We start from the raw sequence: 56991 nt of genomic DNA, 5'->3' as shown, positions 1-56991 counted from the left end.
GCTACTCCTGGGCGGACATCATCGGCAAAACAGTTGCAGATATCGGGATTTTCCTGCAACCGGAAAAGCAGGTCATGCTGTCGGAAAAATTGCGGACGGATGGGCGTATCAGCGAATTTGAACTGCAGGTCCGGCGCAAAGATGGGGCGATCCTTGACGGGCTATTCTCGGGTGAAATCATCCGCAGCCAGGGGCGGGAGTTCTTTTTGACCGTGATGAACGATATCACTGAGCGCAAACGGGCAGAAGCGGACAAGGAGAAAATGCATGGGCAACTCGTGCAGGCCCAGAAGATGGAGTCGGTGGGGCAACTGGCCGGGGGCGTGGCACACGACTTTAATAATCTGCTTATGGGCATCATGGGGTATGCCGAACTGTGCCGGGAAAGCCTGCCGGCGGAGCACCCCGGTCGTCTCCATTTGGATGAGATTACTCACGCGTCAACGCGCTCCGCTGATCTCACTCGGCAACTATTGGCCTTTGCCCGCAAACAAGTCATCGCGCCGAGGGTCCTGGATCTGAATGCGGCTGTGGAAGGGATGCTCAGTCTATTGCGACAGATGATTGGTGAGGACCTCCATTTGGCCTGGCTGCCGGGCACGAAACTCTGGTCGGTCAAACTTGATCCATCGCAGATTGATCAGATCCTGGCGAACCTGTGCGGCAATGCCCGTGACGCGATTGTCGGTGTCGGCAAAATCACCCTCGAAACAGCAAATATCACCCTCGATCAAACCTACTGTGCCGGGCACACGGGTTCTGTGCCCGGCGAGTATGTGCGGCTCACGGTTAGCGATGATGGCTGTGGCATGGAAAAGGATGTTCTCGCCAAAATCTTTGAACCATTTTTTACGACCAAGGCGGTCGGTGAAGGCACTGGTTTGGGTTTGGCCACGGTCTATGGCATCGTCAAACAAAATTTCGGTTACATTGACGTCACCAGTGAGCCGGGCAGGGGGGCGTGTTTCTGCATCTATCTGCCGCGGGTTGTGTGTGAGACTGCCCCATCAACGGGCGCCATCACCGCCGGCCCACCTCAAGGGCGTGGCGAGACCGTGATGCTGGTGGAGGACGAAAGATCGCTTCGCAAGATATGTCGGTTATACCTTGACAGTCTGGGGTACAAAACGTTGGCAGCGGAGACTCCAGCGGCCGCTCTCGAAATGGCGGCCCGGCACCCGGGTGATATTCATTTAATGCTGACTGACGTGGTCATGCCCGGGATGAATGGCCGGGACCTAGTTAAGAACATGGTGCCTCTTTATCCGCATCTCAAGTATCTATTCATGTCCGGCTACACGGCTGATGTTATTGCCCGCCAGGGGGTACTGGATGAGGGTATGCAGTTCCTGCCGAAACCCTTTTCGCGTGACGTCCTTGCCCGTAAGGTGAGAGAAGTTCTGGAGGCTCCGTGATCCCTAAGCAATCTTTTTCCTGGTTTATCCTGGGCGGCGGCCTGGTGCTCACCCTCACGTCTAGCTTATATTTGAAATCGGTTACGGATACGTTGTCAGAGTTACGGTTCGACTCTCACTGTGCCGAAATTCACAATATCATTGCAAACAGGCTTGATGACCATGCCCGAATTTTGCGGAGCGGCGCAGCTTTGTTTATTGCATCAGAAAAGGTCACGCGCGAAGATTGGCATGCTTACTGTCAATACCAAAAGATCGAAAAGCAACTCCCGGGCATTCAGGGTATTGGGTTTTCACTATTGATCCCGCGCGCAGATCTGGCCCGGCATATACAGGACGTCCGTAGCGAGGGCTTCCCGGAGTACAAGGTGACGCCGGAGGGGGAGCGCGAAATCTACTCATCCATCATCTATCTGGAACCTTTTTCCCGTCTAAATTTGCGGGCCTTTGGTTATGACATGTTCTCGGAACCCGTGCGTAGGGCCGCCATGGAGCGGGCCAGGGATACGGATGCGGCGGCGCTCTCAGGGAAAGTGGTGTTGGTTCAGGAAACGGGCACGGTCGTTCAGGCGGGTACTTTGATGTATGTTCCCGTCTACCGTAAAGGGATGCCTTGTAATACCGTTGAGCAACGTCGTGCTGCGATCTATGGGTGGGTCTACAGCCCCTACCGGATGAATGATTTATTGCAGGGCATGCTGGGTGATAAAAATATGCGCAAGGACATGGATACTCATCTCGAGGTTTTTGATGGCGAGCAACTTTCCCCGAAGAATTTGCTCACTTCAACGGATGCTGCTGAGCAAAATCGGAAATTCAAGACGGGAGTACGCTTCACTCGACAGATGCCTATTGAAGTGAATGGCCAACGCTGGACGCTGCGTTTTACGCAAGCTGGGGTCGGGTATTTTGCAGTGGAGTACATTAAGGTATGGCTCACTCTGGTGGGTGGTTCGATCATCACCCTACTGCTTTTTTTCCTGATTCGAGTGCTTCAGAATATTCGTATTCACGCGCAACAGTTGGCTGAAGAGTTGACCGTGAGCTTGAGGGAGAGCGAAGCCTCATACCGCAATCAATTCAGCAAGAATTCAGCGATTATGTTCCTGATTAATCCGGACAATGGAGCGATTATTGATGCCAATGCCGCCGCAGTAAGATTTTACGGCTACTCGCGAGAGCAGCTCCTGGCCATGTGCATCACCGACATCAATGTCCTTCCCGAGCAAGAAGTTAGCCAGAGAATGGCCTCCGTTCCGCCGGAACAAGGCAAACTCTTCGAGTTTCAGCACCGTTTGGCCGACCACTCTCTGAGGGATGTGGAAGTGGCGTCAAGCCGGATCCAGTTTGGCGGGCGTATGGTCCTGCATTCGATTGTCATTGATATCTCCGAACGCAAAAAATCGGAGGCGCTGGTGCGATTGAAGTCCGCCATACTTGAGGCGCAAATGAATGCGACGCCTGAAGGGATTCTGGTGATCGATAAGAATCAGAGACGGATATTAATCAACCCGCGTATCAGTCAACTATTCAATGTCCCCGAGGCCATATTACATGACGAGGATGACACGAAATTACTCAAACATGTCGTCAGTCTGACAAAATCTCCCGACAAGTTTCTTAAAAAAGTCATCTCGCTTTACGGTCACCCGACTGATACCAGCCGTGACGAGATCGAATTCAGGAGTGGGATGGTGCTGGAACGATATTCTGCGCCGGTTTTGGGGAAAGATGGGGAAAACTTCGGCAGGATGTGGTCATTTCGGGATATTACCGAGCGCAAACATGCTGAAGAAGAGTTGCTCAAAATGACTGAACGACTGTCGCTTGCCGTACGAGCCGGAAACATAGGGATTTGGGACTGGGATGTTGTGAACAACATCCTGGTTTGGGACGATCAGATGTATCGGCTCTATGGAATCACTTCGGATACATTTAGTGGAGCTTACCCGGCCTGGCAGGCGGGATTGCACCCGGATGATCGGGCACAAGGGGATTTGGATATACAGATGGCGCTTCGTGGTGAAAAGGATTTTGATACAGAATTCCGCGTGCTTTGGCCGGATGGAACGATCCATAACATACGCGCCCTCGCGCTTGTTCAGCGTGATGCCGGCGGCAACCCTCTGCGCATGACGGGAACGAATTGGGATGTGACCCGTTCGAAACTACTCGAAGAAAAACTTAAATCCAGTGAGACTAATTTCCGTTCGTTTTTTGAAACGGTGGATGACTTGATTTTGGTCGGCTCGCCAGACGGGCATATTTTGTTTGCCAACACGGCCGTTAATCGACTGCTTGGCTACACCAGCGAAGAACTGCAAACCATGCAAATCCTCGATCTGCATCCTGCGGAATATCGCAAGGAAGCGGAAGTCATTTTGGGTGACATGTTCCGGGGGGAAAGAGCATTTTGCCCGCTTCCGTTACTGGCTAAAAACGGCAGACATCTTTCTGTGGAAACTCGTGTGTGGTTTGGCAGGTGGAATGGAAAAGATTGTATTTTCGGGATTTCCAAGGACATGTCGGTCCAACAGGCGGCTTGGGATACATTTGAGAAGATGTTCCGTTACAACCCCTCGCTTATGGCTATCAGTTCGTTTCCGGATAGAAAAATCATCGATGTCAACGAAGCCTTCCTTAAGCGGCTTGGCTATACACGCGACGAGGTGATCGGCAGGACAGCTAATGAATTGAATCTCTTTACCGATGAAGTTCAGGAGAATATGGCGTGCGAACTGGCGAGTCGGGGGCGCATTGCAGGCATGGAGGTGAAAGCTCGGGGAAATAACGGCGAACTGGCTGATGGATTATTCTCAGGCGAAATCATTGATAATCAGGGGCAGACGATGTTTCTTTCTGTTATGGCCGACCTTACTGCCCTGAGGCAGGTAGAAGCTTCTCTCAATGATATTACGCAAATGCAGAAGCTCATGATGGAGTTATCCTCTCAGTATATCAATATCCCGTTAAACCATGTGTCCATTGCGATTCAGTTATCCCTTGAAAGAATGGGTAAATTTGTTTCCGCGGACAGGGCTTATGTGTTTCGTTATGACTTTGAAAAGGGGATCACTTCAAATGACTATGAATGGTGCAATACGGGGGTTGAGCCCCAGATTGATCAATTGAAGGAAGTTCCCCTGGACATGATTCCCGAATGGGTTACGGCTCATGAAAAAGGGAACTCCATGTATATTGAAGATGTTGGGGCCTTGCCGCCGGGTCATCTGAGGCAAATTCTGGAGCCTCAAGGAATGCAAAGTCTGATTGCTGTTCCGATGATTTCTGACTCGAAATGTATGGGGTTTGTCGGATTCGATTCTGTTCGAAAACATCATTCCTATACTGATAAAGAAATTTCACTCCTGTCGCTTTTCTCGCAAATGCTTGTCAATGTGGAGCTACGTGCGAAGGCGGAGCATGATTTGATACAATCCAACCAGCGACTCGAGGCCGCCACTGTTCGGTCCAGTGAACTGGCCACACAGGCCATACAGGCTAATACGGCAAAAAGCCGGTTCCTTGCCCACATGAGCCATGAGATTCGCACCCCCCTCAATGCCATTCTCGGGTTTTCGCAACTGCTGCGGCGCGACCAGGAACTTTCGCTCAGTCAGCAACAGCGAGTGGAGATCATCAACTGTAGCGGCGAACACCTGCTGGCACTGCTTAATGATATTCTGGAATTGTCCAAAATTGAGTCGGGCATTCTGGAATTGTATTTAACATCCTTTGACTTACACGCTTTACTGAATGATCTCATTCTCATATTTCGAATAAAAGCCGAGAATAAAAACCTCGAACTTACTTCACAGATACTTGAGCCGACGCATCGCTATCTCATCGCTGATGAACAGAAACTGAGGCAAGTCCTTATTAATTTGCTCAGCAATGCCGTCAAGTATACCTCCTCAGGAGGGATTCAGTTGCGGGTGTCGGTCGAACAAAGAGGGCCGGAAGAGTTATGGTTGGTTGTTTTGATTCAAGATAGCGGGAAGGGCATAGCGGCAGGAGAAATGGACCGGCTGTTCACACCCTTTTCCCAGGCCTCGGCCGGCCTCAGCAGTAAATCCGGTACAGGGTTGGGTTTAGCAATCAGTCGTCAGTTCGCGCGTCTGATGGGGGGCGATGTAACGGTCGTCAGTGAAATAGGTAAGGGAAGTATCTTTCGACTCGAGTTCCCCGTTAAAGAGGGGGGCGCATTGGCTCAGATCGATCTGCGTCAGGTTTTTCGGCTCGAAGAGGGCCAACCTCCTTGCCGAGTACTGATTGCGGAGGATGACGCAGATAGTCGATGGCTTCTCGTTCAGATGCTCAGTGATGCAGGGTTTGATGTCGTTGAGACTGCCAATGGGCGGGAAGCGGTGGCAGCTTTTACCCATAGTCAGCCGCAACTGATTCTGATGGATGACTGGATGCCCTTCATGCGAGGTGATGAAGCGATCCGCCAGATCCGGCAAGGTACGGGTGGGGGCGCGGTGAAAATCATTACATTAACCGCTAACGCCAGTGAAGAGACCCGCCAGCGTTCCATGGACGCTGGCACTGACGTTTTCATGGCGAAACCATTCCGGATGAGTGTATTGTTTGATAAAATTCAGAGTCTCATCGGGGTTCGGTACGTCTACTCGGAACTAGCTCTGCCGGAAGAAGTTAAATCTGAAGTTATTCCGGTTCTGACACGGGAGATGCTGGAATCTCTGCCCATTAAGATGCGGAATCAACTCCGTGCAGCGGCCCTCAGTTGCCGACAGGAACAGTTACTAGAGCTGATTCAACAATTGACGGAGATGGAGGTGGAGATTGCCCGCCCCCTTCAGGACTTGGTTGCCAAATTTGAGTATCACAAATTGTTCCAGTTGTTGAATTAGGGTTATGATGACAAAAGCAGAACGAACTCGTACAGCGCCTCCGCCCAACGTTCTCATTGTGGATGATGTTTCTGCCAACCTGGAACTGCTGGCGGGGATTCTCCGTGAGCGGGGGTATGAATCGCGGCCGGTCTTGTCCGGTCAACTTGCCATCGTCGCCGCGAAGGCTGATCCCCCCGACCTTATTCTTCTCGACATCAATATGCCGGAGATGAACGGTTTTGAGGTGTATGAGTGCCTGAACGCTGAAGCAGCGCTGAAGGACATTCCCGTGATCTTTATTACTGCCTTGGATGAAACAATGGAAAAAATGAAGGCGTTTTCCATGGGAGCGGTGGATTACGTGACCAAGCCATTTCGGGCCGAAGAAGTGTGCGCCAGGTGTGAGACTCATTTGCGGTTACGGAACATTCAAGTCGAACTGGCTCATACGGTGAGTGAGTTGAAAACAGCGAATCTCACCTTGGATCAGCATGTGGAGCAACTCCGGAAACTGACGGCGAAGTTAACGCAGACGGATGAGTGTGAACGCAAGCGTCTGGCGATGATTCTTCATGATCAACTTCAGCAAATTCTTGTGGCTGCCACAATTAAAGTAGGTTTAATTGACCGTCTGGCGCCGGAAAAGGACTTTGCGCAGTCCATCCGGGAAGTTTGCAAACTATTGGACACAATTCTCGCCGTTTCGCGGTCTGTGACTACGGATTTATTTCCACCCATCATGTTGGAAGCTGGACTTATGCCAAGTTTACGCTGGCTAGCCGACGAGATGTGCGAAAAACATGGCCTTTTGGTGGTCGTATCCGGTGATCAAACCATCATTGTTCCGGAACCACTCAGGTTATTAATATTTCAAACTGTACGTGAGTTGCTCCGTAATATTGTCACGCATGCTAAAACAACCAGCGCGGAGGTGGATCTGGATCTTTTTGACGCCGCGATACTCCGCGTCGTGGTCACCGATCATGGGGTCGGGTTTTCTCCCGATGTTTTGGCGGCTCTTTTTTCTTCCGAAGGTCTCGGATTGTTTTCCCTGCGCGAGAGACTGGCTTTTGTTGGAGGAACTCTTGAAGTAGCGACTTTTTCCGGGCAGGGAGCGCAGGTCTCAATAACAGTACCCATAAATAGGAAATGATGAATATGATGAATAAAAAAGCGGCCCCGCCCAATGTCCTCATTGTTGATGATGCTTCCGCTAATCTGGAACTGCTGGCGGGGATTCTTCGGGAGCGGGGGATTGAACCCCGGCCCGTTCTGTCAGGAAAACTTGCCATTATGGCCGTGCAAGCCGATCCGCCCGACCTTATTCTGTTGGACATCAATATGCCGGAGATGAATGGGTTCGAGGTGTATGAGTGCCTGAAAGCGGAGGGCGCGCTGAAGGGAATTCCCGTGATCTTCATCACAGCGATTACCGAGACGGCCGACAAACTGAAGGCGTTTGCCATGGGCGCGGTGGATTATGTGACCAAGCCATTTCAGGTCGAAGAGGTTTGTGCGCGGGTTGATACCCACCTCCGTCTGCGGAAGCTTCAAATTGATGTGGAGAATTATAATAACCACCTTGAGGATCTTGTTCAGCAAAAAATCGAGGAGATCTCCCGCTCCCAGATGGCAACGATCTTTGCCCTGGCGAAACTGGCGGAATCGCGCGATAGCGATACCGGCCATCACCTGGAGCGTGTTCAAACCTTGAGTCGGATACTGGCTGACGAACTGAGGTGCATGCCCCCGTATGCCGGTACTATTACGGATCATTACATTGAGAATCTGCATCAAGCCGCTCCACTCCATGATATTGGTAAAGTGGGGATTTCGGACGCCATTCTTTTGAAACGGGGAAAACTATCCTCTGAAGAATTTGCGGAAATGAGGCGTCACACGACGATCGGCGCGCAAACACTCAAGGCGGTTCATGCTGAGTTTCCCGGTAATTCCTTCATAGCAATGGGTATCGATATCGCGCAGTCCCATCATGAACATTTTGATGGCTCAGGGTATCCCGAAGGCTTGAGCGGCGACGCCATACCTCTTTCCGCTCGCATTGTGGCGGTGGCTGATGTCTATGATGCCATGCGGTCAAAGCGCCCTTATAAGTCGGCTTTGACCCATACCGAGGCCACCGATTTCATTATTGAAAGCGCTGGAAAGCACTTGAGCCCTGACATCGTTGCGGCATTTGCTCGACGGGTTGGTGATTTTCAGGTGCTGTACTCTTCACTGTAAGAAATTCATTCGACTCCTTCAACCGGGCATTCATGGCAGGCATTTTCAAGGCTGGCCTCTGCAGGAATGCCGGGGAAAAAGCTGTCCATCAGGAAATTAATACACGGAGGCTTCAAGCACAGCCTTGTCCCCGCGAAACAGGCTTGTATAAGCATGGGTGTCCAGTATCAACTTTTCACTATGACGGCTATGACCAAAGTTGCGACCCTGAAAGGGGCGATCCAGCTGATGGAGGCTCTCTCTTTGCGCGGGGCTCAACCGCCGCCTGGCAGTTGAAAATTGCGTAACGGAGAAAGAACCCGGCCGGCCAGCCGGATTGGGGACTGGATGAGGATGTGCATGAACTCCTCAGTGGACATGGATCGAGGTTCATCAAGCCGACGTCGCAGGAATTGCGAGGCCAGCGTGCCGGTGATGATCACGGCATAGAAGAGACTATAGGGATTCCACGTCCAGCCCGGCAGAAAGATGAAGCCGCTGCCGAGGTGGCGGGTCAGGCTGTCCAGTGTGAAGCCCCAGATGATGGGCATGAGCCCCATGGTGAGACTCACTGCCACGCTGGAGATCGCGAAAAAATGGCTCCGGCCCAATGCAGGAACAAGGCCCATCAGCAGTCGGGTGCAGGAAAGTCCGAGAATGGTGTAGCCAGCTGAGCCGATGGGAACGAGCAGTAGAAGGACCCAGGTGTGGCTGGGCAGTGTGCCTGTGGCCGTCAGCAGCCACCCGACTTGGGAGATCAGGATCAGGACGCTGGAAAACGCCAGCAGGGGACGGCTGCCGGTGCGGTCGATGATGGGCCCGGTGCCTCGCGAGACGAGGGCACAGATGATGCTGGAATAGGCCGAGAGGCCCAGAATCAGGCTTCCGGATTTATGCAACCCGTCCTTCATGAATGGCACCCAGATGACGCCCAGCGCGGAAATGAAGAAATTCAAAGCGACGTTGAAAAGGACGAACTTCAGAAAGGGTGGGAAGAGCAACATCTCTTTCCAGGGCGGCCGGACCTGTGCTCCAGGTGGCCGGACGGCTTGAACCTCTTTGCTGACGGCTTGAACATCCGGTACCCGACGCAGAAACACCAGACTGAACAGAGCGCAAATGTAGCTGAGCAGGAAGAGAGCAGCGAAGGTGTGGATGGTGGGGAAGACACTGACGCAGGCACTGGACAGCAGCATGGTTCCGGTCAGGGCCAGGTGGGTGCACATCATATCGCGGGAAATGAAGGCGCCCCGGAGGGGTTCGGGAATGATTTGGGTGATCCAGGGCATGAGTCCGCAGATGGAGATTCCCCGGGCGGCCGCAAAACAGGCCATCATGAGGAGGGTCAGGGTGATCCGGAGATCCGGCGAAACGCGGTGAGGCAGAATGGCGACAATGGCAATGCCGAGGATGAAGATGCTGCGGGAGGCCCAACCCCGGACGACGAAGTTTTTATACCCGACCTTTTCCACAAATCCTGCGGCTGGAATCTGGAGCGCCGCGAATAGCGGTGTCATGGCCACGGCGACACCCAGGGTGACCGCGGAGGCATCCATGCTTTTGAGAAACAGGAGCATGGGCGTGCCCAGAATGATGGACCAGGATGACGAATTGAAAATTTGAAACAAATAGGCGTTGATCAAGCCACGAGGCATGCCTGCTGCCGGGGGAGGTGGATTCATTTGGGTTTTGGTGGGGCTCATGGGCACTTGTTCTGAATCACGGTTCGGCTCATGACACGTTCAAATTGACGCATCATGACCGCCCGGACTTCCTGCATTGTCGGGCATTTCCCGCCAAGGATCGCCTGCAGAGAGGTGACCTTTTCCCCGTGAAGCCCGCAGGGAATGATGGTGTCAAATCCTGTCAGATCAAGGTTGACGTTGAAACTCATGCCATGGGAGGAAACCCATTTCTTGAAACGGACGCCGATAGCCGCAATTTTTCCCTGATCGGCCCAGACTCCTGTTTTGCCTTTACGCCGGAAAGAGTGTACGCAAAAGGCGTCTGCAGTCAGGATGGCGATTTCTTCTAACTTACCGACGAAGGCATGGGCATCGGCTTCGGGTCCGGTCAGTTTCATAATAGGGTACATGACGAGTTGCCCCGGTGCATGATAGGTCACGTCTCCGCCGCGAGGAGTCTCGAACATTTCGATCCCGCGCATATGAAGCGCTTCTTGTGAAAGCAATAGATGTTCAGTTTTCGACCGGACTCCAAGTGTGATGACGGGGGTATGTTCCAGAAGAATCAATTGGTCGGGGATTTGGTCAGCCTGACGATCTGTTACCCATTGCTCTTGGAGTCGCAGTCCTTCGGCGTATGGGACTGGCTTATGGAAGATGGTGACATGGGTCTCCATGGGGCATTACCAGGCGCGGTTTACTGTATATTCCGCCAATGCAATTAATGGAGTGGGATCACCGGGGAGAGGGCGAATGGCTTCCACGGCGAGGGAGATCAATTTACTCGCTTTTTTGCGACTGGCGTCCAGACCGTGAACGGCCACATAAGTCAGTTTTTTCAACTGCTCATCATTGCCAACCGGTTTGCCGAGTTGTTCGGCGGTGGAGGTCACGTTCAGGATGTCATCTGCGATTTGGAAGGCGAGGCCTGCGCATTCACCATATTGGGTGAGGGCTTCGAGAGATGCAGGAGAGGCTCCACCGCAGATTCCGCCCATTCGAACGGAGGCGCGCAATAGAGCGGCGGTTTTATGGCGGTGAATATAATCCACGAGATCCGCGTCGGCCTCCCGGCCTTCGGCGGCGAGATCTTCAACTTGACCGCCAATGACACCCTGACTGCCGGAAGCGGTGGCAAGTTCGAGGACTAATTGGCTGGAATGGTAGGGGGCAGGAGGGGTTGATTGGGCGAGCCACTCGAAAGCCAGCGTGAGGAGTGCGTCGCCTGCAAGGAGTGCGTTGGCTTCGCCAAAGACTACATGGGCGGTTGGGTGTCCGCGCCGAAGTTCGTCATCGTCCATGCAGGGAAGGTCATCGTGAATGAGGGTATAGGTGTGCAGAATTTCGAGGGCAATTCCGGGCAAAAGGGAGTTCTCTAAATGCCCGCCCACGGCCTCACAGGCGGCCAGGCAGAGGATGGGGCGTAATCGTTTTCCGCCTGTCATGACGGAATACCGCATGGCGCGATGCAGAATTGTCGGGCGCGTGGATTCTGGCGGCATCATCTGTTCCAGCTTCGCCTCCACGGAGTGCCGACGGTCATTAAGATAGGTATTCAAATCAAACATGGCGCAAGACTACGACTCTCTCTGATCATGCTCAAGCCAAGAAAATAGGCTGAGCGGTCTTGGGTAGGCAGGGCAGACGCATCTAAACCACCTCAAAATCATGAGTTTTGACAGAATTTACAGAATGTTCAGAATGGTAAGAGAAGAATCTGCCTTTATCCCTAAACAATTTTGTATATTTTGTTCATTCTGTCGAAAATTCCTCGTATTGGCGCGGAATTTAGATGCGTCTGCCCTGCTTGGGTAGGGAAGCAACCTTGAATCCTCTGATAGAGTCTGATAGCCTGCGAACTCAATTGGGAGCCTCTATCATGGAAAAACGGGAAATCATCGAATTAAGTGTCCTTTATCGGATATCTCAGGCTGTGGCTCATCGGCGGGATATTTCTGCGCTTTTGCAGGAAGTGTTCGATATTTTGGAAAAAGACATGGAGTTGTCTTTTGGAACCTTGACGTTGAGGCGGCCGGACACGGATGTTTTTGTGATTGAAGCTGCCCGTGGGATGACTCCGGCGGAGCACAAGAGGGGGCAGTACCGTCTTGGGGAAGGCATTACCGGTACTGTGGCCAAGAGTGGAAAGCCTGAGATTGTGCCTGACATCAGTAAAGATTCACGCTTCTTGAATCGTACGCGGACGCGGAAGGGGGGCACTGTTGCCTTTATCTGCGTGCCGATTATCCATCACCGACAGGTTATTGGAACAATCAGTATCGACCGCCCTGCGGCTGAAAAGGAAAAACTGGAGAAGGATCTGGAATTCTTGCGGCTGGTGTCAAATCTGCTCGCTGAGGCGGTTGCCAGCATTCGGGAGCAAATTGTTGAGCAAGAAAGTCTGAAGGCTGAGAACGAGCGACTGCGACGGCAGTTGGGGGATAAATATCAGCCTCATAATCTGGTCGGGAATTCAAAGGAAATGCGGGTGATGTATGACCAGATCGCCCAGGTGGCCGACAGTCAGGCCACGGTATTGATCCGAGGTGAAACGGGAACCGGCAAGGAACTGGTCGCCCGCGCCATTCATTTCGGCAGTTCGCGCCGGAATAATCCGTTTATCAGTGTGAATTGCGCGGCATTACCGGAGAATTTGATTGAGAGTGAATTGTTCGGACACGAAAAAGGATCCTTTACCGGGGCGGCTCAATTACGAAAAGGGCGGTTTGAACTGGCGAATGGCGGGACGTTATTTTTGGACGAAATCGGGGACATTACGCCTGCCGTTCAGGTTCGGCTTTTACGGGTTTTGCAAGAGCGATCCTTTGAGCGGGTCGGTGGGAACGTGCCGATCAACGTGAGTGTGCGTGTGATCGCCGCGACCAGTCGCAACCTTGAAGATGCCATCCGGTCGGGGCGTTTCCGGGAAGATCTATACTATCGGCTCAATGTCTTTCCGATTCATCTGCCCCCGCTCCGCGAGCGCCGTTCTGATATTCTGTTACTGGTCGATCATTTTTTGCAGAAATACAATGAGGCGTATGGCAGAAAGGTGAAGCGGATTTCTACGCCAGCCATAAACATGATCATGGCTTATCACTGGCCGGGAAATGTCCGGGAACTTGAAAATTGTATCGAGCGGGCCGTACTGACTTCCACCGACGAGGTGATTCACGGTTACTCACTGCCGCCAACACTGCAGACAAGTGAGGCGACGAATACCTCATTACTACCGGATTCCGGGGCCAGCTTGCAGACGATGGTAGAGTCATTCGAACGGGAAATTATTGTGGATGCCCTGAAGCGGCACCGGGGTATTGCGGCCGCCGTGGCGCGACATCTTCAGACGACCCAGCGTGTCATTAATTACCGCATCAAGCATCTGGGGGTAAACCCCCATGACTACCGGCAGTAAATGCTTAATGTGACGCAAATTTGCGCAGGTATTTAACCGATATCGTCATATCTTTGGGCCAGGCGGCCTCAATGATTAAGGGATCACCGGTCAGAGGATGGTGCAACTCGATTCGCTCGGCATGCATGGCGGGACGTGCCATCAAGGGATGCTCACCCTCTCGTTTCATGCGGTAGTGTTTTTTCAATTCCGATAACAAGAGGGGGAACCCTGTTCCGTAGTCATGATCAGCCACCAAAGGGCAGCCGACCTCACGAAGATGAACCCGGATTTGATGGGGAATTTCCGTCGTGGTTTCGGCCTTCACGAGGGAATAGCCGCGGAATGATTCAAGTTGGGTGACGCGGGTGACGCAGGGTTTCCCGCGGTGATGATCGACTACGGTAATTCCCGGATCCACCAGACTTTGCGCTAGCGGCAGGGAAATCTCCTGCTCTGGCTCAGTCAGATTACCTTGAATGAGTGCCACGTAAGTGTGTTTAGGTTTCTGTTGGTGAAATTGCCGGGCGAGATTTGTAAGAGCAACCTTATCCCGGGCGAAAAGAGCAATGCCGCTGGTGCCCTGATCTAAACGGTGAACGTGGGCCAGATAACTCAATTTACGGCTCTTGGCCCAGGGGCGCTGAAGGTGAATCCCGGCATGGATCAGGCTTAGTAGATTTTCACGGGTCTTATCGAGCCGGTCTGCAGCTATGAGCAGGCCAGCAGGTTTGTTAATTGCCAGAAGACTGTCATCTTCCCGGAGAATTTCGATTTCGGGCCATGAGGCATTCAGGCGAATACAATTGTCGGAGGAGGGTTTACCCATAATAAAGTTCTTTTCAATAGCCGGATCAGTTTTCTGATAAGGGGATGTTTTTCATGCAATCAGTGATGTCTTGGAGGCGGAATGGTTTAGGAAGAACCGCCTTGAAACCGCGGGATTTATACGAGGACATCATGTTGTCAACCGATGCCCCGCTGGCCATGATGGCGTATACGGAAGGATCCAGCGTGATAAGCTTTTTGACCACATCCAGACCACCCATTCCCGTCTGAACGGTGAGATCCAGAATTACGGCAAGATAGGGCGATTTGGCCTGGAGTGCCTTTGAGAAAAGCGTGATCGCTTCTTCTCCACTGGATGCGGTGTCTACATCATAACCGATACGATTCAAGAGCAAGGTGCAAATCTTGCAAATAGAAGGGTCGTCGTCCATGACTAGTATCTTTTGTTTCATTCGCGACACTTTACCAGTGATTAACTGTTTTGTCGAAACTTTGCTTGAAGCTGATAAATAACGTTACTTTGTGCAATGCCCCAGTACGTGGGTAAACAGGCCATCCCTGAGCTTGGGTTCAAACCAGGTGCTTTTGGGTGGCATGATGCCACCGACATCGGCGATATCCATCAATTGTTCGACAGTGGTGGGGTGCATGGAGAACGCAACGGAGTGTTCGCCCGCAGCGATTCGCTTCTCCAATTCGCTCGTTCCACGTATACCACCGACAAATTCAATGCGTTTGCTCGTGCGGGGATCATCAATTCCCAGTACCGGCGCCAATAGGCGCTCCTGAAGTACGGAAACATCCAGTCGGCTCTCAAGGGGTGTGTTGGAGGGCAGGATCCACGTGAGCTCGTACCAGATGCCGCCCAAAAGCATGCATACGGTGCCTGGCGCCGCGGGGACGGGAGTGGCGGCAACTTTGACGTTAAAACAGCTTTTAACCGTTTCAAGGAAAGTGGCAGGAGTGAGTCCGTTCAAGTCCTTGACGAGTCGATTATAGGCCAGAATTTGCATTTGGCTTGAGGGAAAGAGTACGCCAAGGAACCAGTTATAGGATTCTTCCCCGGTCTGTTGCGGATGGGCCGCCCGTCGTTCTTTGGCGACTCGTACAGCTGAAGCAGCCCGATGATGACCGTCGGCAATATAAGCCACGGCAACACGGTTGAAAGCTGCGGTTACTTTTTCAGGGTTGGCAAATTTCCAGCCGGCATGGGCTACGCCATCTTGCGCAACGAAATCAAACAGGGGTGCGGTGTTTTCAGTTTCCGCCGCAAGGGCGTTCAACGTGGGGTCATCGCGATAGAGGAGAAACACCGGTCCGGTCTGGGCATTGAGTGTTTTGATGTGGCGGGTCCGATCGTCCTCTTTATCCTGCCGCGTTTTTTCGTGAATTTTAATGGTTTTCTGCTCATATTCTGCTGTGGAGCAGCAGGCGACGATCCCGCGTTGGACGTGTTTACCCATGGTTTGCCGGTAAAGGAAAAGCTGGGGAATTGACTCCTGAATCAGAACACTCTCTTTCTGGAAGCGATTTAAGGTGTCGCGGCCATGAGCGTAGACTTGGTCGCTATAGGGGTCGATACCCGGCTCCATGTCAATTTCTGCACGGGAGACGTGCAGAAAACTATAAGGATTCCCGGCGGCCAAAGCGGCGGCTTCTGCGGTGTTGACAACATCATAGGGGACGGCGGCTACTTTTGTAGCCAGGTCGGGACGGGCGCACCATGATTTAAACGGTCTGATTTGCATGATTTATCTCCTGAATATTAATAATGGGCACCCCAGTCTTCTTTTCGTGGCACCGCAGGTCACAGAGGGATGATTCTCCGAATATGGCGCACGATGTCAAGAGTTGTGTGGAGGAATAAGATGCGCTTGAATGGGATGGCCATTAAGAATTATAGTGGCACCTATGAAAGTTGAACTGCTTGCTATTACACCGGACGCGGAGCGCATCATCGAAATTGCCGCTCGAACCTGCTATCAGAGCGGGGATAAAATGGTCCCTGAAAAAATAGGGGAACTGCTTCCCAAGTTAATTGCCATGGGGCATGAATCTCCTTTTGAACATGCCTGTGCCACATTCCGGATAAGCGAGGTCTCCCGCGCTATGACCCACCAACTGGTACGGCACCGGTTAATGTCGGTCTCGCAGAAAAGTCAGAGATATGTGTCAGAATCGACTTTCGGGTGGGTTGTGCCTCCTGCTGTGAGCGGGGACGATAAACCTGAATTTGATCGGGATATGGCGGTCCTCCGGGACATGTATGCGAAATGGAAAGAGAAGGGCCTCAAAAGTGAGGATGCCCGCTTTGTGCTCCCGAATGCCTGCACTACCGAGCTGGTGGTTACCGCTAATTTTCGCGAATGGCGTCATGTGTTTAATGTGCGGTGCCATCGTCGCGCACAATGGGAAATCCGTGATGTCTGCCTGGCGATGTTGAAGGCGCTCAATGAGCATGCTCCGCATGTATTCGCCGATATTTCCGCCCTGATCGAGAAAGCGTAAATAGACGAGAGTTCCAAATTCCGGATTCAGAATGGTTTAGAATCCTGGAGTTTTGACTTTGTCTTTTCCTGCTTGAATTGATGGCTGCTTTAATGATACTGTCGCGGTGTCAATATAAGGAGCGTTATGATTACGCGAGAAACAGATTATTCGATGCGGCTTGTTTTGGCGCTAGCCGAGCGGCACAAAAAAGGAATTTTATCAGCTTCCTCGGCGGAGATAGCGGCGGAGATGGATATTCCCTACCGTTTTTTGAGAAAATTGGTCAAGCGACTTGTTGTGGGGGGGATTGATTGAGAGCCGGAGAGGGAAGGGGGGCGGGGTCGCCCTCGCTAAGACGCCTCAATCCATGTCCTTGCACGACATCATGGGGGTGATGGGACCAAGAGGTGTGGAGCTGAGCCTTTGTACATCAGATCCTAAATCCTGCAACCGATCGTCCCTATGTTTGATGCAGCGGGAATTTGCTGGCATTCAGGCGGATGTGGACAAGAGGTTAAAGGCGATTCATATATCTGATCTTGTTTAGAAATCAAAAATAAGTCTTGATAATGATACCGTCGTAGTGTCATTATTCCGGCAGTATTAATGAAGAAGTTTAAAGTTCAAGGTTTGTGGGAGATAAAAACAGAGAATAAAAGGAGAAATAATATGTCCGTATTAGTTACAAAAGCAGCCCCTGATTTTACCGCACAAGCGGTGATGCCCGATAACCAGATTAAAGAACTTACCTTGTCTTCCTACCGAGGGAAGTACGTGGTGTTATTTTTCTATCCCCTGGACTTCACGTTTGTATGTCCTTCGGAGATATTGGCGTTTAACAAGGCGGTAAAGACATTTGAAAAGAAGGGTGCGGTTGTATTGGGAGTTTCTGTGGATTCCCAGTTCTCCCACTTTGCCTGGCGCCAGACTCCTGTTGAAAAGGGAGGGATTGGCGAAATTGCCTTCCCGTTAGTCGCGGATCTGGATAAGAAAATTGCCCGTGACTATGATGTGTTGCTGAATGATGCAGTGGCCCTGCGCGGGTTGTTCCTCATTGACCAGAAGGGGATCGTGCGTCATCAATTGGTGAACGACCTTCCGATCGGTCGAAATGTCGAGGAGGCCATTCGAACCCTGGACGCCCTGAAATTCCATGAAGAGCATGGCGATGTGTGTCCGGCTAATTGGAAAGATGGCGAAGAGGCGATGAAGCCTACTGCCGCAGGTGTGGCGAGTTACCTGGCGAAGCACGCGAAGTAAGGGAGAAAGCGATTGAAATCGCCCTGATCTTGTACTAAGTTACTCCCCGCAACGGAGAAATGTTGCTTGTGATTTGAGTAATGTGGTTGTCTTCGGGACAGGGTGTGTCATCGCAAGGTGAAGATTCCCAACCGGCGGTTAAAGCCCGCGAGTCTTGTGAAAGCAGGACAGACACGGTGAAATGCCGTGGCCGACAGTGATGGTGGCGTAATGACGCCTCTCAGTCTGGATGGGAGAAGACAGAACCGGCATGTATTGTGCCGTTTTATTGTCCCGGAGGCCTTTATGGTCTTCGGGTTTTTTTGTGATTTAGTTATGGTCTTCCGGTATAGTCTGAGTAGATCCATTGGAGCACGGACATGAGTAAAGAAAACAAGATATTTGACCCCATCGAGGCAGTGATTGCTGATATCCGCCGTGGGAAAATGGTGGTGGTCACAGATGATGAGAACCGCGAGAACGAGGGAGATCTCATCATGGCCGCTGACAAAGTCACGGACAGCGCCATTAATTTCATGGCACGCTACGGGCGCGGCCTGATTTGCGTTGCCATGACTAAGGAGCGGCTCGAAAAACTGAACATCCGCAGTATGGTGAACCGTGGCGGAGGAGATCATTTTGGTACGGCATTTATGGAATCGGTAGATGCCCATGAAGGGGTTACGACTGGAATCAGTGCGCATGATCGGGCTAAGACCATCAAAACCTTGATCGCGCCAGGCTCGCAGCGACGCGATTTGATCAGTCCGGGGCATGTGTTCCCGCTTCAAGCCAAAGAAGGCGGTGTGTTATGTCGTGCAGGCCATACCGAAACGGCCGTGGATCTTGCCCGGTTAGCAGGCTTGGCGCCTGCCGGCGTGATCTGTGAGATCATGAAGGATAACGGCGAGATGGCACGCTTGCCTGAATTGACTAAATTTGCAAAAAAACATGGACTGAAAATTGCCACGGTGGCGAGTCTGATTGAGTATCGTCGTCGCGAGGAGCGTCTGATTGAGCTTGAGCGAACGGTGGATATGCCCACTCGGCATGGGATTTTCAAACTGAAACTCTATCGCTCGTTGATCGGCAATGAGCATCACCTGGCTTTGGTTATGGGCGATCCCCGGAAGGCGAAGGCCCCCCTTGTGCGAGTGCACAGCGAATGTTTGACTGGGGATGTATTTGGTTCGATGCGGTGCGATTGCGGTGATCAACTTTCCAAGGCTATGGACATGGTGGCTCATGAAAAAGTCGGCGTTGTTCTCTATATGCGCCAGGAGGGGCGGGGGATTGGGCTGGCAAATAAGCTGCACGCCTATGAACTGCAAGAGAAGGGGTTCGATACCGTCGAAGCCAATGAAAAGCTTGGGTTCAAGGCCGATTTGAGGGACTATGGCGTTGGCGCCCAAATACTGGCAGATCTGGGATTGACCAAGATCCGGTTGATAACCAACAACCCCTGTAAAGTGGTTGGGCTTAAAGCATATGGTTTGACCATTACGGAGCGGGTTCCGCTTATTCTGCCTTCAAACATACATAGTCAGCGGTATCTGGCGACAAAGAAGAAGAAGATGGGGCATTGGCTGTAAGAAGTTAAATGTAAAATGTTAAACATTAAGAGTGAAAACGAGTGAATGGGGAGGGAGAAGATAATGAGTACAACTGTGAAAGAAGTATCTGGCAACCTGATTGGACAGGGTCTGAAATTCAGTATTGTGGTCAGCCGGTTTAACGATTTATTTACCAAAGAATTGGTGGGGGGCGCCATCGATTGTTTTGTACGGCATGGCGTAAATGAAAAAGATATCACCGTCGCTTGGGTGCCGGGTGCCAACGAACTCCCTTTTGTGGTGCAGCAACTGGCGACCAAAGGTGGAACGAATGCCATTGTGGCGCTTGGCGTGGTGATTCAAGGGGCGACTCCGCATGCGGATCTCATTAATTCCCAGGTGTCGCGGGCTTTGTCAGGCATTGCGCTGGATAAACAGGTACCGGTCATCAATGCCGTCGTTTGTGCTGATAACCTTGAACAGGCCATCGAACGGTGTGGTACCAAGGCTGGCAACAAGGGGTGGAGCGGGGCGTTGGCCGCCATTGAGATGGCGAACTTGTGTAAGCAGATGGGAGTTTAATATGGGGTCTCGAAGAGATGCCCGCGAATCAGCGGTGCAGATCCTGTTTCAGTTGGATTTCAATCCGGGTGAATTGAATACCACCCTGGCTTCCTATTGGCTGGAACGTAAAGTGACGACCAAGACCCAGCTGTTTGTCGAAGAGTTGGTGCGTGGTGTGATGGAAAATCGGTTTGCTGTCGATGCGACGATTGCCAAGTGTGCCCAGAATTGGGAGTTGCCCCGCATGGCGACTGTCGATCGCAATGTGATACGACTGGCTGTCTATGAAATGATGTTCCGCAAGGATATCCCGCATGCGGTCTCTATTAATGAGGCTGTGGCCATTGCTAAAAATATGGGTGATGTTGGCTCCGGGCGTTTTGTGAATGGCGTTCTGGATAAGGTTCATCGTGATATTGAGGCATCCGGGGTCGGCAAGACTGCAGGAGAGGCTGAAGGAACAGAGTCATGAAGTCGTGGTTGACGGCACTCGCACGTACCCGTGACAAGATTGCGGGGGGGCTGGCTCGTTTGATTCCAGGTCTGGCGAAGGCCGATCCCGTTGCTTTGGAGGAGTGGGAAAAATTATTGATTCAGGCGGATATTGCGCCCCGCCTGGTTGAAGAGTGGATTGCCCGGTTGAAGCGTAAGGCGGGCAGCGGGGATATGACTCATTTGATCGAGGCCATGCTGTTGGCTGCTCTGCCTGAACAAGCGCCTTATCAATGGAGCCTTCCGGGTTCTCCCAAAGTTATTTTGATTACCGGTGTGAATGGTTCGGGAAAAACAACCACCACCGCTAAACTTGGTCATCTGGTCAAGCGTCAGGGCCTGTCGCCGCTACTGGCGGCTGCGGATACTTTCCGTGCGGCGGGGTCCCATCAGCTCAAACTCTGGGCGGATCGGCTCAAGCTGGATGTAGTGGTGGGGGCACATGGGGCTGATTCGGCGGCGGTGGCGTTTGACTCCGTTAAAGCTGCAGTGGCCAGGAAGGCAGATGTAGTGTTGATTGATACTGCGGGCCGGATGCATACCAAACAGCCGCTGATGGATGAACTTCAGAAGGTTCAGCGCTCCATCGGCAAAGCGCTCCCCGGTGCGCCTCATGAAAACTGGATTGTCCTGGATGCCACTCTGGGGAACAATGCGGTTATCCAAGCTAGAATGTTCAAGGAATGCGTGGATCTTTCGGGGGTCGTGGTTGCCAAGCTGGATGGGTCTTCAAAAGCTGGATTTGTTTTCACCCTTCGTAAAGAACTTGGGTTGCCGGTCCATTTTGTTGGACTCGGCGAAGGCGAAGATGATCTGGCTCCGTTTGATTCCAAGGAGTTCGTGAAGAGTTTCCTGGGCGTATAGATTTTAGATTTGAAATATGAGATTTCAGAAGAAAGCGGACGCAACATGGATGACAGAAGCGCTGCGGCTTGCCCGTCTGGGTGAAGGGCTGACGCGGCCCAATCCCCCTGTGGGTGCAGTGGTGGTCAAGAACAACAAGGTCATCGGGCGTGGTTATCATCGTAAAGCTGGCGGCCCCCATGCTGAAGTCTATGCCCTGCGGCAGGCTGGTTCTCGCGCTGCGGGTGCCACGCTTTATGTGACTTTAGAGCCCTGTTCCTCCTGGGGGCGTACGCCTCCCTGTACTGACGCTATCCTTGCGGCGGGAATCAAGCGCGTGGTCTGTGCCGTGTCCGATCCGAATTCTAAGCACTCTGGAAAAGGATTTACGCTGTTACGCAAGAAAGGCATTACCGTTGAACGTGGTGTAGGCGCGGAAGAGGGATCGGAAATACTGCGACCCTTCGCGTCGACCATGTTGCGAACCAGGCCTTATATAACGGTCAAACTGGCCACTTCGCTGGATGGCCGTATTGCCGATTCCACGGGGTGTTCCCAATGGATATCCGGACCTGAAGCCCGCGTGCAGGTGCAGGGGCTTCGGCGACGGGCGGATGCGATTATGGTAGGTGCTGGCACCGTGATGGCGGATAACCCATCATTAATGCCACGTCCGTCAAAGGGGCGGAAACCCTATCGGGTTATCGTGGATGCCCGGGGCAAGGTTTCATCTCTCGCCCGTGTGTTTACCGATGAGTTTGCGGCCAGAACCATTCTGGCGACCACCAAGCGGTGTTCTGAGCGTCAGCGTGCTGCCTATACTAAGTGTGGGGCAGAGGTGATGGTGCTGCCGGCTTCTGGGGTGGGGGTGTCGTTGGTAGCCTTGATGAAAGGGCTGCATGCCAAGGGGCTGATGCATGTTGTGTGTGAAGGCGGCGGGGTGTTGGTGGGCTCGCTGTTAAAGGCGGGGGTGGTGGATGAACTGGTGTTATTTGTGGCGCCGGTGATGCTCGGGGCGAAGGGCTTGGCATCAGTTGGCGCGGTGAATTGGGCATTGGCAGAGGCCCCGCGTATGAACGTGGTGGAGTCGGGCGTGGTTGGTGATGATGTCATGATCCGCCTAAGGTCAGGAGTACAATCATGTTTACCGGTTTGATTCAAAAGGTCGGGAAGTTGGCGGGCAAAAAGCCGCGTGGTGAGGGCATGGTTTTCGCCATTACGCATGACGCTTGGGATTCGCCTTTGATTCAAGGCGAAAGCGTGGCGGTGCAGGGAGTGTGCCTTACAGTGACGGCAATCCGGGCTGGCGAATTCTCCTGCGATGTCCTTCATGAAACCGTGAATAAATCCAATCTTGGAAAAAAAGACACTGGTGCCCCTTTGAACCTCGAGCGCGCTCTGCGTGCCGATGAACGGTTGGGGGGACATATCGTAAGTGGTCATGTGGATGGGTTGGGGACGGTCATGGCCTTTGACCAGAAGGGATCCGACTGGGTCCTTGAGGTTGCCTGTGATGAGACTCTGCTGCGGGGGATTGTTCCGAAAGGTTCCATTGCGATTGATGGCATCAGTCTGACGATTGCTGAGTTGCGACCGAAGTCTTTTACGGTACACCTTATTCCCCATACCTTGGCAAATACCTCGCTCCAAGCCTTGAAACGAGGGCACACCGTCAATCTTGAGACCGACATCATCGGCAAATACGTTCAGCGCTATCTCGAGCGCATTCAGCCCGCAACGGGCGTAACGATGGAGAAGCTTCACGCCGCCTTCGGCGGCTGAGAGAGACTGCAGTAGTCAGTCTTCCTGCTACTGGACTCGTCGTTGTCGGACCGCTTCGTAGAGCAGGATGGTGGTGGCGGCGGCCACGTTGAGGGAGTCGGCTTGGCCGAGCATGGGGATCCGGACTTTCAGGTCGGCCGCGTTCATCCACTTATCCGTAAGGCCGTATTGTTCGGTCCCCACCACGAGTGCGGTGCCTTTTTTTAGATCCACGGCGTAATATTCGAATTCTGTGTGAGGGGTGGCGGCGAGAATCTGGATATTGTTTTTATGAAGCCAGGCGAGCACCTCGTCCGATGTGGCTTCCACGACAGGGATGGCGAAGAGCGTCCCTGTGCTGGCTCGAACGACATTAGGGTTATTGATGTCGGTGCAGCGGTCGCAGATGATAACCGCATGGACTCCTGCCGCATCCGCGGAGCGCAGGATTGTGCCAAGATTGCCTGGTTTTTCGATGGCTTCTGCCACGACCAGCAGGGGATTCGCCGGCAAAACGAGATCACTGAGCGACCAGCGAACCTGCGGGGCGATCGCCAGTAATCCTTCTGGCCGGTCGCGGTAGGAAATCTTTTCAAAAACAGGCATGGTACATTCAAAAAGTTCTGCGCCAGCCTGTCGGCACTGTTCGATCAAAGCCGGTTCATTGGTGCCCATAAAGAAATCGGGACAGATGAAGAGGGCTTTCGGGAGGTGTTTATTATCCAAGGCACGCTTGAGTTCGCGATACCCCTCGATAATCATCTCGCCATGTTCGTCACGGTCTGAGCGTTGCCGTAATCCGACCACCGCTTTGACGCGGGGATTTTGAAGACTGGTGATCAGCAGCGGTTTAAGCATGATTGCTCACTATCACTTGAATGTGATGATGGCTTTCCCCGGTATCGAATAATCTACCGAATTGGTGGTTCCTGCGCCGCTGCCCTCGATGGTAGAGGTGACATTAAGGGTAACCGAACCGCTTAATGTGGTACTTAATGGCGCCGTGTAAAGCACCTGGCTGCCAGTCAGGGAGGAAAGTGAACCCTGAGCGGTTGTAGTTGTTGTGGTGCTGGAACCTGAGCCTTCGATAGACCAGTTGTAATGGTAGCCCCCGCTGACAGTGAACGTCTGTGACTGTCCGGAGGAAAGGGTGACAGAAGAGGGGGTCACGACGAGGGATTCATCGGCGCTGGCCGTGTCGCAACCGGTCCACACCAGAGCGCCTGCCGCGCAGAGGATACACACCAGACCCGCCACGATTACATTCGTCGTTTTCTTTGTCATATTAAGCTCCTTATTTCCTTACAGCGGGTCAATCAAGTCGAGAATAGCTCTGTCGGTCAGTTCTCGCTTTTGAGATGGAACGTGTCGGTGGAGTTTAGGGCGTGAGCTAGGCGTCGCGCTTGAAGCCGGAGTGTCTGACTCAGGCTCAGCATGTTCCGTGGCTGGTTCAATGCTATCTATTGCAGGAGATTCGTTGGTGGGGGCTGGTGTTGTAGATTCGTCTGGTTTTGTGGTGGCGGCAAGTTGAGTGGTATCAGAAATTACGGTGTTTGGCTGAGTCGCATTTTTGGGTGGCTGTGGTTGTCGGCGTGGGGACTGAGGTTTCGGTTCCCGTTGGATGGCACCGCAGACGCTATCGAGTGTCTTGGTGAAGGTGCTTGCAAAGCTGTAGCGGATTCCCAGTTTGTCAGCCAATCGCTGGAACTCAGAGCGGTCTGCCGCTAAAACGATCGAATGAGTTTTTTGGAATTCTGTAATGGATTCTTTGACGACCTTGGTCAGCTGATCGCTGGTAGCGAATCTGGCTTGAACACCATCTTGTTTAGCTCCGTCCGGGATTTTTCGTGATGGGCGGCCTGGAAAAATGATGGTGACGGGGCTGTTCTTCTTACTGACGAAGGAGGACAGACGGCGCAGGATGGCGACTTGGTCATTTGGATTGACCTCGCTATTTGACGCATCTTTTCCTGGAGAGTACACATAAACATAGGCTGGCTGGCCGCTCTGTGCGGGCTTCCTGCTGAATAGATTTTTGATCGATTTGAAAAAATTCATTACTTCATGACTCCATCTGCAACATAATGGGTTGTATGATAGCGACTTGCATGGGGGGATGTCAATGTGGAGATGGTAAAGTCTTTCCGCCTGTTTGGGGCAGGACGATAGAAATGGCCAGCTTGTTGGTTGAGAGGATGGAGGCCGCGGCATGGCGTATCTGGTCAGGGGTGATGGCTTCTATGCGTTTCCGGGTCGTGAATTCATGGTCAAAACCGAGTTGATAGAGTTCGTTGAGCGAGCAAACCATGGCCAGATTGCCATTGTCCTGCAGGCCCATCTCATGTTCCGCAATCACCATGTTGCGGGCGCGGTCAATTTCGGCTGGATCCAGACCTTTCGTGGCCACTCGCTCTATTTCAGCATAGAAGAGCTTTTCAACTTCGGGTAGGGCATCCGCACGTGTCCCTGCATAAATAGTAAACGAACCCGTGTCAATTCCCACTCTTTGGGTGGTACTTGCGTAATAGGCCAGACCACGTTTTTCGCGTACGGTTTCAAAGAGATGCGAGGACATGCCGCTCATGGCGTTTTCCAGCAGCAATAAGGAATCACGGCGGGAATCTGCCATGCCCGCACCCGGAAATCCAAAAAGAACAATGCACTGTTCGCGAGGCTCGAGGATCTCCATCCGGGCAGGGAGGGACGGCTTGGGAGTTACGGTCAGTCGGGCAGGGGCGAGATCACGGCGAATGCGGTGGGTGTACTTTTCTGCCAGCATCACGGCATCTTTGGCGGTGATATCCCCAAAGATGGATAGGCCCATGTTTCCTGTAACCAACTGACGCCGGTAGTAGTCCCGGATGGCAGTCTGGTCAAGTTTGGCTACTGACTTCTCTTTACCTATTAAAGGCAAACGGTAAGGATGGCCTGCAAAGATCATCGCATCCAATGCCTCGCGAGCCACTTGCATGGGCTGTTCTTTTCGTGCCTCAATGGCTGCCAGCTGAATGGTTTTTTGCTTATTGATCTCGTTGGTGGGAAACGAGGATTCGCCGAGACAGTCAAACATGACGTCCAATAGGAGATTGGCATTACCGGAAAGCGACTGACCGCGGAGTCCGAAACTGTTATTGCCAGCGAAGGGGGAGAGCTCGATTCCTTGCTGTTCAAGTGTAGAGGCAATTTCGGATGCAGTCCGATTCAGGGTTCCTCGAGTCAGGAGTTCCGACATGAGCTGGGTGATGCCGTTGTTATCTTCAGTTTCAGTGATCACTCCGCCAAGGAAGGCGGCGCAGATATAAACAAAAGGGAGCCGGTGGTCTTCCCGCACGATGAGGGGGATGCCGGTGGAAAGAGTCTTCTTAATGACTTCCGAGGGTTGATTCATTGCCGCAGGGAGTGTGGCTGAAGAGGCTAGTTCCGGACCAAGTACGACAGTCACCCGGTTTCCGGGTTGCAGGTATTTGCGGGCTACTTCCTGAAGGTCTGCGGGTGTAACAGATTGGAGTCGTGCCAGATAGGCTTCAGAATATCGGGGATCATCCATGAATAACTGGCCTTCGGCATAACTTGACGCCTGGCCGTGCATTGTTTGTAAGCGGGAGAGTTCGCCTACCAGCATGATCCGGCGTGCCTTTTCAATTTCTTCCTTTGAGAAACGGGTTTTGGCCCATGTGGCCGTAGTGGTATTGATGGCATCCAGCACTTCGGATTCCCTGGTGGGGTCGAGTTCTGCGCCTATCACAAAAAGTCCGGGATCGCGCATGGTGAAGGAAGAGACATTAATGTCGTGAACGAGTTTGCGGTTTTCTTTGATGTCCTGTACGAGGCGCGAACTCTGGCTGCCGCCGGTGATGGAGGCGAGAAGTTCAAGGGCAGGAGCATCCTTATCGGAAAGGGCGACTGTGTGGAAGGCCACCATCAGGCGGGAGATTTTATAGGGACCGGCTTTACGAACATAACGGGGCGCCGTCTGGGAGGGCTCTGCCGGGATAAATACAGGAGGGTTCGGTTTTCGGGCAAAGCCGGTAAAGGCCTTGATCAAGGTATCCTTGGCTTCCTGTGCGTTGATATCCCCCACGATTACGGCGACCATGTTGTCAGGCACATAGCGCCGGTGATAGTAATCCAGAAGGCCCTCGCGGGTGATGGATTTAAAGATGTCACTGAGGCCGATGACGGGCAAGCGGTAAGGGTGAACCGTGTAAGCGGTATGGAAAAGCAATTCTTGAATCTGGCGGCCGGGATTATCCTCACCCATGCTGAACTCCCGGAGAATAACCTCTTTTTCACGCTGCCATTCATCTTCCGGAAAAGAGGCATTGATTACGGCATCTGCGAGGGTGTTCAGGCCTGTTTTCCAGTTGCGAGAGGGAATGTCGGTGAAAAAAACGGTTCGATCCAGACTGGTATAGGCGTTCAATTCCCCGCCGAGTCCGATGATGGTTTTGGCGATCTCTCCAGGTTTTTTGGTCGGGGTGCCTTTGAACACCATATGTTCGACGTAGTGGGACAGGCCGCCCCCGAGAAGATTACCCTCGTGAATCGAGCCGGAACCCACCCAGATTTGAATGGAGACGACTGGTGCAGAGTGGTCTTCCTTGGTTAACAAGGTCATGCCATTATCCAGACTGAAGGTCTCGATACGGTCATTAGATTGTTTCAAGGTGGTGAGGGCCGAATCACCGGTTTTATCGGCTGCTGGGGAGGTGAGAATGAATAAACCATAGACTACTGTGAAAAGACGACAGAACTTTCGGGTCATGAGGGCTCCTTTGATTTGGTGCGCGGTGGACGCTTGCGTTTTATGGGTTTGACAGATTTTTTTAGCGATGAGGGGAGAAAAGGATCAGTGAAGGCCATCTGGAATGAATAGACATTGGCGAAATCCTCTTGCTTGTCCTGCTCGGTTTTCCCAAGTACCCCGTGATTTACAAGGTTGAAGACCAGGTTGCCGAAATCCTCGGTACGGGTAATGCCCCAGGCCTCAAGCACGGTTCGGGTGATGGGGCCGAATTCCTGAAGGGCATAAAGACGGATGCCATCAAGGAGTTCCTGGCCCGTGATGTGGCGCGACGGGCCATGGGTTGGTTTATTCAGGGTGCGGATTGTGAAATCCAGGGCGAGGCGCAGGAAAACGTAAGCCTCTAGTGGATAGCGGGTGTCTTCTTTCAGGATCACCCGCATAGCTTCTTCGAAATTAAGGCGTTTCATGGTGAATTTCCGACTGCGGACCTATTGGATTGCTTGTCGGATACGGTCTGCGTAGTCATGGAGCTCCTGCTGGCTGGCGTATTTCCCGGGGATCCAGTTCCCATGATAATCGTCGGTAGTGAAACGGGGGATGATATGGAAATGGATGTGAGGCACGACTTGGCCCGCCACTTTACCATTGGCTTGTGAAACGTTGATGCCGTCGGCGTGAAGCCCCTTCATCTGGGCTTGGGCAATTCGTTGAACTACGGTAATCAGTTTTTGGAGGATTTCAGGCGGAGTATCCATCAAGGGATTATGATGGGCCTTTGGGATGACGAGCGAATGGCCTTTGACAACGGGGCCAATGTCCATAAACGCCAGAACATCGTTATCCTCGTATAGGCGGGTGCAGGGAATCTCTCCTTTTACGATCTTGCAAAAAACACAATCATGATTCATGGCATTTATTCTCCGTAATCATGGGCGTATATATATCATAGCCGTGTGTTGGGGCAAAGATGGATTTGGGCTGGCTGAAAAAAGGGGGGAAACATTATTCTTTTCCGGGCCTGCATTCTGGATTAATATTGATAGGAACAAATCATTTTAAGGATTATTCATATGAGTGGATTAGAACGAGTGGATCGGCCGCGTCGTTGGCCTCGGATGTTGGTCGTGGGGGGACTTGCTGTCGGGGTGATCGGTTTGGCGGGCTGGTTCCATTTTCGGAATTCAGGTGCTGTTGTGGAGCAGGACAGCACACTGGAAACGCTCAGTTCATCCAGTAACATACTGGAAAATGCAGATGTTTCTTCCAATGAGCAGAATGTCAGCGACGTGCCTGTTGTGACAGGGGCCACGGTATCAGTAACTGGTATTCCTGCTACCGTGTCTGCCAGCGTACCGGGACTGGTGGTTGAAAGTGCTGCTACTGTTGCGGCTGAAGCCGATGAACTGCTTGTTGCTGAAAAAAAGGATGTCGCCCGTGAGCGATATCTTGCAGCATTGGCCGCCCATCCGGAGGGGGCTTTGCGCGCTACCATTGAAGGAAAATTGGGCAAACTGAATGTCGAGATGATCCGGTTGCCTTGGACCATGGCCGAAAAACAGGAATACGTGGTGCAGACGAATGACGCCGTCAAAATTATTGCCCGAAAATTCGGTACAACGGTCGAGATGATTGTAAAAGGGAACGAGCTGAAACGTCCTGACATTATCCGGCCCGGTCAGCGACTGAAGGTATTTTCGGGTAAGATGGAAATTGTGGTGAGCAAATCCCGTCATGATTTGCTCTTGTCTGCCAATGGGCGGTTTTTCAAGCGGTATCAGGTGGCGACCGGACGATATGAAAAGACGCCGGTGGGAACATTCAGCATTGTTGAACGCATCCCTGAACCCCCGTGGCACCGTGATGATGGCAAAGTCATTCCCTTTGGCGATAAGGAGAATATCCTTGGAACTCGCTGGATGGCGATCAAGGCCACGGGTGTGACCCCTGAAATCAGGGGGTATGGTATTCATGGAACCTGGGATAATGCCTCGATCGGGAAATCGGAAAGTGCCGGCTGTATTCGACTGCGAAATGAGGATGTTGAAGAACTTTTCGAGATGGTGCCAGTGGGAACCTCAGTCATTATTGAAGAGTAATTACTGGTGAAGTCTTTCCTTCTTCGTGTCTAGGTGGTACAGTGATGGTTTTGAATTTGTTTGGGAGAATAGAGAATGCATCAATATAGAACACATAACTGTGGTGAGCTTAAGCTTGACCATGTGGCTCAAACCGTTCGGCTGTCCGGGTGGGTGTTCCGGAAGCGGGATCATGGCCAACTGCTATTTATCGATTTGCGTGATCATTACGGACAAACTCAGGTAGTGATCACGCCCGAGCGCTCCTTTTTTGAAGAGTGCCAGAAGGTGCGGCCCGAGAGTGTCATTACGGTGACTGGTACGGTGGTGGCCAGAAGTCAGGATACGATTAACGAAGGGCTGCCGACGGGTAAAATTGAAGTGCTCGCGGAAACGATCATTGTCGAAAGCCTCGCGGAGCCTTTGCCGTTCCAGATTACCATTGAGGAGGACGGCCCTGAGGAGACCCGGTTGAAATATCGTTTTCTCGATCTCCGGCGTGACCGTTTGCATAAAAACATCCTGCTCCGTTCCCAGATTATTGCCAGTTTGCGTCGTCGTATGATCGGGCATGGATTCACGGAATTTCAGACTCCGATTCTGACCAGTAGTTCACCGGAGGGTGCGCGCGATTATCTGGTTCCCAGCCGTGTTCATCCGGGGAAGTTTTATGCGTTACCCCAGGCACCTCAACAGTTTAAGCAACTGCTCATGGTGGCGGGTTTTGATCGGTATTTCCAGATCGCACCCTGCTTCCGCGATGAAGATGCGCGGGCGGATCGTTCGCCAGGCGAGTTTTATCAGCTCGATATGGAAATGTCGTTTGTCACGCAGGATGATGTTTTTGCCGTGGTTGAGGATGTGATCCATGGGGTGTTTACTGAATTTTCGAAAGTGACCAATGACAAGCCGCCGTTTGAGCGCATTCCGTATGCAACCTCCATGGTGCAGTACGGGACCGATAAACCCGATTTGCGTATTCCTATCGTGATTCAGGACGTCTCGGATGTTTTCCGCGTATCCAAGTTTAATGCCTTTCGCTCGGTTGTGGAGAAGGGGGGAGTAGTCCGGGCTATTCCTGTCAAGGGGATTGCCGATAAGCCTCGCAGTTTCTTCGACAAGTTGGTCGAGTATGCCCAGTCATTAGGGTCAAAGGGTCTGGCCTACCTGGTTTGGGAGGGGGGCGTCATCAAAGGTCCCATCTTGAAGTTCTTGTCTGAGGACGAACTGAAGGCGTTGGCCGCGCGTGCCAATATGACTGACGGGGATGTGATGTTTTTCATCAGTGATGTGGCCAAGGTCGCGAACAAGATCTGCGGTGATCTCCGGATCAAGTTGGGGCGTGATCTGGATCTCATTCCAAAGGGCGTCAATCGCTTCTGTTGGATTGTTGATTTCCCGATGTTTGAGTATGATGAGGAAACCAGAAGTATCGCTTTCTCGCATAATCCGTTTTCCATGCCGCAGGGCGGTATGAGTGCGCTGTGCGAAAAAGATCCGCTGGATATTCTGGCTTACCAGTATGACATCGTTTGTAACGGTGTTGAACTCTCCAGTGGGGCGATACGGAATCATAGTCCGGACGTGATGTATAAGGCATTTACTATCGCGGGCTATCCTCCGGAGGAAGTAGATCGTCGATTTGGTGGTATGATCAATGCCTTCAAGTTGGGTGCGCCGCCTCATGGTGGGATTGCGCCTGGTGTGGATCGTATGGTGATGCTGTTGGCAGGCGAAAGCAATATTCGTGAAGTTATCGCTTTCCCCATGAACCAGAAGGCGCAGGATTTGATGATGAATGCGCCGAATACGGTTATGGATAAGCAGCTTCGTGAGCTCCATCTTAAGCTGGATCTACCGAAAGAGAAAAAGGAAGAAGCAAAGCCGGTGGCTTGAACTCAGATTATGATTCGCACGGGCATAGGCTTTGATATTCACCGGTTCGCGACGGGTCGGAAACTCATCCTGGGTGGTGTCGAGATCCCTTCGCCGGAGGGGCTTGATGGGCATTCGGATGCGGATGTGCTTTGTCATGCCTTGGCTGATGCCCTGTTGGGCTCACTCGCGGATGGGGATATCGGGCAGCATTTCCCCAACACCGATCCGAAATGGAAGGACGCAGACAGTGTTGAGCTCCTCCGTCATGTAGTGGGGCGCATCAAGGCGAAGGGATTTCGTGTGGTAAATGTGGATGCCGTGATTACGGCCGAACGCCCGAAGGTAATGCCCTTTGCCGCCCGGATGCGGGCGTGTCTGGCCCCAGTGCTGGACGTAACGATAGATGACGTTTCCATAAAGGCTACAACAATGGAAGGTCTCGGAGCCATTGGTCGGGCTGAGGGGGTTGCCGTGATGGCTGTGGCAACTGTGGAGACAGTGGAGAAATGATGAAAATTCATAATACCTTGACGCAACAGCTTGAGGAAGTGGTTCCTCTTGAAGGGAACCGAATCCGGCTCTATACCTGTGGACCGACTGTTTACAATTACGCTCATATCGGAAATTTCAGAGCCTATATCTTCGAGGATCTTCTTCGTCGCTGCATCAAATATTTTGGCTTCGAGGTGGTTCAGGTGATGAATCTGACCGATGTGGACGATAAAACGATTGCGGGTGCGATCAAGGCCGGTGTGTCGCTTGATGCCTTCACCAAAATCTTTAAAGTCGCTTTTTTTGAGGATTTGAAGGGACTGAATGTGGAGCCTGCGGAACACTATCCCGCCGCCACGGATCATATTCCCGAGATGATCGACATCATTAAGAAACTGATGGATAAGGGCCATGCTTATCAGTCCGAAGATGGTTCCATTTATTTCAGCGTGTCCAGTTTTCCGGGTTATGGGAAGTTGGCCCATCTCGACATGGCAGGACTGCGACCGGGAGCTCGAGTGCATCAGGACGAATATGAGAAGGAGAATGTCGCTGATTTTGCCCTTTGGAAAGCCTGGGATGCAAAGGATGGCGATGTGGTGTGGGATGCACCTTGGGGCCGTGGGCGGCCGGGGTGGCATATTGAATGTTCTGCCATGGCCACCAAGTATCTGGGCGAAAGCTTTGATATGCATACGGGTGGCGTGGATAATGTTTTCCCCCATCATGAGGATGAGATTGCTCAAAGCGAAGCGGCAAGCGGCAAACCGTATGTACGGTACTGGTTGCATTGCGCCCACCTGATTGTGGATGGTCGGAAAATGTCCAAGTCCCTTGGGAATTTTTATACCATTCGTGATGTCATTTCCAAGGGGTATTCCGGACGCGAAGTCAGGTATGTCCTGATGGCAGGCCATTACAGGCAGTCGTTGAATTTTTCTTTTGATGCTTTAGTTGCAGCACGCAACGCACTGCAACGTTTGGATGAATTTCAAGACAGGCTCAAAGAGTTGGCGGGTGACCTTCGTGTACCCTGTGAATTACCGGACTGGGCGGTCATTTTAAAGGCAAAATTTGACGCCGGCCTAGCCGATGATCTCAATATTTCAGAATCATTGGGGGCGTTATTTGATCTGGTTCATGCAGGGAATCGAGCCATTGATGCAAAAACCCTCACTCGGGAGCAGGCCGCAGTTATTGTTGATATGTTGCTGAAATTAGATGCCGTTCTTGGTTTTTTGACCAAGCCTGCAGAGGCGATTCCAATCGAAGCCATTAATCTATTAGCCCTCCGGCAGCAAGCCCGGCAATCTAAAAATTGGCCGGAGGCGGATCGCGTACGGAATGAATTGGCTACGATAGGCTGGGTTATTCAAGATACGCCGCAGGGCCCAAAGTTGAAAAGAAAATGACATCAAAAGGGAGATTTATAACCTTCGAAGGTCCGGAAGGGGGGGGGAAATCTACCCACATCAAGTGCCTGACGGAGCGTTTAAAGGGGCTGGGGCATCCGGTCATCCTGACACGTGAGCCTGGCGGAACCCTGACCGGGGAAACAATTCGGGGGATTTTGCAACATGAGCAATCCGGAGAGGCGATTTGTCCGGAGGCTGAATTGTTTCTTTTTGAGGCAAGCCGAGCCCAGTTGGTTCAGACTGTTATCCTTCCCGCCCTGAATAAAGGGGTATGGGTTTTGTGTGACCGTTATATTGATTCCACTTCCGCCTATCAGGGGTATGGGCGGGGATTTGATCTTGAGACGATTTTTACCCTTAATAAATATGCCACGGGCACCTGCGTTCCTGATCTTACGATTATCATGGAGATTGACGTCAAGACCGGGCGGGAACGGTTGCATCAGCGTAATCTGGCACAGAATACGACGAGTGACCGGATCGAACGGGAGGCGTCTGATTTTCACGAGCGGGTGCATCGCGGCTTTCTTGAACTGGCGAAGCGGTGGCCAGATCGGATCAAGGTCGTGAATGCCATGCGCGAGCCGGAGGCGGTTGCGGCTGATATTTGGGCCTTGGTTAAGGTTATCTCAGAAGTCCGGGATTCGGAATTCAGGAATCAGCATGCAGAATGAAAGTCCAGTAATGAGCGCTGTGGCTGCGTTTGATGCGGCAGTGCGTGTCGGACGGGTCGGGCAGGCCTATCTGGTGATTGGCAATCTTCGTGAAGAGGCGATCCCCTTTACCGAGGCTGCATTGCAGCAGTTGTTCTGTCAGGGAATGGTGAAACCCTGCGGGGACTGTGTCGCTTGCCAGCAGATTCATGATCATAAACATATTGATGTGGTGTGGATTGAGCCGGAAAAGAAATCGCGTGTGGTGGGGGTCGATCGTATCCGTGATTTGCAGCGGGTGATTTATCAGACTTCCTATAGCGGGGGGTGGAAGGCTGTTGTTTTTGTCGGTGCAGACCGGATTGGTGAAGAGGCCGCAAATTCATTCCTGAAAACGCTTGAGGAGCCACCTGCCCGTTGTGTGTTTTTCCTGCTCACGGATACCCCGCAAGCGATCCTACCGACCATATTATCGCGCTGTCAGAGGTTGCTGCTCTCTTCCGAATCGGAGGTTTTGGCCGAACCTTGGCGTGGCGCGTTGTTGGAGATTCTGGCAACCCCATTGGGCGGCGGCTTGATAGGGCGGTTGGCCCGCTCCACCAGGCTGGATATATTACTTTCAGATATCAAGAAAACGGTCGATAAAGAGGAGAAGAGGCGTTATCAGGAGGAGCAAGAGGCGCTTCGGAATCCGGACGAAAAGATCAAGGCGACCAAAGCAAAAGATGTGATTCTGGAAGCCCGGATTGAGGCGCGATTCAGGGGGTTACGCGCCATGGTCTTGCGCGCCATGCTGTTTTGGTATCGGGATTTGTTGGTGGCCGTGACGGTGAGTAGTGCTCAACCTCCGCAGTTGCGGTATCCTGATCAGGCGGCGGTGATTTTGGGTATTGCCCAAGGGTTGTCGTTTGCGGATGCAATGGGAAATGTGCGTGTGGTGGAGGCGATGCAGCGCCAGTTTGATCGTAACCTTCCCAGTGGTCTTGTGTTGACGGGGGCAGTAAACGGATTGAGTGCATAAAGAGAAAGAATTCCCTGTGTATCGTTCGGCTCTCATACATCTTGATGATGATTCGCTGGTGAATGCCACTTGCCCCTTTGAGTTGGTCATCCATCAAGGGGAGCTTTGTGTCATTGAATGTAACCGCATTCCTGAGTCGGGGCATGTGGTTCAGCTGATTGATCATGAAGGTGAGATGCCAGTAAAAGGAACGATTCCCTTTGTGGTGCGAAGAGCCACGCTTCAGGACCAATCGAGGGCTTCTGAAAACCAGGTCGTTGGGCGGATGGCACTCAAGACTGTACATAAAAGGGTCGAGGAGTTTAAACTCGCTCTTCATGTTGTTCAGGTGCGCTACAGTTTTGACCGGTCTGTGTTGCATGTCACGTTTACTTCCGAGGACCGGGTTGAGTATGCTGAATGCATCAAGGCACTGGCAGGGGAATTGCGTGCGCGCATTGAAATGAAGGCCATTGGTGTCCGGGATGCTGCCAAAGTGGTTGGAGGGATGGGGGTCTGCGGGCGTGCCATTTGTTGCAAAACATGGATGAAAGATTTTAATGTGGTGACGGTTAAGATGGCTAAAGCTCAACATTTAGCGCTTAATCCGGGAGCCATCAGTGGAACATGCGGACGTTTGAAGTGCTGTCTCAAGCATGAATATGAGAGCTATAAATTGGCGGGGGATAAATTCCCGAAAGATGGTGCCCGTGTTTCGTGTGGCGAGAACTGCGGTTGTATTTGGGAGAAGGATATTCTGAAACAGCGGGTTAAGATCCGTTTGGATGATGGGCGCATTGTGGATTGTGCGCTCGCGGACGTGTCTCGGGAAAAGGAGTAGTTATGAAACCAGTACAGCTTGTAGTTGTGGGATCGATCGGGCTGGATACCATTGAAACGCCTCATGCGAAAAAAATTGAGATTTTAGGTGGATCGGTAAGCTATGCCTGTGCCAGCGCGTCTTTTTTTACGCCCACAGGTATGGTGGGGGTAGTGGGCGCCGATTTTCCTGAGCCGTGTGTGGATGTCTACCGCCAGTTCGGGATTAATTTATGCGGGCTGCAAAAAAGCCGCGGGAAAACTTTCCGCTGGTCGGGAATTTATGAGCAGGACATGAATAATCGCCGGACACTGGCGACGGAACTCAATGTGCTTGAGACCTTTATGCCCGAATTACCGGATGACTATACCCGCGCGCCATTTTTGTTTTTGGCTAATATTGCGCCTCAGTTACAATTACACGTGTTGTCACAGGCAAAGTCACCCAAATTTGTGGCAGCCGATACGATGGACCTCTGGATTAATATTGCGCTTCATCCGCTGCGTGAGGTTATTGCCGCAGTTGATCTTCTGACTTTGAATGAGTCTGAAGCCCGCCTTTTGGCTGGAGAAAACAATTTGGTTCGAGCCGCTAAAAAAATTCTAGGCTGGGGCCCAAAATATGTCATTATTAAAAAAGGTGAGCATGGCGCGATGCTGTTTACGTTAAAGGAGATATTTGTGGTGCCCGCCTATCCCCTTGAGATTGTGCACGATCCGACGGGCGCAGGGGATACTTTTGCCGGAGGTTTGATGGGAGCCTTGAGTGAGGGGGGCGAGGTGAGTGAAGCGGCCATTTGTAAAGCGATGGGGTATGGCAGTGTCGTAGCCTCATTTGGCGTGGAAGATTTTAGTTTGGGGCGGTTGCAGAATTTGTCCCGGCATGAGATCAATCGCCGTTTTGCCGCATTTAAACGGCTCACTCATTTTGATACAGTAGAAACGGGGTAATCAAAGAATGAGTGAAACTCAAAATATAAAAATTCCGATTTCCGTGATTCGTCGTTTGCCAAAGTATCTGACGATGGCCAAACAATTACGCTCGGAAGGGGTGGAATGGGTTTCATCAGACGCTTTGGCGGAAGCGCTCTCCTTGACTTCGTCTACGGTGCGGCAGGATATCTCACATATCGATTTCCAGGGGATATCTAAAAAAGGGTATTCAACGGCTGGTTTGGAAACGGTGTTGACGCTCACTTTAGGTGCGGATCAGGAGAGCGTGTGTGTCGTGATCGGAGCGGGTAATTTGGGGCGTGCCTTGGCAACGCATGAAGAGTTTGCGCGACAGGGGTTCAGGATTTGCGATGTTTTTGACAATCACCCTGCGGTAGTTGGCGAGACGATTAGTCGATTTGTTGTCAGGGATGTGGAAGAGTTGCCTGAGGTCGTCAAGCGGCAGAAGGTGGCGATTGGTATTGTCGCTGTACCTCATGATGTGGCGCAAGCAGTAGTGGATCGCCTGATTAAAGCGGGGATTCGGGGAATTTTGAATCTGACGGCAGCGCATATTACGGTTCCTGCTGGGGTAGCATTGGTGGATGCCAGAATCATCGCTAATTTGCGTGAATTGGCCTATGTGTTGAAAGTAAATGAGCGAAATGACTTATCATGAAGACTGATGTTCATTTGGCCAGAACAGAACGATTGGAAATGGCCGGTTTGGTGGCGGGCCAGATCGCGCATGATTTCAATAACCTGTTAACTCCTCTGCTGGCCTATCCCGATCTCATCCGAAATGAAGTTAAACAAAACGCTGTTGTTAATGAATATCTCTCGATCATTGAGAAAACTGCGACAGAAATGCAGCATTTGACGTTGAAATTACTGACCTTGGCGCGCCGCAATCGGGTGAGTCGAGCGGTGTTTGATATCAGTGATGTGATTGGGGAGGTCGTTCAGGCATTGCAGGCAGGCCTCCCGCAAGGCATTGCGGTTAAGTGTGATTTGGTGGTTACCCCTTGTAATATTGCCGGAAGCCGTTCCCAGATTCACGCGGCATTGGAAAATCTATGCCAAAATGCATTGGATGCGATGGGGACATCCGGATCATTGTTCATCAAGTCGGAAAACGTATATCTGGATACCCCGTTTGGTGAATATCAAACTGTGACCCGTGGGGCCTATGTAAAGATCTCTGTGCGTGATACGGGGGCGGGGATACCGGAGGATATCCGGGAAAAAATATTCGACCCTTTTTTTACTACTAAACGTGCTACCAAACGACGCGGGTCGGGGCTGGGATTGAGCATTGTTCACGGGATTATAAAAGATCACCTGGGGTACGTTGACTTTGAGAGCACTTTGGGAAAAGGATCGACCTTTTTTATGTATTTACCTGTCGCAAAAGATTTCGCCAAGGAGCAAATGACGTCCCCTTTGCCGATGGAATCTGAGCGTGTTCCGGTTGTGGTTGATGATTCACCCCCATCGGAAAAACCGATAGCTCCTCGAATTTTAATTGCTGATGATGAGCAAATGATCCGGAAGCTTTTCGGCATGATTCTCATGTTTGAATTTCCGGAGGCTGTGATCGATCAGGTATCGGACGGTGAACAGGCTGTGGCGGCGTTTTCGAAGAGTTGCCATGACCTGATCATCATGGACTTGCAGATGCCAGGGCAGGATGGGCGGGAATCTTTTTTTGAAATTAGAAAGATTTGTACGGATAGGAATTGGCGCCTGCCGCCTATTGTCTTTTGCACTGGGTTTACTCCGGCCGAATCGTTGGCGGATATTATCAAGGACGGCTTGGTTAATTGTCTGCTTCGAAAACCGATTAAGGCGGAGTTACTTCTGGAGGCTGTGCGGAAGCGTCTGCCAAAATGAATATGCGGGTCATGACGTCGGTGAAGGCCATGCAACAGCATGCCCTGGGTGAGAAGCGGGCTGGCCGGAAGATCGGGCTGGTGCCGACCATGGGGTATCTTCACGAGGGGCATCTGTCCTTGGTGGCTCTGGCTCGAGCGCATGCTGAGGTTGTCATTGTCAGCATTTTTGTCAACCCGATCCAATTTCTGCCCGGCGAAGATTTGGCCAGTTATCCCCGCGACTTTGAACGGGATCGAGAATTATGTACGCGAGCGGGGGTGGATCTGATTTTTTGCCCGAATCCTGAGGAAATGTATGCTGCAGACCATAGCGTATTTGTGGAAGAAACCTCTCTGTCCAATGTGCTTTGCGGTGCAAGTCGTTCGGGGCATTTCAGGGGGGTGACGTCGGTTGTGGCAAAGTTATTCAACATTACTTTGCCTGATGTCGCTGTTTTTGGACAAAAAGATGCCCAACAGTGCCGTGTTATTCAGCGAATGGTGCGGGATCTGAATATTCCTGTGGAAATTATTGTAGGGCCGATTATTCGTGAGCCTGATGGGTTGGCGATGAGTTCTCGTAACAAATACCTTTCTCCGGCTAATCGCAAGCGGGCCTTATGTTTGCGGAGGGCACTTGCCACGGCCGAGAGACTGGTGCAGGCAGGGGAACGTTCGATCATGCCTGTCAAGTTGGCCGTTATGGCCGTGATATCAGAGGTTCCTGAGGCCCTTATTGATTATGTGGTTTTTATGGACAATGAGACACTCGAGCCCGTCTCTGAAATCCAGCGACCTGTTCTGGCCGCATTGGCCGTTCGAATCGGTGGCACGCGCCTGATCGATAACACTATCCTGGGATGATCACTGTGCCGGTTGTGCGGGCAGTGCCTTGGGCTCCCTGCGCAACAAGGTTTGTTCTGTGCGATTGGTCGAGTCCGTTATTGAAGCTTCAGCGGTATCATTGGTCAAAAGGTCGTCTTCCTCAGTTCCAAAATCAGGGGCCTTAATGAATTTCGGCACTGCAAGAGCGGCCAGAAGTAATACTACCGCGAGAATGATCAACACATCTGCGAAAGATAAACCACTGCGGCTGTTCATAAACTTTCCCCTTATACTCAGGACGGGAGTATTCTCCCTGATGGCTTAACTCTAATCGAGGTGTGCCTTAGCGTCAATAATGGAGGGGATTCTTTTTTGGAAAGAGCAACGGTGGGCGGCCAGCCCTTGATCCTTGAAAATCAGGCAGAAATCGGTTTCTTCCTCAGGGGGCGGGATATAAGGCGCAATTTCGGTATAGCGTTGGTCCCTTCGCCAGACCTGCTGCATGGCTGAAAAATAATCATGATGATCGGTGCACAGGTGGATTATTCCGTTGGGAACAAGCGTTTTTGAGATGACATCTACGAGCGGGGGGGCGACGAGTCTGCGGACATGATGGCGACGTTTGGGCCAAGGATCAGGGAAGTAGACGTAACATATGCTAATGGATTCCGGGGGTAATGCCGTCAATATGCGCAGGGCATCCCCATTTACCAACCGGATGTTAGTAAGACCATTGGCCACTGCTTTTCTGTCAATTTTCCGGAGACGGAGCAATGACAGATCAATGCCTAAAAAATTAAGATGAGGACAACTATTGGCTCGGGCCAATAGAAAGCGGCCTCTGCCGCAGCCGATGTCAACCTCCACGGGTTGAAGCGACCCGTAAAACGATTGTAAGGGGAGTTGGGCTTCTGGCTCAGGCTTAGGGATGAGAAAGGCATCGTTGAAGATGCGATTAGTAATGCGTTCTCGTACCATATAATGGGTCAGGTTCGTCCGAAAATTCTGGAAAAAAAGCCTGGGCGGTTGACCCGATTCATGGCCTGCTCGATATAATTCAGGGCGAAGAGTTGGAATTTAGTATTTGAGGATGAATGAAAATGCTTGGCGGCATCCGTCAACCCCTCTTTGCCTGCTTCAATGAATCGATTAAGGATGGCCGTTTCCTGTGTGCGTTTTTTAGCGAGAGATGTGAGGAGCGGCATAAAAGTCTGGATCAAACGGGATTTGGCTTCCCAGTCGTTTTTTTTGCACCCCTCCACATCTCGCTCAATCGCTTTTTCACGAGTTGCCTCCGGGGTGCTGTAATCATTCTGGTTTAGATTTAATGAAATTTTCACGCCGGAAACTCCTTATTCATTATGGGTATGGTGACCTGTAATAAAGGGTAACTAACCACATCAGCCTCTGAGTTACAAGTGAGGAGTGAAGTGACGGGTGTAAACAAAGATTCCCAGGAGGCATAAACTGAAAAGGCAAAGGTCAACAATCAGGATTATGTCAGTAAGCAGGGTTTTCTCCGGGCGTCCTCCGCCTTCTTTTCGATAGACGAGGTCAAGATACCGGAAAATGCCGAACATGACGAAGGGAATGGTGACAGCCAGCAGGGGGGTTCCGAATTTATGAACAGTTTCGGTGGAGAGTGTGTAAATGGCGTAAGAGACAATGGTTGTGGCGCCGACAATGGCAATGAGTTGATCCAGTAGTTTAGTATCATAAAATTCAAGGTTAGCACGGTGAGAGACGGCCGCCCCTACCATGAGAATCTTTTCATGGCGTCGCTTGCATAGAGCCAGGAATAGGGCCAAAAGAAAGGCGCACAGCAGAAGCCAGGGTGAAATAGGAATGGGGACGGGCATAGCCAGCCCGCCGCCTGCTGCCCGTAAAACAAAGCCAAGCGCAATAATGAATACATCTACGAGGGCAATTTCCTTGAGCCAGAACGTGTAGATAAACTGAAGGCTGACATAAATGCTCAAAATGAGCGCGAAGGGTCTGGATATCCAAAATGCGCCAGCAAGCGCCACGCCCATCAGGAAAAAGGAAATAAAGGTGATAAGTGGGATGGAAACGCGGCCGGCTGCAATGGCGCGATGTTTTTTTACTGGATGAACACGATCCGCCTCAAGATCCTTGATATCATTGATGATGTAGATGCCGCTGGAGGCGAAACAGAAAAATACAGTGGCCAGTAATACCGGATAGAAAGAGGATAGGGGGATTGAAAGTGATCTGTCTCCCAGCGCGAAAAAAAAGGCGGCTAACACGACGATGTTTTTGGTCCACTGATTCGGGCGAAGCGCCTGGAGAATATCCTGTGGCCTATTCATCATGCTTGTTTCGGGGGCGGCGGAGTTTTCTGTTTCGGGGAGCGGCGCAGCCCGCTTCTTACCCAAAGCAGACCGACCATGGTGAGGGCCTCACGGAAAATACCACCGCTCATTTTGGAATAGCCCATCCGTCGGTCTTCAAACGTTATAGGAATTTCTTTGACTCTGAAACCCTCCAGCCAAGCCGCATGGGTCATTTCAATTTGGAAAGAATACCCATTGGATTTTACCTTATCCAGATTAATGGCTTCCAATACCCGCCGCCGAAAGCATTTGAAACCGCCTGTTGGATCTTTAAATGGCATACCGGTGAGTAGGCGGACATACAGTGCTCCCCCCATGCTAAGAAGGAGTCTGCTGAGCGGCCAGTTTGTGATCCGAATTCCATGGATATATCTTGAGCCAAGGACCAAATCCGCCTCTTTGGCCGCTTTTAAGAAATTCGGGATTTCACGAGGACTGTGCGAGTGATCAGCGTCCATCTCAAAGATGAATTCATATGACTTTTTGAGTGCCCATTGAAATCCCTCGATATAGGCACGCCCCAAACCAGATTTTCCGGGCTGATGCAGGACAGAGATACGTGGATCGGCTGCCGCCAATTCATCGAGTATTTTGCCTGTGCCGTCGGGCGAATTGGCGTCAACAAAAAGGATGTTAACAGTGGGAGCAATGTCGAGGATGGCTTTTGACAGGGGGCTGACGTTATCCTTCTCGTCGTATGTCGGAATAATAATCAAGACATTGTGCATAGCCATTCCTTTTTGCTTAGGACCGGTAGTTCGGGGCTTCCTTCATTATTTTCACGTCATGAGGATGCGCTTCAGTGACGCCCGCCATGGAAACACGGATAAATCGGCCTCGTTTTTGAAACTCATCGATCGTACGGCATCCGCAATATCCCATGGAAGCCTTCAGGCCGCCACAATATTGAATCATCACTTTGCGAACAGAACCTGAATAAGGGATGATTCCTTCAATTCCCTGAGGAACCAGATCCGCTTCGTGGATATTACTTTGGCCATACCGTTCTCGACTTGCGGAGCCTTCCCTCATGGCTGCCAAACTTCCCATCCCTCTATACACTACATATTGACGGCCTTGATGAATGATTTTTTCGCCGGGGCTTTCATCGGTACCTGCAAACAGCGATCCTGCCATAATGGTATCCGCGCCAGCGACAATAGCTTTAGGGACATCCCCTGAGTGACGTATGCCGCCATCGGCAATGATGGGGATGGCCCCTTTTAATGCCTTGGCACAATCATAAATCGCTGAAATCTGGGGGATCCCGACTCCGGCCACCACGCGGGTCGTACAAATAGAGCCGGGGCCAATGCCAACTTTTACGGCATCAGCTCCTGCCTCAAGAAGGGCAGTGGCGGCTTCCCCGGTCGCGATGTTTCCGGCAACGACATCAATGTTTGGGTGATGCTGTTTGACCCATTTAACCATTTCAATGACGCCTTTTGTATGGCCGTGTGCGGTATCGACAACAACGACGTCAATTTCGGCCTTTGCCAGAATGGCGACACGTTCCTGATCGTTGGGTCCGATGGCGGCCCCAACGCGTAACCGATAACGTGAATCCCTATTGTAGAGCGGTTCAACGTTTTCAACAAGGGTTCGAACATCACAAAAACTGTAAAGTCCCGCCAATTTGCCATCTTTATCCACCAGCGGTAATTTGCCGATCCGGTGTTTTTTCATCAGGCGGTAAGCATCTTGAAGGGTCGTTTCCGAGGGGGCGGAGATGACATTGGCTGTCATCACATCGGTTACAGGGGCCGTAATGTCACTGGCAAATTTGATATCTGCGGCGGTCAATATGCCTACTACCCGGTCATTTTCATCAAGAATAGGGAAGCCACTGAAGGTAAAGCCCTTTTGTTCCTTGGTCTTATGAACGGTTTCCAAGGTATCGGTGGCGCGGAACACGATCGGGGCTCGAATTAAGCCGTTCAGGTAATGTTTAACACGAGCCACGTGATCGGCCTGCCGTTTGGGAGACAGATTTTTGTGGATGATCCCGATGCCACCCATAAGCGCCATCGCGATGGCCATAGGGCTTTCCGTAACGGTATCCATTGCGGCACTGGCGAAGGGCATGTTAAGCGTAATATTTCTCGTCAGCTGGCTGCGGATGTCTGCTTGTTCAGGAAGAAAATCCGCATACTGGGTGATCAGGGAGACGTCATCAAAAGTCAGGCCTTCCTGAGGAAACTTCTCCATAAATGATTGTACAAAAGTATTCAAGCTCATGCGGTAATCTCCGTGCGTTCAGTTGAATGTGTTGCCGCTTGATTATGTATTTATAGCGTATAAGCGTCAAGTGATTTCGGTATTAAATTCGAAGGATTCACGAAGGATTCACTAGTTGCATTTTTTTAGTTCTTCGGGCACCGTATGTCCACGTATGCTGATCATTGTTGAGTCGCCAACCAAGGCAAGAAAAATACAATCCATTCTCGGAGTGAAGACCCTGTCAACCGTAGGGCATTTCAAAGATCTCCCAGACTCCAGTATTGGGGTAGATTTGAAGACGTATGAGCCGACGTTCGTCTATCATGAAAAAAAGAAGCATCTTCCTGAAGAGTTGCGTCGGGCGGCGAAAGGGGAGACGGTCATGCTGGCGGGTGACCCGGACCGGGAAGGTTATGCCATCAGTTGTCACATTTATGAAGAGGTCAAGTCTGTGGCCAAGGCTTGTCTTCGAATGGAAATTTTCGAGGTTACCGAGAAGGGCCTCAAAGGGTCCCTTGCGAAAGCGGTTCCATTCGAACAAACAAATGCAGGGCTGTACCATGCGTTTCTGGGACGTCGAATAGGCGATCGCCTGGTAGGGTACATCCTGTCTCCTATAGCGAGCAGAAGTCTGCGCAATAAGTACAGTGTGGGGCGGGTTCAGTCCCCTGCGGTTCGCCTGGTAGTCGATCGGGAGCGGGAGATCCGGAACTTTGCCTCATCCCCGTATTGGTTATTAAATATTCAGCTCAGTAAAGAGGGGACCATTTTCCTGGCGTATCATGTTAAAGGTAAATTTGTGGTGCAGTCTGAGGCGGATGCGCTTATCACACTGATTGCTGGTGCATCTCATGCGGTGTCTGAAAAAGTGGAACAGAAAGAGACCCGGCAGACTGCGAAGCCACCCTTTACAACCGTCGACTTGCAGGCAGCGGCAGCTACTCGTCTGAAATATACGCCCGAACTGACGATGAAACTGGCCCAGGCCTTATTTGACCATGGATTGATTACCTACCATCGTACTGATTCCGTCAGGATGGACGAGGCCTTTATTGCAGAAATCCGGAAGTTCCTGGAACATTCTGTCGGTGCCGTGTATCTCCCTGCTAAACCCAACCAGTACAAATCGAAAAATTCCCAGGCAGAAGCCCATGAAGGGATTCGGCCCACCCATATGCATGGTGTCGCCGAAATCGATGCCCGCATTGCCAAGGAACAATTGTCGACTGACCATGCCCGCCTTTATGAGTTGATTTTTAGGCGGGCGATCGCGAGTCAGATGGCGCCTGCACGTTATGATTCCACGCTCCTGCTTTTCGATGTGGTGGGCGAAAAATTCAAGGCGACCGGACGGGTTATGAAGTTTGATGGCTTTCTCAAGGTCTATATTGAGGCGGATGAGGAAAAGGACGGCAAGAGTGCTGAAGATAAAATCCAGACGCTTCCCGCTTTAACCGTGGGCGAGCAGGTCAAAAAGGAGCAGCAGAGTCTGGAGGAGAAGAAGACCAAGCCACCGGGCCGATTTACGCTGGGCTCTCTGGTCAAGGAGCTTGAACGATTAGGTATTGGGCGGCCGTCAACCTACGCTGCCATCACCAAAAATATTTCCGACCGGGGGTATGTGAAAGAGGAGAAGGGGAAAGTCCTGCCTTTGCCGTCAGGTGAAGCGCTGATCGATTATCTGCGGCTGAAGCATCCTTGGGTGATTGATTATGAATTGACCAGCCGGATGGAAGCTTTTCTGGATCGTGTGGTCGAAAATCAGGAAACCTGGCAACGGTTTTGCAAAGGGGTCCATAATAAAATGGGCTTTGCGCTTCCACCGATACGTGGGGAGGCAGGCGGGCCCAGCGAGGCCCAACTCAAATATGCGGCTCATCTTGCTGCCAAGCATGGGCTCGCGATACCCGAAGATACGCTTAAGAGCGGCAGGAACTTATCCTTATGGATTTCGGAGATGGTCTCGAAACAGGCGCCCGCAGTTGCGGAGGCACCCCCAGCGGGTTCCGCCTACCGGTAATTGAAGAGATCTTTCATGAGAAATTGCCTGCTAGAGGCTTTATTCAGTGCGTTTAAAATTTTAAGTTTGACGTTGGACGTCAATCTGCGCCCCTTGCAGGCTCGCGACACCATTTTGAATGTGATTTGTTCTGTTGAATGAGCAACGAGATCATGCCGCTTAAGGTCGCATTCTGTCATAATCTGAGCCAGAGGTTGTTCGCCTAAATCGAGTTTTTTTTCAGTATCCATATTTATCTGCTATTTTAAGGTATTCAGCTCTTTGTGCGAATCTAGCATATTAGGCGGAAATTGACAGTCCCGGCTTTGGGCGATATAAACAGGAGTCATTTCAGTAATGTTTGGGTGAGGAGTGTAGCGCAATGCCGACATATGAGTATGAGTGTAAGAAGTGTGGTGTTTTTGAGCTTTTTCAGAGCATCAAAGACGAAAAGCTGAAGCGTTGTCCCACTTGTAAGGGGACTGTTAAGCGCTTGATGGGATCCGGAGCCGGGATTATTTTTAAGGGAACGGGTTTCTATCAAACTGATTACCGGAGTTCTAACTACACTAGTGGTGCGAAGGCTGACTCTGGTGTGAAGACTGAATCCAGCACTAAGGCGGCTCCCGTGGCAAAGCCTGACTCCGGGTCAAAACCCAGCTCTACAAGCGACAAGAAATAATCGCCCCTAGGCGTTATCAATAATCTGTCTGGAGGATTTGCATGGCGATTAAAATTGAGTGTAAAACCTGTGGGTTCCGAAATGACCTTGGCCGTGTATTTTGTGCCCAATGCGGTCAGAAACTTGATTTGCGCGATACCTCGATGAATGAACTTGAGGAACGCCGTGAATTTAATTTCGGGATGTGGATCCGCTGGGGAATTTCAGTGGTGGTGATTGTGACGGTCTCCGTGATCATTGGTTTGGCACTGTGGTCAGCCAAGCCGGTGCCTGTCTACACCGAGGCGGTGGGCTCCCGGCAGGTCCCGATCAAGATAGCCGCCATTTTGAGGGCGCTCTCCTACAATAAGCCGATGACGCTTGATTTTCAGGAGGGGGAGTTGAATGGATTTTTGGCTGCACGCGCCAAGGTGAAGCACCTTAATGCCTTTACCATTGACCTCAAACCCGGCTCGTTCGATCTTTATGCCGCCCTGGATTGGTCGCCTCCTACCAATCTCGCCTTTCTGGCTAAAATCAAAATCCCGGTTTCGTTCACGTTGCAAGGAAGTTTTCAAGGTGGAGTTTTTATGCCGGGAAAAGGACGGGTCGGGCATTTGCCGCTAGTGGGGAAAGCCCAGGTCTTATCCACTGATTTCTTTGCCACACTGTTGCCGGACATCCTGGCTGAAAAACGATTAATCGACGCGCTCCAGACGGTCGCCATCGAGGAACGGCAGGCTGATTTGACGTTGACGCCGGTGGGGAAATAAATGACCGGCATGGGACGTTTCATTCCGGTCATTATTGTTTCCTTTCTTTCTTTTTTCCCTCGAGACGTGGTCGCTGCTCCGGTGTCCCATGCCTTTGGTCGCACGGTATTATCCAGCGATTTAGTGCGGGAATTTGGGGCAGTAACTCTTGAAATGATTGACCGGTTACGAGGTGAAATTTGGCTCCAAATTCCGGCATCCCCCCAGGACAATGCGGAAATGCTGGAAGTGAGTCCGCTGGAGATTATTTCCATGCGAAAAAAGCATCCGGAAATATCCACTTTAGCCGTCGTCAAAATGGGTAGGATTCAACGGCTGACGCTCGGTACGGCGCCCGAGTTTGTGGAGGTCGGGAGAAAATATGTTTTGTTTTATGAGGGCGTGGTACGCGGTGCATGGGGGGTGGTCTTAAAGCAACGGCTCAGGCGGGCAGAAGAAGCCCTTAAAGAGCTGGCCCGGCAAACGCTAGAACGCAAAGTTTATCTTGATGAATATGAGCAAACAATGGGCAAGGATGATCGGCTGAACAGCACGGAGTCTGTCGGGAATGATCTGATTCCCGGACTTGAGAAATGCCGTATAGAATCCTATATTGATGAAGCGGATAAAAAATTTGGAAAGCCTTAATCCTGCAAAGGTAAAATAGAGAGTAAGGGAAGGACATTATATGGTATCTCGTAATACAACACGCAAAACGACCGTTGGCGCAATCGATTCTTCTGTTTTGGATTTTACGGCGGGAAGCGACCTTCAGTTGGATTTAGCCTTAGTGCAGGCCGACTGCATTGGGTCTGCCGCCCATGCCACGATGCTTTCCCGTATGCCGGTGCGGCCCAAAATCATTACGGATTCCGAGCGACGTTCGGTGATACGCGAACTCAAGGCCATCATGCAGCGTGCTGCATCCGGACAGTTTTTCATTTCTATGGATGATCAGGACGTGCATCTCGCCGTAGAAAGAATTCTGACTGCGAAATTAGGCGATCTGGGCAAGAAAATCCATACAGGGCGTAGTCGGAATGATCAGGTGGCTTTGGATTTGCGCCTATTCGCCCGTGAGCAACTGATTGAGATTGTGGGGGAAGTTTTAACATTAGCCGGGACACTGGTGAAATTTGCCCAGCGGCATGTGGAGGTGCCGATGGTGGGGCGAACCCATATGCAGCCCGCCATGCCGAGTTCCGTAGGTTTGTGGGCTTCAGCCCATGCTGAAAGTTTGCTGGATGATGTGTCTCTTTTGATGGGGGTTTATGAGCTGAACGACCAATGCCCGCTTGGCTCAGCAGCAAGCTATGGTGTCCCTCTCCCGATTGACCGTGCGCTGACATCCCAATTACTGGGTTTTAGTCGCCCTGTACACAACGTGCTCTATGCGAATAATGCCCGTGGCAAGATTGAATCGCTGATCCTCCAGGCGATGGTGCAAGTCATGCTTTCGCTCTCAAGGATGGCCCAAGATCTGATGCTGTACACAATGCCGGAGTTTGGCTATTTTACACTGCCAGTTGAATATGGCACGGGGAGTAGCATTATGCCTCAAAAGAATAACCCTGATGTCGTCGAATTGGTTCGTGCCCGTGTGGCGAGAGTAATGTCCTGCGAAATGGCGGTTTTGGACATCGCCCGAGGCTTGCCGAGTGGGTATAATCGTGATTTACAGGAAACCAAGGGCCCATTTATGGAAGGGCTTTCCATGACGCGCGGGTGTTTGGCCATTTTGCCGCCAATGATTGAGCGTATGGAGGTAAATCGAGAAGCCTTATTACATGGCTTTTCGTCAGGTGTATTCGCCACCGATCGCGCCTTGGAATTAGTTGGACAGGGTATGCCTTTCCGTGACGCCTACCATTATATCAAAGCCAATCTGGGCGAGCTTGAGACCATGGATGCTGTAGAGTCGGTGCGGAAGAAGACTCATCTCGGAGCTCCGATGGGCTTGGATTTCGGGTGGTATGAATCCCGGATCAAAGCTGGTCATGAGTGGAAACAGGCAGAGTGGGCTGACCATTGCCGGATGGCCTCGAAACTGATGGGGATTAAATATCCCATCGTCTGACGTTACAGTACCGAATGCTTTATTATGTCACTTGAAATTCCTGATTTTAGCCATTTGACTCCTGACGTTGTGATTAATGCTGTGGAGGAGGCAAATCAGATTCGATGCAGTAACCTGTGCCGTCCGCTTAACAGTTATATCAATCGCGTGTATGAGGTGGGGTTGGATGCCGGGGGGTGTCTGATTGTAAAATTCTATCGGCCAGGGCGCTGGAGTTTCGAGGCATTGCAGGATGAATTGGATTTTTTAAAGGAACTCACTGACTCCGAGTTACCAGTAGTCCCGCCGATTCCCGGGGCGGATGGACAATTGCTCCATAAAATCGGGGATACCTGGTTTGCGATCTTCCCGAAACGGGGTGGGCGCCCTTTGGATGAACCCACCACGGAGGACTGGATTCAGCTGGGTCGTCTGATTGGGAGAATGCACGTAGTCGGGAGTAGTCGATTCCCCAAAGATCGAATCCAACTTCACCCGCAACATTCCACCCTGGCACATCTCGACTTTATTTTGCGCTCGGGCACGCTATCACCCCAGTATCGGCGTGCCTATGAAGAGTGTGTGATCGTTCTGGTAAAGGATATCAGTCCGCTATTTGAGGGGGTGGAAACCTTGCGGCTCCATGCGGATTGCCACCGTGGTAATATCTTGTTTCGCCCCGGGGAGGGCTATCACCTGCTGGATTTTGACGATATGGCCGTTGGCCCTGCGGTTCAGGATCTCTGGATGATTTTACCTGACCGCCTTCCACGGGCACGTGGGGAGTTGGATCTTCTTCTTGAAGGGTATGAGACCTTTCGCGAGTTTCCGTATGATACCTTAAAACTGATTGAACCCTTGAGAGCCATGCATTTTATCCATTTTACTGCCTGGTGTGCCAGGCAGAAGGCGGATGGGGGATTCGCACGTTTATCGCCTGACTGGGGCAGTCAGGCATTCTGGCGTCAGGAAATTGCCGAGTTGGAAAAACAACGTCAGGAAATTGAAGCGGGAATAGACTGAGCGTTATCAGAAATGAAATGCAACACTCGCGCCCATTCCCAGTTTGTCGAACTCTTGAAGTTCCAATTTGATGCCGATGTTAGCGGAGGGGTTAATTTGTAGCCCCCCGATAAGCCCAAACAATTGACTCTCAGATTGATCGCCGAAATCAAGAGAAGAGAAGGCCGGACCAATGTAGAACCCTATGCGATCCCAAGCGCCGGGTTTTTCGGGCTTTGAGTAGAAGCTCATGGTCAATGAGGTGAAAATTTCCGACAAATTATCGGACGCGCCCCTGGAGTCAACCGTGGTATTACGGAAATAAGAATTCAGATCAAGACCGACCCAATATTGGTCAATGTCGTTCCAAGGTTCCAGCACCATGAAATCCATCATGCGGACCTGACCACCCACTTGCCATTCAGCATTGTAATCGCTGTTATCGCTGCCCAGATTCTGGTTGCCGAGAGTCACGTCAGCACCGCCTACCCCTCCATAGACTGTCAGCCATTGGGTTACATCTAGACCAAGGATGGCCGCCATGTGATTGACTTCCAGTTCGCTACCAGCCATCCCGCTGCTATATTCCAAGCCGCGCTTTTGTTGTTGCACACTGGCCCCAACGCTGATGAGCCGGGGGCCCCCGCTATGCACGGCATCATAAAATTTCGTTGAATCGCCGTTGAAGAGAGCGCCTTGATAAGCAGAAGAATCTGCTCCGGAGGCGAACGTATAGGTGCTAACCATGGCCGCAGCCAAAACGGTAAGAATGTATGCGTAGGTTTTCATAGATGGGGATACTAGCGATTCGTGGGGTAAGGTTTCAAGGTGTTTTTTGCCCTTGGAATAATTAATTTTTAAGCCGTTACGCTTGAAAGTGAATGGGCGCAAACTTTTCGGGTTGATGAAAGTTCAACTCTTCGCCGATTGGAGCCCATGCCCCCCAATGGGGATGGGAGGTTTTGTCACCACATTTGTAGAAATTCGCCTGCCAGGTTTGCCCTGCAATGTCTCCCAGTGGCCCAGTATAGGCTTCAATCAGTTCGATGGGAAGGGTATATTCCAGTTGCCATTCGCGCGGCACTGTTATCTCGGGCTCCACGACTTCCGGCAGAGTGTGATGGCAGTGGATCTGAGATAGCCAGTTCAGGTCGATTGGAGTGTATTTTGCAAAACCACCTGGCACGCGGCGATGATCTTCAATGTAGGAACATAAAAATGTGCCACCACAGTTGGCTTCAACGTTCAAATAGCCCAGATCTGGTTTTGGCTTAAAAAAGAACTCAACGCAGCTGTCCTGACAAACCGATCCCTGCGGTTGGGTTGTCACACTCCGAACGTATTGATCCGCAACCTTGAAGTGGACGTAAATGTTCTTGGTGTCGTAAAGGAGCCGGGCCTGGACCCTAGGTTTGTGCGCTGAACTTCTCGTGTGGAAGGCTGCTATTTTTAACGTTTCTGACTGATTCCAAACGGGATCATTCCAATTACCGGACATTGACGGGGGGTGAACGGTTTTGTGTATAGTATATGCCATGAGCTGCTTCCTCTATTATGAATCCTGGTTTCTGTATTCCTGATCAATTATTGCCAGTGCACGAAAATTTTCTCCGCGAGTGAGCGATCAACCGTAAATTGGCTTTGTCCGATTTCGAAGATATAGGACGGGAAGAGGCGGATCAGGCAAATGTCTGATCCAGGCAGGATGCCCATGGCCATCAGTTTTTGGATTTCGCGGTTGTCACGGGTGCTCAGGTAGGCCACAACTCCCCGCTGTCCGGCGCGGCCATCGCAAAGCGGTCCGACCTCTTGGACGTGATCCTGCTCCGCTTTCCGGCAGCAGTTCCCGCGTGGAATCGGGTGACCATCAGGGCAGGTGAGAGGATGGCCAAGGAGAGTACAGATTTTGTCCTCCAGTCCGGGTCTTAAAATATGTTCGAACTGGCAGGCATCTTCCTCGGCCTCTTCTCCGGTGACTTGAAACACGTCTTTGAGTAGGCATTCGGCCAGTCGATGGCGACGAACTACATCCCGGCCTTCTTGTAATCCGTTTTCTGTAAGGGCGGGTTTGCCAGCGGTCAGGGTGATCAGGCCTGCCTTTAAGGCGGCTTGCAGTGTTTCGTCAGTGGCTGGACGGGGTGGGCGTGTGTGCTGTTCTTGCTGAAGATAAAGATCCTCAAGTACTTCTTCAATCCGGGGGTCATTCATGATTTCTTCTCCCTGCTATTCGTTTTAAAGAGGGCCCTGATCTTTTTTATCAATCCCGGTTCTCGAGGTGACTCATAGCCGCAATACGGACACTTTACCATATGGCAACCGCCCCCTGAGGGACAGCTCTGACAGGCGTCCTTTGCCTGTTCATCATTAAACTCGCGTTGGCAATATGAACATTTCATTAAAAATGCATCCAGGTTAATACGATGTGGGTCAGATAGCCGACCGAAAACGCGGTGATCAGCACCCCGAACGAAATCCATAAGGTCACCTTGGTGCCTCGTTCCTTTTGCATGACGAGGAATTGCGCGATACAGGGGAGAAACAGGGTCAGGGTAATGGCCGCCACGGTAAGTTGATGGGCTGTCATTACGCCCGTTTTTTGAAGGTCATAGAGACCGGCTGCCCCGTAGTCACGCCGGAAGAACCCGAATAGGAAGGCGACAGCAGACTCATCAGGAAGCCCCAGTGCCCGGATGAGGGGGGTTATGTTTTTAATCAAGAGCTGGAACAGGCCGGTAATCTGGCCGATCCAGATCAATACACTGGCAGTGATGAACATCGGGAGAATTTCGCGGAAGTACCAGACCATGCGGGAATAGGTTTTGATCAGGACGTTCCCGATGGTGGGGAGGCGCAGGGGTGGGAGCTCCATGTAAAACATTGGCTGATCGCCGGGAAGCAACTTGGCTGCCAGCCAGCCAGTCAGGAGCATCACGACGGTGACGACAAAGGCCCAGATGGCCAGTGCGGCTCCCTGGCCGGATAGTAATCCGATAATGACGCCTAGCTGGGCAGAGCAGGGAATGGCCAGTGCCAGCAGGATTGTGCAGATCAGTCGCTCGCGGGTGGATTCAAGAGTCCGGGTGACCAGAGTAGCCATGGTGTCGCATCCAAACCCGAGCACCATGGGGATTACCGCCCTGCCATTAAGGCCTATGCGCTTGAACCCCCGGTCCACCAGCAGGGCTAGACGCGGAAGATAGCCGCTATCCTCGAGCGTGGCGAAGAAAAGGAAAAAGGAGCCGACAATCGGAAAAATAATAGCAATGGCATAGCGAAAACCTAATGTCAGGATGCCATATTCACCCACCAGCAAATCGCGGACAGGGGCCCAGGGATGGGTCGCGTCTACAATACGGATAACCCATGGAATGAGGTGGGACCGAAAGACACTGTTCTCTAGAAAATTCACACAGGTGCCGGCTCCGAACTGGCCGACAAACTGGTAAAGTCCGAAATAGAGGACGATAAAGACCAATGGGTAGCCAGTGAGAGGCTGGGTACAGAGAAGGTTGAGAAAGTTTCGCATGTGGGTGGGGGCCAGGTTGGGCATGACGACACAGCCTTCTAGAATTTGGCCCGTGTGTGTCCGCAGGGAAAGCGTGACGTAATAATGCGGAGAGTGATTCAGTTTAGCTTTGGTTGATGCCACGATTTCGAGAATAGTTGAGGCCGTTTTCTCGCCGACTTCTTTGACTAGTCGTTCCTGCTCCCTTAGATCGCTCTGTAGAAGCAGTGTGGCACGTGTCCGGGGCGAGATTGCACTGGCCGGAGACACGAGTTTGGAGATCGAAATAATGGCCTGCTCAATGATGGTGCCACATTCGGTTCTAATCATGGAGAGGGGGGGCGGGGTCTTGAGTTGGGCAATGAGTTTGCTGATGCCTTCTCCGGTGAGTGATACGGTGGGGATGATGGGTATGCCGAGCCGCTCTGCGAGTTTGGCATGGTCAATGGTAATTCCAAGGGTGCGTGCTTCATCCATCATGTTCAGCACGAGGACCACCGGCCGCCCGGTCTCGATTAGTTGGAGGGTGAGCCCGAGCATACGATCAAGGTTCTTTGCATCAACAACATGGGCCACGACTGAAACCCGCGGGGAAAAGAGGATGTCACTGGCGACCCGTTCCTCGTCGGTAATGGGTAACAGGCTGTACATGCCGGGGGTATCCACAATTTCACTTTCAAGGCCTAATTCCTTGCAATGTCCATGGGACACTTCAACGGTGGTGCCGGGATAATTGGACACGGTCACATATTGACCCGTAAGTTTGTTGAATAAGGCGCTTTTTCCAACATTCGGGTTCCCCACCAGAAGGACGAGGGGAGCATTGGCTTTGGGCTCAACCCCGGATTCATTTGCGTTAACCGCGCCGATCAGTTTTAAAAAAGTGTTCTTGTTCATTGGTAAAGGTTCGGATATTACCAGTGAGGTGATTTGCTTGCCAGCGCAAATAGGGTTAATTGTTGTCGCAGGCGGATGTCATTCATTTTTAACTCAGCATAAGGCGGTTTATGGAACTGGCGGCACGAACAACTTCGGATTATGAATTTTTGGATGCGGGGAATGGTGCACGATTAGAGCGGTTTGGGTCGTATGTATTCAACCGTCCGTCGCCGGTGGCGTTATGGCATCCCGAGCGGCCTGAGCTTTGGAAAAACGCCGTCGGGGTCTACCATCGCAGTACTACGGGGGGAGGGGATTGGTCGTTTACCCGCCCGCCGCCACCACAGTGGCCGCTCAAGTGGGATGATCTGTCATTCATGATTAAACCGACGGGGTTCGGGCATATGGGCCTTTTCCCGGAGCATACCTGCCACTGGGATTGGGTGGCAGAGCAGGTCAAGACGGATCCCTCACAGTGCCGGGTACTTCATCTGTTTGCTTATACCGGTGCGATGACGCTTCAGGCGGCGCGGGCCGGGGCAGAGGTGTGCCATGTGGATGCGGTCCAGGATATCAATGACTGGGCGAGGCGGAATGCCGATGCCAGCGGGCTCAAGGCTGCTCCTATCCGGTGGATAACTGATGATGTGACAAAGTTTGTGGCGAGGGAAGGGCGGCGAGAGAGGAAATATGACGCCATTATTTTTGATCCTCCGAGTTATGGAAAAGGGCCTGGGGGCGAGAAATGGATTCTGGAAGAACACCTGATGCCTTTACTTGATCTCCTTCTGCCCCTGATGTCGGATCGTCCGCGTTTCGTCCTGTTCACCTGCCATACATTGGGATTTTCCCCGCCGTTGATGAAGAATCTGCTGGTTCCATGGCTTGATCGATTCGGCGGCAAGATCGATGCCGGAACGATGGTCATGAAAAATCCGGCCTGTAAACGGGTGCTGCCAACCGGGTTCTTTGCCCGATGGGAGGCAGGGCAATAATCAGTAGATTCTGCCCCATCCCTGCAGACAATCTGGCCCTTATGCCTGTCATTTTCCTTAATTCATGCCGAATTAGATTTCATCATGCGAAGCCGCGAAGTCCGCGAAAAGAAAGCTTTTTTAAAAAATCCCTTTTGCGCCTTCGCGGTTCCGCGTGAAATATTCTTTTCAAATTATTCATTTCATCTTAAGCCGATTGCATTGTTTGATTTATTGCAATTAAAGTTCCGTATTCGTTTCGCAAAAGTCATCAAAAAGATGATTGATCATGTTCACATATATGGTAACTTCTGCTTATAAGAGAAATCAAGTTCTACACCACTTCAACAGGGCGTTGTCCCGTTCAAGAGCACCTTGACGATCTGCCGGACAAAACTGTCCAAAAGATTGCCTGGGTGCTGCGCGTGGTTCGGGATTTGGATCGTGTGCCGGCCAACTATTTCAAGAAATTGGTCAACCACCGCCCGCCGAGATTCGGCTGGCGGAGGAACGTAAAGCCGATCACATAAGACGGAGGTAAAGCCATGGATGATCTAGAGAAATACATTGAGAA

At 51.7% G+C, this 56991-nt stretch carries 55 protein-coding genes and 1 riboswitch (1 of these 56 only partly in view); of the genes, 32 read left to right on the top strand and 23 right to left on the bottom strand.

Annotated features, from left to right (window positions below; all coding sequences use genetic code 11):
- The 4 genes in view from WCI03_06915 to WCI03_06900 are tightly spaced (at most 5 nt apart) and all read left to right on the top strand, a layout consistent with a single transcriptional unit that may run on beyond the window.
- Positions 1-1415, top strand: the 3' portion of a protein-coding gene (locus WCI03_06915; GenBank protein MEI8139582.1) for a PAS domain S-box protein. Its footprint begins 907 nt before the window's first position; only the last 1415 of its 2322 coding nucleotides appear in the window; its start codon lies off the left edge, out of view; its stop codon occupies positions 1413-1415.
- Entirely contained in the window at positions 1412-6289 is a 4878-nt protein-coding gene (locus WCI03_06910; protein ID MEI8139581.1) for a CHASE domain-containing protein, read from the top strand. Before WCI03_06915 ends, WCI03_06910 begins: the two co-directional genes overlap by 4 nt.
- A 4-nt stretch (positions 6290-6293) precedes the next feature.
- The gene (locus WCI03_06905; protein ID MEI8139580.1) at positions 6294-7424 is read left to right on the top strand and encodes a response regulator; all 1131 of its coding nucleotides are present in this window, start codon (positions 6294-6296) and stop codon (positions 7422-7424) included.
- Positions 7425-7429: 5 nt separating this feature from the next.
- Positions 7430-8515, top strand: a complete 1086-nt coding sequence (locus tag WCI03_06900; GenBank protein MEI8139579.1) for an HD domain-containing phosphohydrolase — start codon at positions 7430-7432, stop codon at positions 8513-8515.
- 254 nt (positions 8516-8769) lie between these two features.
- On the opposite strand, the gene WCI03_06895 is transcribed toward WCI03_06900, so the two are convergent.
- The 3 genes from WCI03_06895 to WCI03_06885 are packed head-to-tail and all read right to left on the bottom strand — an operon-like array spanning position 8770 to position 11747.
- Entirely contained in the window at positions 8770-10176 is a 1407-nt protein-coding gene (locus WCI03_06895) for an MFS transporter (protein ID MEI8139578.1), read from the bottom strand.
- Positions 10177-10193: 17 nt separating this feature from the next.
- Positions 10194-10856 carry a lipoyl(octanoyl) transferase LipB gene (gene lipB, locus WCI03_06890; protein ID MEI8139577.1) on the bottom strand — a complete coding sequence of 221 codons (663 nt, stop codon included), beginning with the start codon at positions 10854-10856 and terminating at the stop codon, positions 10194-10196.
- 6 nt (positions 10857-10862) lie between these two features.
- Positions 10863-11747: a polyprenyl synthetase family protein gene (locus WCI03_06885; protein ID MEI8139576.1), complete on the bottom strand. Its 885-nt coding sequence runs from the start codon at positions 11745-11747 to the stop codon at positions 10863-10865.
- 311 nt (positions 11748-12058) lie between these two features.
- On the opposite strand from WCI03_06885, the gene WCI03_06880 reads away from it, so the two are divergent.
- The gene (locus tag WCI03_06880) at positions 12059-13594 is read left to right on the top strand and encodes a sigma 54-interacting transcriptional regulator (protein ID MEI8139575.1); all 1536 of its coding nucleotides are present in this window, start codon (positions 12059-12061) and stop codon (positions 13592-13594) included.
- Positions 13595-13598: 4 nt separating this feature from the next.
- On the opposite strand, the gene WCI03_06875 is transcribed toward WCI03_06880, so the two are convergent.
- The 3 genes from WCI03_06875 to WCI03_06865 form a co-directional block, all read right to left on the bottom strand.
- The gene (locus tag WCI03_06875) at positions 13599-14402 is read right to left on the bottom strand and encodes an RluA family pseudouridine synthase (GenBank protein ID MEI8139574.1); all 804 of its coding nucleotides are present in this window, start codon (positions 14400-14402) and stop codon (positions 13599-13601) included.
- 25 nt (positions 14403-14427) lie between these two features.
- On the bottom strand, positions 14428-14814 hold the full coding sequence (locus tag WCI03_06870; protein MEI8139573.1) for a response regulator: 387 nt from the start codon (positions 14812-14814) through the stop codon (positions 14428-14430).
- A gap of 63 nt (positions 14815-14877) precedes the next feature.
- The gene (locus tag WCI03_06865; GenBank protein MEI8139572.1) at positions 14878-16110 is read right to left on the bottom strand and encodes a DUF1015 family protein; all 1233 of its coding nucleotides are present in this window, start codon (positions 16108-16110) and stop codon (positions 14878-14880) included.
- A 163-nt stretch (positions 16111-16273) separates the two neighbouring features.
- On the opposite strand from WCI03_06865, the gene thyX reads away from it, so the two are divergent.
- The 9 genes from thyX (at position 16274) to WCI03_06820 (ending at position 23325) form a co-directional block, all read left to right on the top strand.
- Positions 16274-16870 (top strand): FAD-dependent thymidylate synthase, encoded by a 597-nt coding sequence (gene thyX, locus WCI03_06860; GenBank protein MEI8139571.1) that lies wholly within the window; start codon positions 16274-16276, stop codon positions 16868-16870.
- A 126-nt stretch (positions 16871-16996) separates the two neighbouring features.
- Positions 16997-17167, top strand: coding sequence for an Rrf2 family transcriptional regulator (locus tag WCI03_06855; GenBank protein ID MEI8139570.1), 171 nt, complete (start codon positions 16997-16999; stop codon positions 17165-17167).
- A 354-nt stretch (positions 17168-17521) separates the two neighbouring features.
- The gene (locus tag WCI03_06850) at positions 17522-18112 is read left to right on the top strand and encodes a peroxiredoxin (protein MEI8139569.1); all 591 of its coding nucleotides are present in this window, start codon (positions 17522-17524) and stop codon (positions 18110-18112) included.
- Positions 18113-18196: 84 nt separating this feature from the next.
- Positions 18197-18357: riboswitch (FMN riboswitch) on the top strand.
- A gap of 114 nt (positions 18358-18471) precedes the next feature.
- Entirely contained in the window at positions 18472-19683 is a 1212-nt protein-coding gene (locus tag WCI03_06845; GenBank protein MEI8139568.1) for a bifunctional 3,4-dihydroxy-2-butanone-4-phosphate synthase/GTP cyclohydrolase II, read from the top strand.
- 63 nt (positions 19684-19746) lie between these two features.
- Positions 19747-20226 carry a 6,7-dimethyl-8-ribityllumazine synthase gene (gene ribH, locus WCI03_06840; protein MEI8139567.1) on the top strand — a complete coding sequence of 160 codons (480 nt, stop codon included), beginning with the start codon at positions 19747-19749 and terminating at the stop codon, positions 20224-20226.
- Position 20227: 1 nt separating this feature from the next.
- Positions 20228-20680 carry a transcription antitermination factor NusB gene (nusB, locus tag WCI03_06835; protein ID MEI8139566.1) on the top strand — a complete coding sequence of 151 codons (453 nt, stop codon included), beginning with the start codon at positions 20228-20230 and terminating at the stop codon, positions 20678-20680.
- The gene (ftsY, locus tag WCI03_06830; protein ID MEI8139565.1) at positions 20677-21564 is read left to right on the top strand and encodes a signal recognition particle-docking protein FtsY; all 888 of its coding nucleotides are present in this window, start codon (positions 20677-20679) and stop codon (positions 21562-21564) included. Before nusB ends, ftsY begins: the two co-directional genes overlap by 4 nt.
- Positions 21565-21580: 16 nt before the next feature.
- Complete coding sequence (gene ribD / locus WCI03_06825) at positions 21581-22699, top strand: bifunctional diaminohydroxyphosphoribosylaminopyrimidine deaminase/5-amino-6-(5-phosphoribosylamino)uracil reductase RibD (protein MEI8139564.1); 1119 nt, start codon at positions 21581-21583, stop codon at positions 22697-22699.
- Complete coding sequence (locus WCI03_06820) at positions 22684-23325, top strand: riboflavin synthase (GenBank protein MEI8139563.1); 642 nt, start codon at positions 22684-22686, stop codon at positions 23323-23325. Before ribD ends, WCI03_06820 begins: the two co-directional genes overlap by 16 nt.
- Before the next feature lie 27 nt (positions 23326-23352).
- Here WCI03_06820 and WCI03_06815 read toward each other — a convergent pair whose 3' ends face one another.
- From WCI03_06815 to WCI03_06790, 6 genes are all read right to left on the bottom strand, one after another.
- Entirely contained in the window at positions 23353-24162 is an 810-nt protein-coding gene (locus WCI03_06815; protein MEI8139562.1) for an RNA methyltransferase, read from the bottom strand.
- A gap of 12 nt (positions 24163-24174) precedes the next feature.
- Positions 24175-24588 carry a hypothetical protein gene (locus WCI03_06810; protein MEI8139561.1) on the bottom strand — a complete coding sequence of 138 codons (414 nt, stop codon included), beginning with the start codon at positions 24586-24588 and terminating at the stop codon, positions 24175-24177.
- An 18-nt stretch (positions 24589-24606) separates the two neighbouring features.
- Positions 24607-25362, bottom strand: coding sequence for a hypothetical protein (locus tag WCI03_06805; protein MEI8139560.1), 756 nt, complete (start codon positions 25360-25362; stop codon positions 24607-24609).
- 61 nt (positions 25363-25423) lie between these two features.
- Entirely contained in the window at positions 25424-28069 is a 2646-nt protein-coding gene (locus WCI03_06800) for a pitrilysin family protein (GenBank protein MEI8139559.1), read from the bottom strand.
- Positions 28066-28518, bottom strand: coding sequence for a Minf_1886 family protein (locus WCI03_06795; GenBank protein MEI8139558.1), 453 nt, complete (start codon positions 28516-28518; stop codon positions 28066-28068). The genes WCI03_06800 and WCI03_06795 overlap by 4 nt, the downstream gene beginning before the upstream one ends.
- A 21-nt stretch (positions 28519-28539) precedes the next feature.
- Positions 28540-28959 carry an HIT family protein gene (locus tag WCI03_06790; GenBank protein MEI8139557.1) on the bottom strand — a complete coding sequence of 140 codons (420 nt, stop codon included), beginning with the start codon at positions 28957-28959 and terminating at the stop codon, positions 28540-28542.
- Between the two features lie 162 nt (positions 28960-29121).
- Between WCI03_06790 and WCI03_06785 the strand changes: the two genes are divergently transcribed.
- The 11 genes from WCI03_06785 to panC all read left to right on the top strand — a co-directional run bounded on the left by WCI03_06785 (position 29122) and on the right by panC (position 40054).
- Positions 29122-30147: a L,D-transpeptidase family protein gene (locus WCI03_06785; protein MEI8139556.1), complete on the top strand. Its 1026-nt coding sequence runs from the start codon at positions 29122-29124 to the stop codon at positions 30145-30147.
- 75 nt (positions 30148-30222) lie between these two features.
- A complete protein-coding gene (gene aspS, locus WCI03_06780; GenBank protein MEI8139555.1) occupies positions 30223-32022 on the top strand; it encodes an aspartate--tRNA ligase in 1800 nt (599 codons plus the stop codon).
- Between the two features lie 9 nt (positions 32023-32031).
- Positions 32032-32514, top strand: coding sequence for a 2-C-methyl-D-erythritol 2,4-cyclodiphosphate synthase (gene ispF, locus WCI03_06775; protein MEI8139554.1), 483 nt, complete (start codon positions 32032-32034; stop codon positions 32512-32514).
- Entirely contained in the window at positions 32511-33908 is a 1398-nt protein-coding gene (gene cysS / locus WCI03_06770) for a cysteine--tRNA ligase (protein ID MEI8139553.1), read from the top strand. The genes ispF and cysS overlap by 4 nt, the downstream gene beginning before the upstream one ends.
- Positions 33905-34585 (top strand): dTMP kinase, encoded by a 681-nt coding sequence (tmk, locus tag WCI03_06765; GenBank protein ID MEI8139552.1) that lies wholly within the window; start codon positions 33905-33907, stop codon positions 34583-34585. The genes cysS and tmk overlap by 4 nt, the downstream gene beginning before the upstream one ends.
- Entirely contained in the window at positions 34575-35585 is a 1011-nt protein-coding gene (locus WCI03_06760; protein MEI8139551.1) for a hypothetical protein, read from the top strand. The genes tmk and WCI03_06760 overlap by 11 nt, the downstream gene beginning before the upstream one ends.
- Positions 35578-36405 carry a regulatory iron-sulfur-containing complex subunit RicT gene (gene ricT, locus WCI03_06755; protein ID MEI8139550.1) on the top strand — a complete coding sequence of 276 codons (828 nt, stop codon included), beginning with the start codon at positions 35578-35580 and terminating at the stop codon, positions 36403-36405. Before WCI03_06760 ends, ricT begins: the two co-directional genes overlap by 8 nt.
- A gap of 2 nt (positions 36406-36407) precedes the next feature.
- A complete protein-coding gene (locus WCI03_06750) occupies positions 36408-37334 on the top strand; it encodes a PfkB family carbohydrate kinase (protein MEI8139549.1) in 927 nt (308 codons plus the stop codon).
- 7 nt (positions 37335-37341) lie between these two features.
- Positions 37342-37995 carry a redox-sensing transcriptional repressor Rex gene (locus WCI03_06745; protein ID MEI8139548.1) on the top strand — a complete coding sequence of 218 codons (654 nt, stop codon included), beginning with the start codon at positions 37342-37344 and terminating at the stop codon, positions 37993-37995.
- Positions 37992-39209, top strand: coding sequence for an ATP-binding protein (locus WCI03_06740; GenBank protein MEI8139547.1), 1218 nt, complete (start codon positions 37992-37994; stop codon positions 39207-39209). Before WCI03_06745 ends, WCI03_06740 begins: the two co-directional genes overlap by 4 nt.
- Before the next feature lie 2 nt (positions 39210-39211).
- A complete protein-coding gene (panC, locus tag WCI03_06735) occupies positions 39212-40054 on the top strand; it encodes a pantoate--beta-alanine ligase (GenBank protein ID MEI8139546.1) in 843 nt (280 codons plus the stop codon).
- Here panC and WCI03_06730 read toward each other — a convergent pair whose 3' ends face one another.
- The 6 genes from WCI03_06730 to guaB form a co-directional block, all read right to left on the bottom strand.
- A complete protein-coding gene (locus WCI03_06730) occupies positions 40055-40291 on the bottom strand; it encodes a hypothetical protein (protein ID MEI8139545.1) in 237 nt (78 codons plus the stop codon). It abuts the gene before it with no gap.
- A gap of 51 nt (positions 40292-40342) precedes the next feature.
- Positions 40343-40993 (bottom strand): tRNA (guanosine(46)-N7)-methyltransferase TrmB, encoded by a 651-nt coding sequence (gene trmB / locus WCI03_06725; protein ID MEI8139544.1) that lies wholly within the window; start codon positions 40991-40993, stop codon positions 40343-40345.
- Positions 40994-41001: 8 nt separating this feature from the next.
- Complete coding sequence (locus tag WCI03_06720; protein MEI8139543.1) at positions 41002-41355, bottom strand: hypothetical protein; 354 nt, start codon at positions 41353-41355, stop codon at positions 41002-41004.
- 72 nt (positions 41356-41427) lie between these two features.
- Entirely contained in the window at positions 41428-42348 is a 921-nt protein-coding gene (locus WCI03_06715) for a decaprenyl-phosphate phosphoribosyltransferase (GenBank protein MEI8139542.1), read from the bottom strand.
- On the bottom strand, positions 42345-43097 hold the full coding sequence (locus tag WCI03_06710; GenBank protein ID MEI8139541.1) for a polyprenol monophosphomannose synthase: 753 nt from the start codon (positions 43095-43097) through the stop codon (positions 42345-42347). The genes WCI03_06715 and WCI03_06710 overlap by 4 nt, the downstream gene beginning before the upstream one ends.
- 16 nt (positions 43098-43113) lie before the next feature.
- A complete protein-coding gene (gene guaB / locus WCI03_06705; GenBank protein ID MEI8139540.1) occupies positions 43114-44607 on the bottom strand; it encodes an IMP dehydrogenase in 1494 nt (497 codons plus the stop codon).
- A 154-nt stretch (positions 44608-44761) separates the two neighbouring features.
- On the opposite strand from guaB, the gene topA reads away from it, so the two are divergent.
- Positions 44762-46609, top strand: coding sequence for a type I DNA topoisomerase (topA, locus tag WCI03_06700; protein MEI8139539.1), 1848 nt, complete (start codon positions 44762-44764; stop codon positions 46607-46609).
- Here the strand turns inward: topA and WCI03_06695 are convergent.
- The gene (locus WCI03_06695) at positions 46600-46839 is read right to left on the bottom strand and encodes a hypothetical protein (GenBank protein ID MEI8139538.1); all 240 of its coding nucleotides are present in this window, start codon (positions 46837-46839) and stop codon (positions 46600-46602) included. The genes topA and WCI03_06695 overlap by 10 nt on opposite strands.
- 131 nt (positions 46840-46970) lie before the next feature.
- Here WCI03_06695 and WCI03_06690 point away from each other — a divergent pair, with 131 nt between their 5' ends.
- The 5 genes from WCI03_06690 to WCI03_06670 are packed head-to-tail and all read left to right on the top strand — an operon-like array spanning position 46971 to position 51080.
- The gene (locus WCI03_06690; GenBank protein ID MEI8139537.1) at positions 46971-47270 is read left to right on the top strand and encodes an FmdB family zinc ribbon protein; all 300 of its coding nucleotides are present in this window, start codon (positions 46971-46973) and stop codon (positions 47268-47270) included.
- A gap of 41 nt (positions 47271-47311) precedes the next feature.
- Positions 47312-48022, top strand: a complete 711-nt coding sequence (locus WCI03_06685; protein ID MEI8139536.1) for a hypothetical protein — start codon at positions 47312-47314, stop codon at positions 48020-48022.
- A gap of 9 nt (positions 48023-48031) precedes the next feature.
- Positions 48032-48649, top strand: coding sequence for a hypothetical protein (locus WCI03_06680; protein MEI8139535.1), 618 nt, complete (start codon positions 48032-48034; stop codon positions 48647-48649).
- Positions 48650-48689: 40 nt separating this feature from the next.
- Complete coding sequence (gene argH / locus WCI03_06675) at positions 48690-50078, top strand: argininosuccinate lyase (protein ID MEI8139534.1); 1389 nt, start codon at positions 48690-48692, stop codon at positions 50076-50078.
- A gap of 24 nt (positions 50079-50102) precedes the next feature.
- Positions 50103-51080, top strand: a complete 978-nt coding sequence (locus WCI03_06670) for a serine/threonine protein kinase (protein ID MEI8139533.1) — start codon at positions 50103-50105, stop codon at positions 51078-51080.
- Between the two features lie 6 nt (positions 51081-51086).
- Here WCI03_06670 and WCI03_06665 read toward each other — a convergent pair whose 3' ends face one another.
- The 4 genes from WCI03_06665 to feoB form a co-directional block, all read right to left on the bottom strand.
- Complete coding sequence (locus tag WCI03_06665) at positions 51087-51848, bottom strand: hypothetical protein (protein MEI8139532.1); 762 nt, start codon at positions 51846-51848, stop codon at positions 51087-51089.
- Positions 51849-51924: 76 nt separating this feature from the next.
- Positions 51925-52596, bottom strand: a complete 672-nt coding sequence (locus WCI03_06660; GenBank protein MEI8139531.1) for a carbohydrate-binding family 9-like protein — start codon at positions 52594-52596, stop codon at positions 51925-51927.
- A gap of 47 nt (positions 52597-52643) precedes the next feature.
- Entirely contained in the window at positions 52644-53267 is a 624-nt protein-coding gene (locus WCI03_06655; GenBank protein ID MEI8139530.1) for a metal-dependent transcriptional regulator, read from the bottom strand.
- A gap of 187 nt (positions 53268-53454) precedes the next feature.
- The gene (feoB, locus tag WCI03_06650; protein ID MEI8139529.1) at positions 53455-55461 is read right to left on the bottom strand and encodes a ferrous iron transport protein B; all 2007 of its coding nucleotides are present in this window, start codon (positions 55459-55461) and stop codon (positions 53455-53457) included.
- Between the two features lie 110 nt (positions 55462-55571).
- On the opposite strand from feoB, the gene WCI03_06645 reads away from it, so the two are divergent.
- On the top strand, positions 55572-56438 hold the full coding sequence (locus WCI03_06645) for a class I SAM-dependent methyltransferase (protein MEI8139528.1): 867 nt from the start codon (positions 55572-55574) through the stop codon (positions 56436-56438).
- The last annotated feature ends 553 nt before the right edge of the window (positions 56439-56991 follow it).

The organism is bacterium, assembly GCA_037143175.1.
Lineage (GTDB): Bacteria > Verrucomicrobiota > Kiritimatiellia > CAIKKV01 > CAITUY01 > JAABPW01.
Note: the sequence above shows the minus strand (reverse complement) of the source record. Positions and strands in the feature narration are given on the sequence as shown.

What these genes read in the sequence shown, in the direction of transcription:
- WCI03_06905 (MEI8139580.1), top strand. Translation starts at nt 6,294, where the DNA reads ATGATGACAAAAGCAGAACGAACTCGTACAGCGCCTCCGCCCAACGTT.
- WCI03_06900 (MEI8139579.1), top strand. Translation starts at nt 7,430, where the DNA reads ATGATGAATAAAAAAGCGGCCCCGCCCAATGTCCTCATTGTTGATGAT.
- WCI03_06895 (MEI8139578.1), bottom strand. Translation starts at nt 10,176, where the DNA reads ATGAATCCACCTCCCCCGGCAGCAGGCATGCCTCGTGGCTTGATCAAC.
- lipB (MEI8139577.1), bottom strand. Translation starts at nt 10,856, where the DNA reads ATGGAGACCCATGTCACCATCTTCCATAAGCCAGTCCCATACGCCGAA.
- WCI03_06885 (MEI8139576.1), bottom strand. Translation starts at nt 11,747, where the DNA reads ATGTTTGATTTGAATACCTATCTTAATGACCGTCGGCACTCCGTGGAG.
- WCI03_06880 (MEI8139575.1), top strand. Translation starts at nt 12,059, where the DNA reads ATGGAAAAACGGGAAATCATCGAATTAAGTGTCCTTTATCGGATATCT.
- WCI03_06875 (MEI8139574.1), bottom strand. Translation starts at nt 14,402, where the DNA reads ATGGGTAAACCCTCCTCCGACAATTGTATTCGCCTGAATGCCTCATGG.
- WCI03_06870 (MEI8139573.1), bottom strand. Translation starts at nt 14,814, where the DNA reads ATGAAACAAAAGATACTAGTCATGGACGACGACCCTTCTATTTGCAAG.
- WCI03_06865 (MEI8139572.1), bottom strand. Translation starts at nt 16,110, where the DNA reads ATGCAAATCAGACCGTTTAAATCATGGTGCGCCCGTCCCGACCTGGCT.
- thyX (MEI8139571.1), top strand. Translation starts at nt 16,274, where the DNA reads ATGAAAGTTGAACTGCTTGCTATTACACCGGACGCGGAGCGCATCATC.
- WCI03_06855 (MEI8139570.1), top strand. Translation starts at nt 16,997, where the DNA reads ATGATTACGCGAGAAACAGATTATTCGATGCGGCTTGTTTTGGCGCTA.
- WCI03_06850 (MEI8139569.1), top strand. Translation starts at nt 17,522, where the DNA reads ATGTCCGTATTAGTTACAAAAGCAGCCCCTGATTTTACCGCACAAGCG.
- WCI03_06845 (MEI8139568.1), top strand. Translation starts at nt 18,472, where the DNA reads ATGAGTAAAGAAAACAAGATATTTGACCCCATCGAGGCAGTGATTGCT.
- ribH (MEI8139567.1), top strand. Translation starts at nt 19,747, where the DNA reads ATGAGTACAACTGTGAAAGAAGTATCTGGCAACCTGATTGGACAGGGT.
- nusB (MEI8139566.1), top strand. Translation starts at nt 20,228, where the DNA reads ATGGGGTCTCGAAGAGATGCCCGCGAATCAGCGGTGCAGATCCTGTTT.
- ftsY (MEI8139565.1), top strand. Translation starts at nt 20,677, where the DNA reads ATGAAGTCGTGGTTGACGGCACTCGCACGTACCCGTGACAAGATTGCG.
- ribD (MEI8139564.1), top strand. Translation starts at nt 21,581, where the DNA reads ATGAGATTTCAGAAGAAAGCGGACGCAACATGGATGACAGAAGCGCTG.
- WCI03_06820 (MEI8139563.1), top strand. Translation starts at nt 22,684, where the DNA reads ATGTTTACCGGTTTGATTCAAAAGGTCGGGAAGTTGGCGGGCAAAAAG.
- WCI03_06815 (MEI8139562.1), bottom strand. Translation starts at nt 24,162, where the DNA reads ATGCTTAAACCGCTGCTGATCACCAGTCTTCAAAATCCCCGCGTCAAA.
- WCI03_06810 (MEI8139561.1), bottom strand. Translation starts at nt 24,588, where the DNA reads ATGACAAAGAAAACGACGAATGTAATCGTGGCGGGTCTGGTGTGTATC.
- WCI03_06805 (MEI8139560.1), bottom strand. Translation starts at nt 25,362, where the DNA reads ATGAATTTTTTCAAATCGATCAAAAATCTATTCAGCAGGAAGCCCGCA.
- WCI03_06800 (MEI8139559.1), bottom strand. Translation starts at nt 28,069, where the DNA reads ATGACCCGAAAGTTCTGTCGTCTTTTCACAGTAGTCTATGGTTTATTC.
- WCI03_06795 (MEI8139558.1), bottom strand. Translation starts at nt 28,518, where the DNA reads ATGAAACGCCTTAATTTCGAAGAAGCTATGCGGGTGATCCTGAAAGAA.
- WCI03_06790 (MEI8139557.1), bottom strand. Translation starts at nt 28,959, where the DNA reads ATGAATCATGATTGTGTTTTTTGCAAGATCGTAAAAGGAGAGATTCCC.
- WCI03_06785 (MEI8139556.1), top strand. Translation starts at nt 29,122, where the DNA reads ATGAGTGGATTAGAACGAGTGGATCGGCCGCGTCGTTGGCCTCGGATG.
- aspS (MEI8139555.1), top strand. Translation starts at nt 30,223, where the DNA reads ATGCATCAATATAGAACACATAACTGTGGTGAGCTTAAGCTTGACCAT.
- ispF (MEI8139554.1), top strand. Translation starts at nt 32,032, where the DNA reads ATGATTCGCACGGGCATAGGCTTTGATATTCACCGGTTCGCGACGGGT.
- cysS (MEI8139553.1), top strand. Translation starts at nt 32,511, where the DNA reads ATGATGAAAATTCATAATACCTTGACGCAACAGCTTGAGGAAGTGGTT.
- tmk (MEI8139552.1), top strand. Translation starts at nt 33,905, where the DNA reads ATGACATCAAAAGGGAGATTTATAACCTTCGAAGGTCCGGAAGGGGGG.
- WCI03_06760 (MEI8139551.1), top strand. Translation starts at nt 34,575, where the DNA reads ATGCAGAATGAAAGTCCAGTAATGAGCGCTGTGGCTGCGTTTGATGCG.
- WCI03_06750 (MEI8139549.1), top strand. Translation starts at nt 36,408, where the DNA reads ATGAAACCAGTACAGCTTGTAGTTGTGGGATCGATCGGGCTGGATACC.
- WCI03_06745 (MEI8139548.1), top strand. Translation starts at nt 37,342, where the DNA reads ATGAGTGAAACTCAAAATATAAAAATTCCGATTTCCGTGATTCGTCGT.
- WCI03_06740 (MEI8139547.1), top strand. Translation starts at nt 37,992, where the DNA reads ATGAAGACTGATGTTCATTTGGCCAGAACAGAACGATTGGAAATGGCC.
- panC (MEI8139546.1), top strand. Translation starts at nt 39,212, where the DNA reads ATGCGGGTCATGACGTCGGTGAAGGCCATGCAACAGCATGCCCTGGGT.
- WCI03_06730 (MEI8139545.1), bottom strand. Translation starts at nt 40,291, where the DNA reads ATGAACAGCCGCAGTGGTTTATCTTTCGCAGATGTGTTGATCATTCTC.
- trmB (MEI8139544.1), bottom strand. Translation starts at nt 40,993, where the DNA reads ATGGTACGAGAACGCATTACTAATCGCATCTTCAACGATGCCTTTCTC.
- WCI03_06715 (MEI8139542.1), bottom strand. Translation starts at nt 42,348, where the DNA reads ATGATGAATAGGCCACAGGATATTCTCCAGGCGCTTCGCCCGAATCAG.
- WCI03_06710 (MEI8139541.1), bottom strand. Translation starts at nt 43,097, where the DNA reads ATGCACAATGTCTTGATTATTATTCCGACATACGACGAGAAGGATAAC.
- guaB (MEI8139540.1), bottom strand. Translation starts at nt 44,607, where the DNA reads ATGAGCTTGAATACTTTTGTACAATCATTTATGGAGAAGTTTCCTCAG.
- topA (MEI8139539.1), top strand. Translation starts at nt 44,762, where the DNA reads ATGCTGATCATTGTTGAGTCGCCAACCAAGGCAAGAAAAATACAATCC.
- WCI03_06695 (MEI8139538.1), bottom strand. Translation starts at nt 46,839, where the DNA reads ATGGATACTGAAAAAAAACTCGATTTAGGCGAACAACCTCTGGCTCAG.
- WCI03_06690 (MEI8139537.1), top strand. Translation starts at nt 46,971, where the DNA reads ATGCCGACATATGAGTATGAGTGTAAGAAGTGTGGTGTTTTTGAGCTT.
- WCI03_06685 (MEI8139536.1), top strand. Translation starts at nt 47,312, where the DNA reads ATGGCGATTAAAATTGAGTGTAAAACCTGTGGGTTCCGAAATGACCTT.
- WCI03_06680 (MEI8139535.1), top strand. Translation starts at nt 48,032, where the DNA reads ATGGGACGTTTCATTCCGGTCATTATTGTTTCCTTTCTTTCTTTTTTC.
- argH (MEI8139534.1), top strand. Translation starts at nt 48,690, where the DNA reads ATGGTATCTCGTAATACAACACGCAAAACGACCGTTGGCGCAATCGAT.
- WCI03_06670 (MEI8139533.1), top strand. Translation starts at nt 50,103, where the DNA reads ATGTCACTTGAAATTCCTGATTTTAGCCATTTGACTCCTGACGTTGTG.
- WCI03_06665 (MEI8139532.1), bottom strand. Translation starts at nt 51,848, where the DNA reads ATGAAAACCTACGCATACATTCTTACCGTTTTGGCTGCGGCCATGGTT.
- WCI03_06660 (MEI8139531.1), bottom strand. Translation starts at nt 52,596, where the DNA reads ATGGCATATACTATACACAAAACCGTTCACCCCCCGTCAATGTCCGGT.
- WCI03_06655 (MEI8139530.1), bottom strand. Translation starts at nt 53,267, where the DNA reads ATGAATGACCCCCGGATTGAAGAAGTACTTGAGGATCTTTATCTTCAG.
- feoB (MEI8139529.1), bottom strand. Translation starts at nt 55,461, where the DNA reads ATGAACAAGAACACTTTTTTAAAACTGATCGGCGCGGTTAACGCAAAT.
- WCI03_06645 (MEI8139528.1), top strand. Translation starts at nt 55,572, where the DNA reads ATGGAACTGGCGGCACGAACAACTTCGGATTATGAATTTTTGGATGCG.